The sequence below is a fragment of the Citricoccus zhacaiensis genome, from assembly GCF_014645315.1.
Lineage (GTDB): Bacteria > Actinomycetota > Actinomycetes > Actinomycetales > Micrococcaceae > Citricoccus > Citricoccus zhacaiensis.
This window is the reverse complement of record NZ_BMLQ01000001.1, coordinates 115,336-173,006: the sequence shown is the minus strand read 5'-3', so window position 1 is coordinate 173,006 and position 57,671 is coordinate 115,336. Positions and strand designations below refer to the sequence as shown.

Below are 57,671 nucleotides of genomic sequence, written 5' to 3'. Positions count from 1 at the left end.
GGCGAGGGACACGACCATGGTGTCCTCCAGGCCGGGGACCATGCCGTAGGGGGCCGAGCGCATGACGGTCCCGCAGCCCTTCGACTCTGGGTTCTGCGGCTGGTGGGGCAGGCCCATGTCACGCGAGGACAGGCCGGACAGGCAGGCGTTGCCGGGAGCCCGGCGCACGTGCATCTCCGGGTGCTCCTCGAGCCACCGAGTGGGCGGCTCGGGGGCACCCTCGGGGAGGGTGCCGGTCTGGGTGCGGTACCAGCGCAGGCAGGAGAGCCACACGCAGGCGGAGGGATCGGCCATGGAGCCCTCGTTGGCCCATTCGATCCAGTCGAGCAGGCCGTCAAGGACGAAGAGCGTCATCTGCGTGTCGTCGCTGACGGGGATCGTCCCGCCCGCACGGATGGTGGGGACCTGGAGGGGGTGCGTCAGCCCGCCGTCCCCGTGCTCGGCGCGGATCTGCGCCAGGGAGGAGAACTCGACGGTATAGCCCAGGGCGTCCCCGGCGGCACCGCCGGACAGCAGGCCCAGCACCCGTGAGGGGTAGGAGGGGGAGGACGGCGCGGCGGATTCGCTCATGACCTCCATCGTAGGCACTGCCGGCGGCATGGCACGACCACATCGGTAGGACGACACCTGCAGGACCACATCGGGACGACCGCGGTTGTGGAGAAGTGCCAAACGCGTCCCCGGTGCCGGATAGCGTGGAGTCCATGTTGATCCTGCACACCTCTGACTGGCACCTGGGCCGGTCGTTCCACGGAACCGGACTGCTCGAGGCACAGCGTGAGGTCCTCGGCCAGATGGCGGCCACGGTCCGGGACCGGGGCGTGGACCTGGTCCTGGTGTCCGGTGACGTGTATGACCGTGCCCTGCCCGCCGCTGATGCCGTGGAGGTCCTCGACCGGGCGCTCGCTGAGCTGGTGACCGCCGGGGCGGCCGTGGTGCTGACCAGCGGGAACCACGATTCCGCCATCCGGCTGGGCTTCGGCGGCCACCTCATGGGCGCCTCCGGGGTGCACTTCCGGACCCGGATGGACCAGGTCACCGCACCGGTGGTGCTGGAGGATCCCGACGGCGGCCTGGTCGCCGTCTACGGTGTGCCCTACCTCGAACCCCGGCACGCCGGACAGGTGTGGGAGGTGGAACCGAACCACACTGCGGTGACGGCCGAGGCGGTGCGAAGGATCCGGGAGGACGCTGCGGCGCGGTTCGGCGGCCAGGAGCACGAGCAGGAGCAGGAGCAAGACGTGGCCGTGGTCGCCATGGCGCATCTCTTCGCCGCAGGCGGTGCCGGGTCGGACAGTGAGCGGGACATCGGGGCGGAGGCTCCCGAGAACCACGTGCTCAAGAACCAGGTGCCCGGGAACCAGACGGGGCAGGCGGACTGCGCGCCGGAGGAGCTACTGGTGGGCACCCTCGGCCAGGTCCCGGTCTCGGTCTTCGAGGGCATCGACTACGTGGCACTGGGCCACCTTCATGGCCGCCAGCGGATGGCGGAGACGGTGCGGTACTCGGGATCGCCACTGCCTTACTCCTTCTCCGAGGCCAACCACACCAAGGGCGGACTGCTCGTGAGGACGGCCGGGGGCGCGGTGACGGGCGTCGAGACCGTGGACTGGTCCGCCGGCAGGAAGCTTGCCGTCCTGCGAGGACGGATCGAGGACCTGTTGGACAACCCGGACCACGCGTGGGCGGAGGACCGCTGGTGCCAGATCACCGTCACGGACCCGGTACGCCCCCCGCAGGCCTACCGCCGGCTGAAGGAGCGCTTCGACGGGCTGTTGAACTTCGTCCTCCATCCCGACGTCGGCGCCGCCGCGGTGACGTCGACCTACGCCGCCCGGCTGGCCGCCGCGACCTCGGACCTCGAGGTGTGCACCGGATTCGTGGAGCATGTGCGGCAGCGCCCGGCGTCCGCCTCCGAGACAGCGCTGTTGACGGCCGCGTTGGCGGAGAGCCGGACCGCGCTCGAGTATGAGGGAGGCGCCGCATGAGGATCCATCGTCTTGAGCTGCAGGCCTTCGGCCCCTTCGCCGGACGGGAGAACATCGACTTCTCCGAACTCAACGAGGCCGGATTGTTCTTGCTCGACGGCCCCACCGGTGCCGGCAAATCCACCGTGCTGGCCGGGATCTGCTTCGCGCTCTACGGAACGGTCCCCGGTGGCCGGAGCGCCGAGGGGCTGGCGAGCACCCAGTCCCCGATCGGGACTCGGCCCGAGGTCCTGCTGGACTTCACCATCGGCGCCCGGAACTTCGAGGTTCTGCGGTGGCCGAAGTACCGGCGTCCGGCCAAACGGCAACGCCAGGGCGAGGCCGGCATCAGCCTGACCGAGGAGAAGGCCGGTGCGGTGCTCCGTGAACTCCGGGACGGGGAGTGGGCCGAGGTCTCGGTGCGGGCGGACGAGATCGGCCAGCTGTTGCGCCAGGAGCTGTATCTGGACGCCGAGCAGTTCATGCGTGTCGTGCTGTTGCCCCAGGGGGAGTTCGCCGCCTTCCTGAGGGCCGGCTCCCAGGAGAAGGAGACGCTGCTGCGCAAGCTTTTCGGCACGGGCCGGTATGACGGGGTTGCGACGTCCCTGGCCGCACGGCAGCAGGCTCTGGAACAAGCGGCGCGGCGGGACCGGGATCTCGTGGCCACAGCCCGCCAGGATCTCCTGTACTCGCTGCAGGACGGACTGGGAGAGGGATGGTGGGGCTCCGAAGCCGAGCCGGAGGGGTGGCCGGACGCCGAGCTCGTGTCCCAGTCGACCGGTGCCGTCGCCGCTGCCCTGGAGGCCTCCCGCGCCGCACGCCAAGACGCCGTGGTGGAGGCGTCCCGTGCTCAACGGGCCGTGGACGCGGTGAACCGGACCCGCCAGGACCTGCAGGCCGCACAGGCCTGGGCGGACCGGACCAGCCGCCACGAGGAGAAGCGAGACCACGCGGTCTCCGCCCGGTCTGCCGTCGAACAGCACGGGGCGGCAGTGCCCGTGCACCGCAGGGCCACGGAGGCCCGGGCGGCCGAGGACGCCCACCGCGAGCATCGTGTGGCTCTGGACCGTGCCGTGGAACGGGCGTGGGCGGATGACTACTGTCTGGCGTGGGACAGAGCCGGGGACCGGGCCGGCGTCGAGACGTCAGCCGACCTGGTGTCCCGCTTCGACGACCTGCGCCAACGGGCCGAACGGGACCTCGACCGGCTGGCCGACCGCGAGCGGGACGCTACAGCCCTGACCCGGGCCGAGGAGGAACGTGCCCGGCTGATCGACTCCATCGAGGTCTCGACCCGCACCGCCACGTCGGCAGAGGCCGAACGGGACGTGCTGGTGGCAGCGCAGCGTAGCCTGCACCAGCGCCTCGAGGACCTGGCCAGTCCGGCCGCGAGCCTGGGCCCGGCCGGGTTGCTCCTTGAACAGTCCACCGCCCGGAGGGAAGCAGCACTGGCCCATGAGCGGGACCACCACGCCAGGGCGGCCGCCGAGGACGCGTTGCGGACTGCCACCGACCGGGCCCAAGCGGCCGTGGATGCCTGGCAGGATCTCGTCGAACGGCGGCTGGCCGGGGCCGCCTCACTGTTGGCGGCTGCTCTGCAGGACGGCCAGGCATGCCAGGTGTGTGGATCCGTGGACCACCCGTCCCCGGCGGCCCCGGGGGGCTCCGAGATCTCCGCCGAGGCCCAGGACCGGGCCCGACAGGACATGGACGAACTCACGGCAGTCCGGCGCCGTGCCGAGGCCGCCGTGGACGAGGCGCGCCGGACGGCTGAGGCCAGCCGGCTGGCCTCGGCCGGCCTGTCACCGCAGGAGGCCGAAGCGGCGCTGGCACAGGCCCATGATGCGGTGTCCGCCGCACAGCAAGCAGCCCGGGACCTCGAGCTGGCCCGTACCGCTGTGCAGCAGAACGAACAGGACCAGCTGGCCCAGGCCAAGGCCGCCGAGACGGCTCGCGGAGACCTCGCTGCGGCGCAGGCCCGGTTGACGGCGGCGGACGAGGACATCGATCGCCTCCGCAGGGTGGTGGCAGAGGCCCTGGACGGCCGGACCGACCTCGCTGAGGTGCGTCGGGAACTGGAGGCGGCCAAGCAACTCGTGGACACCGTGGTCGCGGCTGCGGCTGCTGAATCCACCCACCGGTCATTGGCCGTCCAGGCCGCCGAACACCTCTCCGCTGAGCTGGGGGCGAGTCCCTTCGCCACGGTCGAGGACGTTCGTGCCGCCGTGTTGCCGTCCGAGGAGGAGGCCCGGCTCGCGGCTTCAGTCCGGGACTGGGACCACGAGGAGGCACGCCTGGCCGAGCTGGCCGCCAGTGAGCCGGTGCAACGCGGACGTGAGCTTCTCCGGGCCGGCGTCGAACCGCCGTCGGAGCAGGAGGTGGCACAGTTCGAGGCGGCCCTGGACGCCGCCACGCAGCATCGTGATGCCGCGGGTGAACGGGTCGGCGTGCTGGAGTCACTGCACCGGCAGACGGCCCGGCAGGCCGGCGTGCTGACCGAGGTCGCCGGACGCTCCGCCGGCCAGGTGGCGGATCTCGAAGAGACGGAGGGGCTGCTCAGGCTCGTCCGCGGCGCGGGGGAGAACTCCTACAAGATGACTCTCGGCAGTTACGTGCTCGCCGGTCGCCTGGAGGAGGTGGTGGCAGCCGCCACGGAACGGCTCCTGGGCATGACCCAGGGCCGGTACGAGTTGCGCCACGACGACTCGGCGCGGGGCCGCGGCATCCGTGGGCTCGACATCACGGTGTTCGACCGGTACACCGAGGACGAGCGGGCCGCCTCGACCCTGTCCGGCGGGGAGACGTTCATGGCCTCGCTGGCCCTGGCCCTGGGGCTGGCGGACACCGTGCAGGCCGAGGCCGGGGGAGTGGATATGGACACCCTGTTCGTGGACGAGGGCTTCGGATCCCTGGACACCGCCACCCTGGCCGACGTCATGGACGTGCTGGACGGACTGCAGGCCGGTGGCCGGACCATCGGCATCGTCAGCCACGTGGACCGGATGAAGCAGGACATCGGCTACCGGCTCGAGGTGCAGAAGACCCAGCAGGGTTCACACCTTCAGGTCCGAGTGCCGGACCGGGCGGGGCCGGTCAGGCGAGCTTGAGCGCGGCGTTGGTGGCCTGCTCGACCTCTTCCATCAGGGACCGGTTCTCGTTGAGCCGGTGACCGCGGGAAGGGATCATCTCCTGCAGCTTCGGCTTCCACGCCTCCATCATGGCGGGGAAGCACTTCTCCAGTAGTCCGACCATGATCGGAGCCGCCTGAGATGCGCCCGGGGAGGCACCCAGCAAAGCGCCGATCGAGCCGTCACCCGCCGTGACGACCTCGGTGCCGAACTGCAGCACGCCGCCCTTCTTCGGGTCCTTCTTCATGACCTGCACACGCTGGCCAGCGGTGATCATCTCCCAGTCGCCACCGTTGGCGAGCGGGTAGAAGTCCTGGAGGGCATCGACCTTCTTGGCCTGACTCTTGGTGACCTCGGTGACGAGGTACTTCACCAGGTCCACGTTGTCCTTGGCGACGTTGAGCATGGGCAACAGGTTGTGCGCCCGGACCGACAGGGGCAGGTCCAGGTAGGACCCGGACTTCAGGAAGTTCGAGGAGAAGCCGCCATAGGGGCCGAACAGCAGCGAACGGCGCCCGTCCACGAAGCGGGTGTCCAGGTGCGGAACGGACATCGGCGGGGCGCCGACCGAGGCCTGGCCGTAGACCTTGGCCATGTGCTGGTTGACGATCGACTCGTCAGTGCACTTGAGGAACTTGCCGGAGACGGGGAAGCCGCCGAAGCCCTTGCCCTCGGGGATGCCGGAGGACTGCAGCAGGTGCAGGGCACCGCCCCCGGCCCCCAGGAAGACGAAGCGGGCCCGGGCGGTGAAGGACTCGCCGGCGGCCTTGTTCTTGACCTTGAGTTCCCATCGCCCGTCGGTGCCGCGGTCCACGGAGGTGACCTTGTGGCCGAAGCGCACGTCCACACCGGAGTTGGCCAGGTTGGTGGTCAACTGCCGGGTCAGCGAGCCGAAGTCCACGTCCGTGCCGTTGGTCTGGCGGGAGGCGGCCAGCCGCTGGCCGCCCTTGCGACCGTCAATGAGCAGCGGGGCCCAGCCGCGGATGGTGTCCGGGTCCTCCGTGTACTCCATGGTCTCGAACAGCGGGTGGGCGCTGAGGGACTCGTGGCGGGTCTTGAGGTAGTCGGCGTGGTCGTTGCCCCACACAAAGCTCATGTGCGGCAGCGGATTGATGAAGGTCTTCGGGTCGCCGAGCTTGCCCTCGTTGACCAGGTAGGACCAGAACTGACGGCTGACCTGGAACTGCTCGTTGATGGCCAGTGCCTTGGTCGGATCAACCGTGCCATCGGGACCCAGCGGGGAGTAGTTCAGCTCGCAGAGGGCGGCGTGACCGGTGCCGGCGTTGTTCCAGGGGTCGGAGGACTCGAGACCGGCCTGGTTGAGATTCTCGAACAGGCCGATCGACCAGTCCGGCTGCAGCTGCTGCAGGAAGGTCCCCAGCGTGGCGCTCATGATGCCACCCCCCACCAGGACAACGTCGTAGGTGGTTGCGGCAGACTGCTGGCTCACGATTCTCTCCCAGGGTTACGGATGGGTGACAGATAGGGGTCTGCCCTTGACTTTACTACCGGCGCGGACCGGTCTGATCCACGGGAACGATCCGGTCGAAACGCTCGTCCAAGACCGGTGAGGTCGGGTAGGAGACCAGCGTGTGTCCCGAGGCGACCGCGGAGATCGGATACACCAGGGGCAGGGCGGGCAGATCCAGCGCCAGCGATTCCGCACTGCGCCGGTACAGGGTCGTGCGGGTCTCGGCATCCCTGATGGACACGGCCTCGGCCAGGGTCTCGACCACGAACTGGTTCGAGTAGCCGAATTCGGTGGAGTGACTGCCGAAGAGCGGCTCGAGGAAGTGGTGCGGATCGCGGTACTCGCCGGTTCGGCCGGACAGGTGGAAGGCCCGGCCAGTGTCCGCGGTGAGCCGGTCGAGATAGCCGTCCTCCCACCGGACAGGCACCGGTTCCAGGACGAGTCCGACGTTCGCCAAGTCCTCGGCGATCCGGGCATACACGGGTTCCGGGGAGGGCAGATAGGGCCGTGACGTCTCCACGGGGTACAGGAATTCCAACGGCTCACCGCGGTATCCGGCCAATTCCAGCAGCTCCCGGGCCTTCTCGGCGTCGTAGCCGTAGGTCGTCAACTCCGGATGGGCCACCCCCAGGGATGGTGGAACGAATTCGTCGGCCCGCGAGGACCCCGCCAGGAAGTACTCCTCGGCCAGGGCCCTTCGGTCGACGGCGTGTGCCACGGCCTGACGAACATACAGCTGGCCCAGGATCGGATGCCGGGTGTTCATCCCCAGGTACAGGACGGAGAAGGGATCCCGTTGGAGCACCTGCGCACCTCCCTGTACCAGGGGGCGCAGCGTGGACGGTGAGACGTAGTCGAAGGCATCGAGGCGGCCGCGGCGCAGCTCCCGGAGCCGTTGCTGGACGCCGGTGATCGTGGACAGGGTCACCGGCCCGACGGCGGAGGGCCCGCCACGGTAGTCCGGGTCGGCTTCCAGCACCAGAAGGTCCTCCGCGGTGGACTGGTCGGTGCCGTCGGTCTTGCCGGTCCCGTCTGCCGGTGTTTCGCCCCACCGGAACGGGCCGGTCCCTGAGGGTCGAGCCTCCGGGAGCTCGCCGGGCTCAGTGTCCGACAGGGCGCGGTCGAAATCGGCCCAGGAATCTGGCGAGCTGAGGCCGAACGGGGGAGAGGTGAGTGCTGCGGCGAGGAAGACGATCGGTTCGGACAGGACGAGGGACACCGTCCGTTCACCAACGGTCTGGCACTCGATGTAGCGGCACTGCTCATCACCGGCGTAACCGCCGAAGACGGAGGCAAAGGCCAAGCGGGGCAGCCGGTCCAGTCGGTCCTGTCCCAGGAGTTCGGGCAGTCGCGCCCACCGCTCGAAGTTGGCGGCGACGACCTCGGCAGTCAAGGCGGTGCCGTCATGGAATTCGACATCCGGTGTGAGGGAGAAGGTATAGCGCAGACCGTCGTCGGTGACGGTCCAGTCACTGGCCAGGTGGGGGATCGGGGCACCCGTGTTGTGGTCGACCCCGAGGAGCGTCTCCAGGACCTGGCGCGTGCTGCGATGGGACTCGGCGTCCACGGTGAGGGACGGGTCCAGCGACTGGGGCCGGGCCGGAACGCCGATGGTCACGGGCACCGTGGCCGGAGCGCGGGGTGCCGATGGGGGCGAACTGGAGCCCGCCGGTTCGGATTCGCTGCGGATCTGGGACGCGCACCCGCTCATCGGCAAGACGAACGCCGCCGCCAGGGACGTGATGACGGTGCGGCGCGAGATCTCCACGCGTCCGGGCCTCCCTGAAACTGAGGTGAAAGGGTCTGGTACTTCTGGTGCGGGCGGGGGGACTTGAACCCCCACGTCCGAAGACACTGGAACCTAAATCCAGCGCGTCTGCCAATTCCGCCACGCCCGCAGGCCCCCGCTGACGGGGACAACGGCCCATCATACCCGCTGGGGCGGGGGCGGATCCGTCGTGGGCCCGAGGCGGCGCGGGCCGGAAAGGCCGCGCTGATGCCTCCCTGACGCGCCCCGGGGCAGTCCTGAGGCGACTCAGGCGAGGTGGAGATCCCGGCGCAGCTTGGCCACGTGTCCCGTCGCCCGGACGTTGTACTGGGCCAGTTCCACGGTGCCGTCGGTACCGACCACCACAGTGGAGCGGATCAGGCCCTCGTAGGTCCGTCCGTAGTTCTTCTTCTCTCCCCAGGCCCCGTAGGCGGCAGCCACGGTGTGGTCCTCGTCCGAGAGCAGGGGGAAGGCCAGCGACTCGGCCTCGGCGAACTTCGTCAGTTTGGCCGGCCCGTCGGGCGAGATTCCCAGCACGGCGAAGCCCTCGGCCGTGAACGCCGCGAGGTTGTCACGGAAGTCGCAGGCCTGGGTGGTGCAGCCGGGCGTGGCAGCGGCGGGGTAGAAGTACACGATGACCCGTTGGCCGGTGTAGTCGGCGAGGGAGACGGTGTTGCCTTCCTGGTCGGTCAAGCTGAAGGCGGGGGCCGTGTCGCCCGGGGCGAGTCGCTGCTGATCAGTCATGCGCACCACTGTAGGGCTTCTGCCGATGTACAACGTGTCCAAGGTGAGCAGGCGGTACACCGTCGGTGCAAGGCACTCACCGCGCTCTCACCCCGTCGTCGGAGCTCAGGAGGTCGCTGGCGCCGAGGTGGCCGACGCCGCTGCCGTGAGGAAGTCCTCATCCGAGCACGCGGGGAGGGATTCCAGCCAGGCGGTGCTGGGATCCACGTCTGCCAGGCGGCGTGCGTCCACCTGCTCGGGCTCGCCGGCCGCGCTCAGGACGGCGATGACCTCCGTCGGCACGGTCTCGGCGGTGATGTCCAGGCCGTCGCCGTTGAGGTCGTCCGGGTCCAGGTCCACACACCAGCGGGCTGCCTCAACCTCGTCCAGCGCCTTCGGAGCCGCGGGTTCCGGCACCGGGGTCGTGGGTGAAGTGGTGGTCGGGGTGGTGGGTGCAGGAGTGGACGGCGACGTGGACGGTGCTGCCGATGACTCCGTTGGCTGCCCCGGAGAGGGCACCGGAACCGACGGCGTCGGCGTGGGTGCCGGCGTCGGGGTAGGCGTGGGTGCCGACGGTGTTGGCGTGGGCACAGGCGTGGTCGTGGGTGTCGGCGTTGGGGTAGGCGTCGGAGTGGCGGTAGGCGTGGGCGCCGGCGTCGTGGGTTCGGCGGTGGCACTCGGCTGCGGGACCGTTGGCTGGGCCGGCTCGGTCGGCTTGCTCGGCTTACTCGGGTTACTCGGCTTGGTGGGCTTCGGCTCCGCCGTGGCGGACGGGCTCGAGGGCTGTTCAGGCCGTCCGGGGCTCTTCGCCGGTGGGACATCGGCCCGAGGGGCCTCGGAGCCACTCTTGCCGCCTTGGCGACCGTCCTGTTCGTCTTGCTTCTGATCGCCCTGATCCTGTGGGTCGGGGCCACGGCCACCAGAGGTGGAGTCCTTTGGGCCGGACGCGATGCTGGTCGGCGGGGCCGTCGTCGGATTGCCGTGGGAGGCGTTGCGGATGCGTTCCAGGTCCTCCGGGGAGAGGGCGGCCGGCTGGCCCGCCACGGCCGGCAGCACGAGGGAGGGATCCAGATACCGGCCGTCCAGGGTGATGCCGAAGTGGACGTGGCAGCCGGTGGAGTTGCCGGTCGTCCCGGCCAGGGCGATCACGTCACCTCGGGTCACCCGGTCGCCGGCGGACACCAGGAGAACCGAGTTGTGGTGATAGGCGGTGGCCAGTCCGTCACCGTGGTCCACGTCGATCCGCAGTCCGGACGTCCCCCGGTCCGCGGCGAAGCGCACGGTGCCATCGGCGGAGGCCCGGACCGGAGTGCCACAGGCCACCGGGTAGTCCTGACCGATGTGGAACTGCATGGCCGGACCGACATTGGTCGGGTTGACGCGCCAGCCGAAGGCGGAGCTGAGGGAGATGGGCCCAGACACGGGATGGTCCATCACCACATTGATGCCTGGGATCGCGCCTCGATGGGCCGAGGCCGGCACATGACCCGAGGTGGCGTCAGCGGACCCGGTCCGTTCCTGCAGCGTCTGCTGCTGGGATGCCGAGAGGACGACGAAGGAGCCCGTGTAGGCGCTCCGGGCGGTGGCGAAGGTGCCGTGCGTCGCCGGAGCGAGTTCCCCGGAGGACGCACTGTCGGACGGGTCGGTCGTGGTGAGCGAATCGGGCAGGAGGAAGGTAGATCCTCGTTGCGCGTCCTGGCTGTGGGTGGCATCCGTCGCGGTGGAGGGAAGCTCTGTCCCCAGTGACGGAAGAGCCATCGAGGTGCCCACTCCTCCGGAGACTGCCAGCAGAACCAGTGCCGTCGTTGCAGCACCAGCAGGTGCCCATCCATGCTTCACGATCCGGTTTACCTCGATCTTCCCTCATCGCAGCGACTGTCGATAGCCGATAGCGTCGCACGCTTTGGACACGGGAGGTAGACCTGAAGGTGAACGGAGAGTGCGTCGGGCGTGTCGATTCCCGCAACGGTGCCCGCGGTTCCCTCGCGGGAGCACTCGTGCCGGTGGCGGAGAGGAGGGAATACAGCCGGAAACACAGAAGGGCCCCGGTCCTGTGACCGGGGCCCTTCTGGCGGGTGCACCCCCCGGGACTCGAACCCGGAACCCATTGATTAAGAGTCAATTGCTCTGCCAGTTGAGCTAGAGGTGCCTGTTGTTCTGGACCGATAAACCGTCCGTGCAACGAGGAAAAACTTTAGCAGAGAACCGGGGTGGACGCGAAATCCACGGAGGCGTGGCCTTCGCCACTACGGGCGGGGATCTCCGGACGCGGCCGGCTCGGGAGACTCACCGGTCTCGCCGGTCTCGGCGTAGTAGGACTCCAGGGTGTCCATGAAGTGGGACATGAACTGGTGGAAGTCCTCGGCGTCCTCGTCCTGCTCCAGAACGAGGGTGCCGTCGTCCTCGTCCTGCTCCGGGCTGGGCCTGAGGGCGGTGAGGTGGGCCCGCAGGTTCTCCGTCAGCGGCACCCGGGGCGCCCCGGAGACCTCGAACCAGGTCCGGAAGCCGGTCACGGTCTCGACCTGGTAGCCGGTACCCGTGTCCGCCAGGGTGGCCACATTGCCCAGGGCCACCGTCGCGATGGAGGTGTCGGCCGGCACCTGGGGCAGGACGTCCAGGTCGACGGGGCACAGCAGCAACTCGAGGGGCTGCCGGCGATAGCCGATCGTCCAGGGATTGCCGGCGCCGGAGGGCTGCGCATAGACGAGATTGAAGTCGCCGTGGTTGAACACGCGGGTGTCGAAGACCCCGCGGAGCAGGTGCTTCAGGTCTTCGCCGTCCATGGGGTCAGTCTACGGACCGCGAGGCCGGCCCGCGTGTGGGAAGTCGTGGGGGATGTCGTGTGCGGTGTCACGTGGGGGCCGGCAGTGGCGGGCGGTCCTAGGATGTTGCCCATGACCACCCCCACCGCAGACACCACCCTTCCCGGCGGTTCGGAGGGCGGAGGCAACTCCGGTGCCTCCACCCCGGACATCAAGCCACGCTCCCGCGCGGTCACCGACGGAATGGAGCGCGCCCCCGCACGCGGCATGCTCCGTGCGGTCGGCATGGGCGACGAGGACTTCGCCAAGCCCCAGATCGGCATCGCCAGCTCCTGGAACGAGATCACCCCGTGCAACCTCTCCCTGGACCGCCTCGCACAGGCCTCCAAGGAGGGTGTCCACGCCGGTGGTGGCTACCCGCTCGAGTTCGGCACCATCTCCGTGTCTGACGGCATCTCCATGGGCCACGACGGCATGCACTACTCGCTCGTGTCCCGCGAGGTCATCGCTGACTCCGTGGAGACCGTGATGCAGGCCGAGCGCCTGGACGGCTCCGTGTTGCTGGCCGGCTGTGACAAGTCCCTGCCGGGCATGCTGATGGCCGCCGCCCGTCTGGACGTCTCCAGCGTGTTCATTTATGCCGGGTCCACCATGCCGGGGTACGCCACCCTGGAGGACGGCACGGAGAAGCAGGTCACCCTGATCGACGCCTTCGAGGCCGTGGGCGCGTGCGCTCGTGGATTGATGAGCGAGAAGGACCTGGACACCATCGAACGGGCCATCTGCCCGGGCGAGGGCGCCTGTGGCGGCATGTACACGGCCAACACCATGGCCTGCATCGGCGAGGCACTCGGCATGTCCCTGCCCGGCTCTGCCGCCCCGCCCTCGGCCGACCGCCGCCGCGACGCCTTCTCCCGCAAGTCCGGCGAGGCCGTCGTCAACCTGCTGCGCCTGGGCATCACCTCGCGGGACATCATGACCATGAAGGCCTTCGAGAACGCCATCGCCGTGACCATGGCCTTCGGCGGCTCCTCCAACGCGGTGCTACACCTGCTCGCGATCGCCCGCGAGGCCGGCGTCGACCTCACCCTCGACGATTTCAACCGCATCGGTGACAAGGTCCCGCACCTGGGCGACCTCAAGCCCTTCGGTCAGTACGTCATGACGGATGTGGACAAGGTCGGCGGCGTTCCCGTGGTCATGAAGGCCCTGCTGGACGCCGGGCTCATCCATGGCGACGCCCTGACCGTCACGGGCAAGACCGTGGCCGAGAACCTGGCGGACATCACGCCCCCGGACCTGGACGGCAAGGTCCTGCGTGCCCTGGACAACCCGCTGCACCACAACGGCGGCCTCGCGATCCTCAAGGGATCCCTGGCCCCCGAGGGCGCCGTGGTGAAGTCCGCCGGTTTCGACGCCGACGTCTTCGAGGGCACCGCCCGCGTCTTCGAGCGCGAACGCCAGGCCATGGACGCCCTGGAGGCGAACGAGCTGCAGGCGGGCGACGTCGTCGTCATCCGCTACGAGGGGCCCAAGGGTGGTCCCGGCATGCGCGAGATGCTGGCGATCACCGGGGCTATCAAGGGTGCCGGCCTGGGCAAGGACGTCCTGTTGCTGACGGATGGTCGCTTCTCGGGCGGTACCACCGGCTTGTGCATCGGCCACGTGGCCCCGGAGGCGTCCGACGCCGGCCCGATCGCCTTCGTGCGCGACGGCGACCGGATCCGCGTGGACATCGCCGCCCGCACGCTGGACCTCCTGGTCCCGGAGGACGAGCTGGAGGCTCGCAAGGTCGGCTGGGAGCCGATCCCGCCGAAGTTCACCACCGGGGTGCTCGGCAAGTACGCCAAGCTCGTGCACTCCGCGGCCGAGGGCGCCTACCTCGGCTGAATGTCCACGAACCGGACACCCGTCTCACGATGTGAGACGGGTGTCCGGTAGATTGACACCGTCAGCACCCACTCGGGGATACTGGTCGCATGTCCAACACACGACTAGTCGTCGTTATCCAGCGCCTGGCCTGAACCACGGTTCGGTACGGCGGGTCCGCCCGCTGCCAGGCGCGAAACCCCGAGTAGGCCAACCGGCCGCCGTCGGGGTTTTTTTGTTGGGGAAGCGGAACGAAGCCGGCCACCACATCGGCTTCACTGGTTTCTCCGCCAGCAGGCGGACGACCCGGGGGACACCCGGGCCGGGCACCCAAGGGGCTTTGAGTAGCCATCGGACTAGCAGTGACGAAGAAGGCACAGCAATGAGCAACGGATCTCGCATCACCCCGTCGGTGATGCCATCCCATACGGCCCGCGACAAGCGGGACAGGAACGAGTCGTCGGCCGACAGTCTGGTCCCCGGCCCCAACCGGGTCGTCGAGCCGGCGCAGATGACCGGATCACAGGCGATCGTGCGGGCGCTGGAGGAACTGGGCGTGACGGACGTGTTCGGCCTTCCGGGCGGAGCCATCCTGCCGACCTACGACCCGTTGATGGACTCCACCACCATCCGTCACATCCTGGTGCGCCACGAGCAGGGCGCGGGCCACGCGGCACAGGGCTACTACCTGGCGTCGGGCCGGCCGGGCGTGGCGATCGCCACCTCGGGTCCCGGTGCCACCAACCTCGTGACGGCCATTGCGGACGCCCACATGGACTCCCAGGCCTGCGTGTTCATCACGGGTCAGGTCGCCTCGACGGCCATCGGCTCCGATGCCTTCCAGGAGGCGGACATCGTCGGCATCACCATGCCGATCACCAAGCATTCCCGGCTGATCACGAACGCCGCCGACATCCCCCAGGCCATGGCCGAGGCCTTCCACATCGCCACCACCGGCCGTCCCGGCCCCGTCCTGGTGGACGTCGCCAAGGACGCCCAGCAAGCGATGATGGAGTTCTCCTGGCCCCCGAAGATCGACCTGCCGGGCTACCGGCCGGTGGTCCGCGGTCACTCCAAGCAGGTGCGGGAGGCGGCCCGGCTCATCCAGCGGGCCGAGCGTCCGGTCCTGTACGTGGGCGGCGGCGTCTCCCGCGGCCATGCCAGCGTCGAGCTGGCCGAACTCGCCGAACTGACCGGCGCGCCGGTCGTGACCACCCTGACGGCGCGCGGCGTCTTCCCGGACTCCCATGAGCAGCACCTGGGCATGCCGGGCATGCACGGCTCCGTGGCCGCCGTCTCCGCCCTGCAGATGTCCGACCTGCTGATCACGCTCGGGGCTCGGTTCGACGACCGCGTCACCGGCCAGCTGGCCTCCTTCGCGCCGAAGGCCAAGGTCATCCACGCCGACATCGACCCGGCCGAGATCTCCAAGAACCGGACCGCGGACGTGCCGATCGTGGGCTCGGTCAAGGAGATCATCCCCGAGCTCACCGATGCCGTACGGGACACCCATGCCGAGGCCGGGACGCCGGACCTGGCCGAGTGGTGGACCGTGCTGAACCGGCTCCGCGAGACCTACCCGATGGGCTACGCGCCCACCGAGGACGGCCTGATGAGCCCGCAGAAGGTCATCGAGCGGCTCTCCGAGCACTCCGGGTCCGAGGCCGTGTACGTGGCCGGCGTGGGCCAGCACCAGATGTGGGCCAGCCAGTTCGTGAAGTACGAGCGCCCACATCAGTGGCTGAACTCCGCCGGGCTCGGGACCATGGGCTTCGCGGTCCCCGCCGCCATGGGCGCCCAGGTCGGCAACCCGGACCGCGTGGTCTGGGCCATCGACGGGGACGGCTGCTTCCAGATGACCAACCAGGAGCTGGCCACCTGCCTGATCAACAAGATCCCGATCAAGGTGGCGATCATCAACAATTCCTCGTTGGGCATGGTCCGCCAATGGCAGACCCTGTTCTACGAGTCCCGCTACTCGAACACGGACCTGAACACCGGGCATGACACCATCCGGGTGCCCGACTTCGTCAAGCTCGCGGAGGCCTACGGCTGTGTCGGCCTGCGGTGCGAGAACGAGGAGGACCTGGACGCGACGATCGAACAGGCCCTGGCGATCAACGACCGCCCCGTGGTCGTCGACTTCGTGGTCTCCCGTGACTCCATGGTGTGGCCGATGGTTCCGGCCGGCGTGGGCAACAGCGAGATCCAGGTCGCCAAGGACATGACCCCGGACTGGGACGAGGAGGACTGACCATGGCAAGGCATACTCTGTCCGTGTTGGTGGAGGATCTGCCGGGCGTGCTGACGCGCGTCACCAGCCTCTTCGCCCGCCGGGCCTTCAACATCCACTCCCTGGCCGTGGGCACCTCCGAGCTGGAGGGGCTCTCCCGGATCACCGTGGTGGTGGACGCCGAGGGCGACTTGCTGGAACAGGTGACCAAGCAGCTGAACAAGCTCGTCAATGTCATCAAGGTCGTCGAGCTGGCGGCCGGGGCATCCGTCCAGCGCGACCACCTGCTGGTCAAGGTCCGCTCCGACGCCGCGTCCCGGTCCCAGGTGGTCCAGGCCGTCGAGCTCTTCCGGGCCTCTGTGGTGGACGTCTCCACGGACTCGGTGACCATCGAGGCGACCGGCGCGGCCGACAAGCTGTCCGCTCTGCTCGAGGTCCTGGAGCCCTTCGGGATCCGTGAGCTCGTGCGCTCCGGCACCATCGCCGTCGGGCGTGGGGGCAAGTCGATGACCGACCGTGCCCTCCCCAAGAGCTGAACCCAGAACCAACCCCAACCATCACCTTCAACAGATCCACAACGAGGAGATTTCCTGTGACGACCACCAAGTACTACGAAGACGACGCCGACCTGTCGATCATCCAGGGCCGCACCGTCGCCGTCATCGGCTACGGCTCCCAGGGCCACGCGCACTCCCTGAGCCTGCGCGATTCCGGTGTCGACGTCCGCATCGGCCTGGCCGAGGGCTCGAAGTCCCGTGCCAAGGCCGAGGCCGAGGGTCTGCGTGTCGTCTCCGTGGCCGAGGCCGCTGCTGAAGCGGACCTCATCATGATCCTCACCCCGGACCAGGTCCAGGGCGCGGTCTACAACGAGCACATCGCCCCGAACCTGCAGGACGGCGACGCCCTGTTCTTCGCCCACGGCTTCAACATCCGCTTCGGCTACATCCAGCCCCCGGCCGGTGTGGACGTCGCCTTGGTCGCCCCGAAGGGCCCGGGCCACGTGGTCCGCCGCGAGTTCGAGGCCGGCCGCGGTGTGCCGGCGCTGGTCGCCGTGGAGCAGGACGCCACCGGCAACGCAAAGAACCTGGCCCTGGCCTACGCCAAGGGCATCGGCGGCACCCGCGCCGGCGTCATCGAGACCACCTTCACCGAGGAGACCGAGTCCGACCTCTTCGGCGAGCAGGCCGTGCTCTGCGGCGGCGCCTCCCAGCTGGTCCAGTACGGGTTCGAGACCCTGACCGAGGCCGGCTACCAGCCGGAGATCGCCTACTTCGAGGTGCTGCACGAACTCAAGCTCATCGTGGACCTCATGGTCGAGGGCGGCATCGCCAAGCAGCGCTGGTCCGTCTCGGACACCGCCGAGTACGGCGACTACGTCTCCGGTCCGCGCGTGATCGACCCGTCCGTCAAGGAGAACATGAAGGCCGTGCTGGCCGACATCCAGGACGGCACCTTCGCAAAGCGCTTCATGGACGACCAGGCCGCCGGCGGTCCCGAGTTCAAGAAGCTGCGCGCCGCCGGTGAGGCCCACCCGATCGAGAAGACCGGCCGCGAACTGCGTCAGATGTTCTCCTGGCTGAAGGACTCCGACGACGACTACACCGAGGGCACCGCGGCCCGCTGAGTCGCCTGACCTCGCAGTTCCCGTGAAATGCCCGACGCCGGCCCCTCGTCTTGCGCGAGGGGCCGGCGTCGTCTGCCCCTAGAATCGAAACTGGCCGACCCGAGCCACCGCGTCGGCGCCACTGATCCAAACGAAGGTGATTGACCCGTGTCTGAGACCAAGCCCGTTGTCCTCATTGCTGAAGAACTCTCCCCGGCCACGGTGGACGCGCTCGGTCCGGACTTCGAGATCAGGACCACGGACGGTGCGGACCGGGCCCAGCTGCTGGCGGCCCTGCCGGAGGCCAACGCGGTGCTGGTCCGCTCGGCCACGAAGATGGACGCCGAGGCCATCGCGGCCGCTCCGAACCTGAAGGTCATCGCCCGCGCCGGAGTCGGGCTGGACAACGTGGACACGAAGTCCGCCACCCAGGCCGGCGTCATGGTCGTCAACGCCCCGACCTCCAACATCCTCTCGGCCGCGGAACTGACCTGCGGCCACATCCTCGGGGTGGCCCGCAACATCGCCCCGGCCAACCGTGCGCTCAAGGGCGGCGAGTGGAAGCGTTCCAAGTACTCGGGTGTCGAACTCTACGAGAAGAAGCTCGGCATCATCGGCCTGGGCCGGATCGGCTCGCTCGTGGCCGAGCGCATGCGCTCCTTCGGCATGGAGATCCTGGCCTACGACCCGTACGTCACCTCCGCCCGCGCCCAGCAGATCGGTGCCCGGCTGCTGTCCCTCGACGAGCTGCTGGCCGAGTCCGACTTCATCACCATCCACATGCCGCGCACCCCGGAGACCCTCGGCATGATCTCGGACGAGCAGTTCCGGATCATGAAGGACAGCGCCTTCGTGGTGAACGTCGCCCGCGGTGGCCTGATCGACGAGGACGCCCTGCACCGCGCCCTCGAGGCGGGCATCATCGGTGGCGCGGCCATCGACGTCTTCTCCTCCGAACCGGCTGTGGACCTGCCGTTCTTCGCCCATGACAACGCCGTGGTCACCCCGCACCTGGGCGCCTCCACCGAGGAGGCCCAGGAGAAGGCCGGCGTGTCCGTGGCCAAGTCCGTGCGCCTGGCGCTGGCCGGCGAGCTCGTCCCGGACGCCGTCAACGTGGCTGGCGGCGTCATCCACGAGGATGTCCGTCCCGGCATCCCGCTGGCCGAGAAGCTCGGCCGCATCCTCACGGCCCTGTCCACGGGGGACTCGCTCACCGTGGTGGAACTCGAGGTCGCCGGTGAGATCGCGGACAAGGACGTGAAGTCCCTGCAGCTGGCCGCCCTCAAGGGCGTGTTCACGGACGTGGTCTCGGATCAGGTCTCCTACGTCAACGCCCCGGTCCTGGCCGAGCAGCGTGGCGTCGAGTCCCGCCTGACCACCACCGCCGAGTCCCCGGCCTACCGGAACACCGTCACCGTCAAGGGCGCCACCTCCAACGGCACCCAGCTCTCCGTGGCCGGCACCCTGACGGGACCGAAGCAGGTGCAGAAGGTCGTCGGCATCGATGGCTACGAGCTCGAGGTCCCCATGGCCGAGCACCTGCTCGTGTTCCGCTACACCGACCGCCCGGGCGTCATCGGCACCATCGGCCAGGTCCTCGGGGATGCCGGCGTGAACATCGCCGGCATGGACGTGTCCCGCCAGGAGGAGGGCGGGGAGGCCCTGGCCCTGCTGACCCTGGACGCCACGCTGCCGTCCGGCGTGGCGGAGGAGCTGGGCAACGCCATCGGCGCCTCGAAGGTGGCCGGCATCGACCTGGAGGACTGACCCTCCCGGCGTGTCCCTCATCACGCTCTCATCCGCGGTTGCTTGACTTCTGCCATGCAGAAGACGTTGGTACCAGAGGCCCTTGAAGTCGCAGACGACCGCGGGATGCCCGAGGCCCGCTCTGACACGCGCCGCGGAAGCACGGGCCCGTGGTGGCAGCCCACCGTGTGGTTCCTGCTCGCCGCCGGGCTGGTGTTGGTCATCCTCTCCGCGGTGGTGCCCCTGGTCCTGGGAGTCGGCCCCGTGGACCGCACCTCCCCGGTGCGGGTGTTCTTCGACGTGGCCGGCGAGCGCAACCTGCCGACCTGGTGGAACACGGGCCTGTTGTTGATGGCCGGTGCCCTCAGCGTCGCCGTCGGACTGCTGCGCCGCCCCACGCGCCTGGACGGTCGCAGTGGGTGGGCCGCCTGGGGCGGCTTGGGCGCCCTGCTGGCCCTGATGTCCCTGGACGAGTTCGCCGGCATCCACGAACGCCTGGACGGGCTGTGGCGGCGGCTCGTGGGGGACAACCCGCTGCCGGCCTTCGAGTGGCTGATGCTGGGCGTACCGGTGGCCGGGGCCGTCGTCGTGTTCCTGTGGCTGTGCGCCCGCGTGCTGCCGGCCCCGTCCATGGCGCTGTATGTGCTGGGCATCCTGGTGTTCTTCCTCGGGGCGCTCGGTGCTGAGGCCGTGGTGGTGGCGGCCGGGGTGCCCTTGGACTCGTGGGCCTACGTGGCGAGCTATCACGTGGAGGAACTGCTGGAGTTCACCGGCTCCGCCCTCCTGGTGGTCGCGCCGCTGGCAGCCGTCCGGCTGGCGCCCGATCGGGTGGCCAGCGGGCTGGAACTGACGTGGCACGCCGGCCGCCGGCGGGGCAGCGAACCGGACCGGCCGGCGTCGGCGATGCGATAGATTCGACGGGTGACTTCTCCGGATGCCGAGCCCCAGAACCAGACCCCCGAGCGGGAGCCGTACTACCTGACGACCGCCATCTCGTACCCGAACGGTGAACCCCACATCGGGCACGCCTACGAGTTCGTCGGCACGGACGTGATGGCCCGGTTCCAGCGGCTGGACGGCAAGGACGTGTACTTCCTGACGGGCACGGACGAGCACGGCCAGAAGATGCAGCAGACGGCGCAGGCCGAGGGCATCACGGCCCTGGAGCTCGCCACCCGGAACTCGGCGGCGTTCAAGGCGGTCGACGACGAGGTGCTGGACATCTCCTATGACCGGTTCATCCGCACCACGGATGCCGACCACACCCTGGCGGTCCAGGAGATCTGGCGTCGCATGGAGGCCGCCGGGGACATCTACCTGGACCAGTACGCCGGCTGGTACTCCGTCCGGGACGAGCGCTTCTTCGGCGAGGACGAGACCGAGGTCCGCCCGGACGGAAAGCGCTACGCCACCGAGACCGGCACCGAGGTGACGTGGACCGAGGAGGAGAGCTACTTCTTCCGTCTGTCCCAGTACCAGGACCGGCTGCTCGAGTTGTACCACACCCGCCCGGACTTCGCCGCGCCGCAGTCCCGGTTCAACGAGGTCATCCGCTTCGTCGAGTCCGGCCTGGAGGACCTGTCCATCTCCCGGACCTCCTTCGACTGGGGGATCGAAGTCCCGGCACCCGCTGCGGGCTCCGGCAACCGGCCCACGCAGGACCACGTCATGTACGTGTGGGTGGACGCCCTGACCAACTACCTCACCGGTGCCGGCTTCCCGGCGGAGGACTCGGAGCAGTTCCGCTTCTGGCCCGCCGACCTGCACGTGATCGGCAAGGACATCTCGCGGTTCCACTGCATCTTCTGGCCCGCCTTCCTGATGAGTGCCGGACTCGAGTTGCCCCGGCGGGTCATGATCCACGGCTTCCTCAACAACAACGGCGAGAAGATGTCCAAGTCCCTGGGCAACGTGGTCGGTCCCGCGGAGTGGGTCGAGCACTACGGTCTGGACGCCGTGCGCTACTTCCTGCTGCGCGAGTTCCCCTTCGGTGCCGATGGCTCGTACAGCCACGAGGCCGTCGTCGGGCGCAAGAACGCGGACCTGGCCAACAACCTCGGGAACCTCGCCCAGCGGTCCCTGTCCATGGTGGCCAAGAACCTGGACGGTGTGGTGCCCCAGCCGGGGGAGTACACCGGGGCGGACCGTGCCCTGCTGGACGCAGCCGCCGGCCTGTTGGACACGGCCCGCGCGGACTACCGCGTGCAGGACTACCACCATGCCCTCGAGGTCAGTTGGGCGCTGTTGGGCGATGCGAACGCCTACTTCGCGGAGCAGCAGCCCTGGGTGCTGCGCAAGACCGACCCCGCGCGGATGGCCACGGTGCTCTACGTGACCCTGGAGACCGTGCGGCGCGTGGCCCTGCTGGTGCAGCCGGTCATGCCCGGGTCCGCCGCGAAACTGCTGGACTTCTTGGGTATCGCCCCCAGTGGCGACGCCGGCCGCACCGGTGCCTCGGGCGCCGGCCCGCGCTCCTTCGCGGCCTGGGACGAGGCCCTGGTGCCGGGCAGCTCCCTGCCCGCGCCCCAGCCGGTCTTCCCGCGGCACGAGGAGCCGGACGCCGGCTGAGACCGCGTCCACCATGTGGACAGCTCGACCACATGGTGGACGGTCATGAGGGCGTCGGCCTAGCCTGTCGCCATGGACAACACAGCCTCCGCCACCGCTCCGTCCGCTACCTCCTCCGGTGCGACCACGGCCCTGGACCTCGCCGTCATCGGTGGCGACGGGATCGGCCCGGAAGTCACCGCCGAGGCCCTCAAAGTCATGCGTGCGGCCACCGCTGCCGCCGGCGACGCCGAGATCACGGCCACCGAGTACACCCTCGGTGCCGCCCATTGGCTCGCGACGGGAGAGACCCTCACCGACGAGGCGCTGGAGCAGTTGCGAGGCCATGACGCCATCCTGTTCGGCGCCGTCGGCGCTGCCCCGAACGACACCCGGATCCCCTCGGGGCTGATCGAACGCGAGCTGCTGCTCAAGCTCCGGTTCTCGCTCGACCACGGCGTGAACCTGCGCCCGTCTCGCCTCTACCCTGGAGTCCCGAGCCCGCTGGCCCACCCCGGGGACATCGACTTCGTGGTGGTCCGTGAGGGCACCGAGGGCCCCTACGTGGGCAACGGTGGCGCCATCCGGACCGGCACGGCGCAGGAGATCGCGACCGAGGTCTCCATCAACACCGCCTTCGGCGTGGACCGTGTGGTCCGCCATGCCTTCGCCCTGGCCGCCACCCGCGATCGTCGCCACGTCACCCTGGTGCACAAGCACAACGTCCTGGTCCACGCCGGCCACCTGTGGCGCCGCACCGTGGAAGCCGTGGCCGCCGAGCACCCGGACGTCACCCACGACTACATGCACGTCGATGCCGCCACCATCTTCATGACCACGGACCCGGCCCGCTTCGACGTCATCGTGACGGACAACCTGTTCGGTGACATCCTCACGGATCTCGCCGCGGCCGTCACCGGGGGCATCGGTCTGGCCGCCTCCGGCAACGTCAACATCTCCGGCACCGCACCGTCCATGTTCGAGCCGGTCCACGGCTCCGCCCCGGACATCGCCGGCCAGCAGAAGGCCGACCCGACGGCAGCCATCCTCTCCGGCGCCCTGCTGCTCGAGCACGCGGGCCGCTCCGAGGCCGCCCGCCGCATCAACGAGGCTGTGTACGCGGACATCGCGGCCCGCGGCGGGGCGGACAGTGCGACTGCTCGGAGCACCGCCGAGATCGGTGATGCCATCGCCCGCTCTGTCTGAGCCGGCGGGTTCTATGATGGATGCACCCGATGAGAAAGAAGTTGCCGTGACCATGGAATTCGCCCGCCACCCCCATCCCTCGCCGATCGCCGAGGAGCGGCGCCGGGAGATCCTGGTCAGCCCCGGCTTCGGGCAGCACTTCACCGATCACATGGTCTCCATCGACTGGACCCGGGCGTCCGGGGATGCCGCCGCCGTGTCCTCGGCACCCCACAGCGGAGGCGAATGGCATGACGCCCGCCTCGAGCCGTTCGGCCCGCTGTCCCTCTCACCGGCCGCCGCCGTGTTCCACTATGCCCAGGAAATCTTCGAGGGCCTCAAGGCCTACCGGCATGACGACGGCAGCGTGTGGACCTTCCGCCCGCAGGCCAACGCCGCACGGCTCAACCGTTCCGCCCGTCGCCTGGCGCTACCGGAGCTGCCCGAGGAGGTCTTCCTGGAGGCGCTGCGCGTGCTGGTCTCCACGGACCAGTCCTGGGTCCCCGATGGCGACGGCCAATCGCTCTACCTGCGGCCCTTCATGATCGCCACCGAGGAGTTCCTCGGGGTGCGGCCGGCCAACGAGGTCGGCTTCAAGGTCATCGCCTCCCCGGCCGGCAACTACTTCGGCGGCGAACTCAAGCCCGTGTCCATCTGGGTGTCGCGCGAGTTGGCCCGTGCCGGCCACGGTGGTACGGGTGCCGCCAAGTTCGGGGGCAACTACGCCGCGTCGCTGGCAGCCCAGCTCGAGGCCTCGGCGCTCGGCTGCGACCAGGTACTGTTCCTGGATCCGGTCCGGGACAACGCTGTCGAGGAACTCGGCGGCATGAACGTCTTCTTCGTCTTCGCGGACGGCAGCCTGGTCACTCCGGAGCTGACCGGCACCATCCTGGAGGGCGTGACGCGCTCTTCCGTGCTCCAGCTGGGCCGGGATCGCGGCATGAACGTGGTCGAGCGCACCATCACCGTCGAGGAATGGCGCGCGGGCGTGGCCAGCGGTGAGATCACCGAGGTCTTCGCCTGCGGCACGGCCGCGGTCATCACCCCGATCGGCACCCTGGTGGACGGAGAGGACTCCTTCACGTCGCCGGCGGTCGATCCGGCCACCTCGGTCGCGCTGGACATCCGCCGCGAGCTGCTGGACCTGCAGACCGGCCATGGCGATGACCGGCACGGCTGGCTGTACCGGCTGGTGTGATTCCCCGAGCGTGATCCCGGGGGCGTGATTCGGCAGGCATGATCCGGCGGACCGTCACACGGGCTGCACTGACTTAGGCTGGTGGCATGCGCATTGCCCGATTTGTAGTAGACGCCGAACCTCAGTACGGACTCGTCGAGGGGGAGGCCGAGAATCCCCAGGCCGACTCGGATGACCTCGAGGTCGTGGTCCTCCACGGGGACCCGTTCTTCCAGGGCATCCAGCCCACCTCCACGCGCCACCGCCTGGCGGACGTGCGCCTCGTGGCCCCCATCATCCCTCGGTCGAAGATCGTGGGCATTGGGCGCAATTGGGCGGACCACGCGTCCGAGCTCGGCAACGCCGTCCCGGACAGCCCCCAGTTCTTCCTCAAGCCCAACACCTCCGTGGTGGGACCGGGCGAGCCGGTCACCCTGCCGGCCTGGAGCGAGCAGATCTCCTATGAGGCCGAGCTGGCCGTGGTCATCGGCACCATCTGCAAGGACGTTCCCGCCGAGCGCGTGGACGATGTGGTCTTCGGCTACACGGTCGGCAACGACCTCACGGCCCGGGATGCGCAGAAGTCCGACCTGCAGTGGGCCCGCGCCAAGGGCTTCGACGGCGCCTGTCCCCTCGGGCCATGGATCGAGACTGGCCTGACCAGTGCGGACACCGAGGACCTGGGTATCCGGATGGAACTGGGCGGTGCCGTCGTCCAGGACGGTCGCACCTCGGACATGGTCTTCGGGGTGAAGGAGATCGTCTCCGCCGTCTCCCAGGCCTTCACCCTGCTTCCCGGTGACGTCATCCTCACGGGGACACCGGCCGGCGTCGGGCTCGTGGAAGGCGGGCAGCGGACCGAGGCGACCGTGGAGGGCATCGGCACCCTCACCACGCTGTTCCGCCGCTGAGTTCCGCCGCTGACGCTGCCCCACCACCTGGCCGGCCCGGGGGAGGACCTCCGCAGTGGACTCCGCAGCGGCCGCCGGACCGCCCGTGACGAGAAGGCGGCGGGGGCCGCACTAGGATGGTGGCCATCATGAGCCCTGAAACCCGACCGGCCCCTGCCGATGTTCCCGTTGTCCCCGCCGAGACGCCCGTCCGCGTTCGCTTCTGTCCCTCACCCACCGGAACCCCGCACGTCGGGCTGATCCGCACGGCCCTGTTCAACTGGGGCTGGGCGCGCCACACCGGCGGCAAGATGGTGTTCCGCATCGAGGACACCGACGCCAAGCGCGATTCCGAGGAGAGCTACCAGCAGCTGCTGGAGGCCATGGACTGGCTCGGCATCGACTGGGACGAGGGCGTGGAGGTCGGTGGACCGCACGGCCCGTACCGGCAGTCACAGCGCGCTGACCTCTACCAGGAGGTCATCGGCAAGCTCCGGGACGCGGGCTACATCTACGAGGCCTTCTCCACGGCTGACGAGGTCGAGGCCCGGCACCGGGCCGCCGGCCGGGACCCGAAGCTGGGCTATGACAACTTCGACCGTGAGCTGTCCGAGGAGCAGAAGCAGGCCTTCCGGGCGGAGGGCCGCCAGCCGGTCCTGCGTCTGCGCATGCCGGACACGGACATCACCTTCACGGACACCGTCCGCGGAGAGATCACCTTCCGGGCCGGTTCCGTCCCGGACTTCGTGGTGGTCCGGGCCGATGGGAACCCCCTGTACACCCTGGTGAACCCCGTGGACGACGCCCTGATGGAGATCACCCATGTGCTGCGCGGTGAGGACCTGCTCTCCTCCACGCCCCGCCAGATCGCGCTCTACCGAGCTCTCTACGCGGTGGGCGTGGCGAAGTACATGCCGGAGTTCGGGCACCTGCCCTACGTCATGGGCGAGGGCAACAAGAAGCTGTCCAAGCGTGACCCGCAGTCGAACCTGTTCCTGCACCGAGAGCGCGGCTTCATCCCCGAGGGGCTCATCAACTACCTGGCCCTGCTGGGCTGGTCCCTCTCCGCGGACGAGGACATCTTCACCCGCGAGCAGTTCATCGAGGCCTTCGACATCCACCAGGTCCTGGCCAACCCCGCCCGTTTCGACGAGAAGAAGGCCACGGCGATCAACGGCACCCACATCCGGTTGCTGGACGCCGCCGACTTCCGTGGCCGGCTGGTGCCCTACCTGCAGGCCGCGGGCCTCGTGGGTGAAGCCCTGACCGACCGGGAGAACGAGATCCTCGATGCCGGTGCCCCCCTCGTCCAGGAGCGCGTCGCCCTCCTCGGGGAGGCCGTGGACATGCTCGCCTTCCTCTTCCAGCCGGACGCGGACATCAGGACGGCGGACGGGGCCCTGAAGGGCATGCCCGCCGATCTGCCGGCGGCCCTGGCCGCGGCCCGGGCCGGTCTGGACGGGATCGACGCCGGCTCGTGGACCGTCGAGTCCATCGAGGCTGCCCTGCGTGCCGCGTTGATCGACGGCCTGGGACTCAAGCCGCGGCAGGCCTTCGGCCCTGTGCGCACCGCCGTGTCCGGCAAGAAGGTCTCACCGCCCCTGTTCGAGTCCCTGGAGATCCTGGGCAAGGACTCCACCCTCTCGCGCCTGGACCGGTTTGCGGCTGAACAGGCAGAACGGGCCGAACAGGCGCAGCAGCAGACCGCGGCAACGCCGGAAGCCTAGGACGCCGGGCGGGAGTCCGGGCCGGAGTTCTCACTGGAGGCCTCCGGCCCGGTTCCGTCTGGTCCGGAGGCGTGTTCACGGCGGGCCCGTCGGCGCCAGGCGGCCAGGCCGGCGAGCACCGCCGCGAGGGCGAGGAACGGCAGGCCGAGTCGCCAGACCTCACCCTCGACCTGGGTGGCCAGACCGAGGCAGGAGACGATCCCGGCCACGGGCAGGAAGGCCGGGACGCGGAAGTGGCGCCGATCCACCGGATCCCGCCGCAGTACCAGCACGGCGGCGTTGACCGCCGTGAACACCACGAGCAGCAGGAGCACCATGGTGCCCGCCAAGATCTCCAGCGTGCCGGTCAGGGCGAGCACCAGGGACAGGCCGGTGGTGGCGATGATGGCCACCCAGGGCGTCCGCCGCTGCGGGAGCAGCCGGGTCAGCACGGCCGGCAGCAGCCCGTCCCGGGCCATGCCGTAGGCCAGACGCGAGGACATGATGCCGGTCAGCAGAGCACCGTTGGCCACTGCCACGAGGGCGATCACACTGAAGAGGACCGGCGGGATGAATCCGGCGGCCGTGACCACCTGGAGCAGTGGAGCGGAACTCTCGGCCAGCTCCGCCGTGGGGATGACGGCTGCGGCAGCCGCGCCGACGAGCGCGTAGACGACGCCGGCCACGATCAGGGCGCCGAAGAGGGCCCGGGGGTAGGACCGCGCCGGGTCCTTTGTCTCCTCGGCGATGTTCACGCTCGTCTCGAAGCCCACGTAGGAGTAGAAGGCGAGGACGGTGCCGGCCAGGACGGCGGGCAGCGGACCATGATCGCCCGTGCCCAGTTCGGTCAGCCGGCCGAGGTCCCCGTCGCCGCGGGCCACGACGATGATGCCGAGGACGACCACCAGGATCAGGCCGGAGACCTCGATGATGGTCGCCACGCGGTTGGCGCCCATCGACTCGGAGATGCCCCGCGCGTTCAGCGCGGCCAGCAGACCCAGGAAGACCACCACCACGAGGGCCGTGGGGAGGGTGACGAACTCGGTGAGGTAGTCGCCGGCGAAGCCGAGCGCCAGGGTGCCCACGGACACGATGCCGGCCGAGAGCATGCAGAACCCGACCAGGAAGCCGACGAAGGGGCCGAAGGCGCGCATGGTGTAGTGGGCGGAGCCTCCGGCGCGCGGATACTTGGTGGCCAGTTCGGCGTAGGAACCGGCCGTCAGCAGGGCCAGGACCAGGGCGACCACGAGGGGGACCCAGACAGCGCCGCCCGCCGTGGCGGCGATCTCCCCGGCCAGGACGTAGACGCCCGCGCCGAGGACATCGCCGAGGATGAAGAAGAAGAGCCCCGCGGTGGTGACCGTCCGGCGCAGGGAAACTTGCTGATCGGAGGAGGCTGTCATGGACACACTGTAAGCGCGGGGGAGGCCGCGTGGCGGCCGTTTTGTCATTGGGCCGGAACGCCGGTATAGTAAACACCCGTGCCGGAGTGAGTCCGGCATGAATGGCGTAGGAGGGATCCGGGCCACCGGATCATCTCCTTGACAGCCATTGGGGTATGGTGTAATCGGCAACACAACGGTTTCTGGTACCGTCATTCTAGGTTCGAGTCCTGGTACCCCAGCGGAGTCCATCGGTTCGGTTTCGATCGATTTGGTGGAATCCCCCAGAGTGTGAAATACTACTGGGGTTGCCCAAGCGGAAATGCCTCACGGCAGGACGGTTGAGCAACGGTGACGGCCCCATCGTATAGCGGCCTAGTACGCTGCCCTCTCACGGCGGTAACGCGGGTTCGAATCCCGCTGGGGTCACCATGTGAGAAGACCCGGTCCATCAGGACCGGGTCTTTTTCTTTGCCTGTCGGAACCTGCTGCGCTCCGGTGTCCAGTTCCGGTGCCATGATGGGATGCGTGAGCACTGATCCCACCCCCGTCCCGCCGCAGCGAGCGGCCCAGGCCGTGGACCTGCTGAGCCGGCTGCGCAGCGAACTGGCCGGGGTGTCCCTGCCGCTCGGGATCGACGGGGCCGCCGAGGCCGCCCGGGTGCGGAATTCCGCCGTGGCCCAACTGGACGACTACGTCCTGCCGCGGTACCGCAGCCTGGACGCACCGCTGCTGGCCGTCGTCGGGGGATCCACCGGTGCCGGCAAGTCCACGCTCGTCAATGCCCTGGTGGGGCACGCCGTGACCCGTTCCGGCGCCATCCGCCCGACCACACGGCAACCGATCCTCCTCCACCACCCGGAGGACGTCGACTGGTTCACCACCGCCCGCGTGCTGCCGAACCTCTCCCGGACCACCGGCCGCCGCGCCGTGCCCGGAACCGCGGTGCCCGCGGAACGCGCAGGGGTGGATCCGGATCCCGAGGCCATCAATTCCCTGGTCCTGGTGGCCGAACCGGCCCTGCCCGCCGGCCTGGCCCTGCTGGACGCCCCGGACATCGACTCCATCGCGGACGAGAACCGGCGACTGGCCGGTCAGCTGCTCTCGGCCGCAGACCTGTGGATCTTCGTCACCACCGCGAACCGCTATGCGGATGCCGTCCCCTGGGAGCTGCTCCTGGACGCCGCCGCCCGGGACATCACGGTCGCCGTGGTGCTGGACCGCGTTCCGGCCGGCGTGGAGGACGAGGTGGCCACGGACCTGCGCGGACTCCTCGAGCGTCAGGGGCTGGGCTCGGCCGGGCTCTTCGTCGTCACGGAATCCGCCCTCGACGTCCAGGGGATGCTCCCGGCGGGCGCCGTGCGGCCGCTGCGAGAGTGGCTGGAATCCATTGCCGGCGATGCCGGTTCCCGTGCGGAGGTTGCCCGCCGCACGCTCAACGGGGTGGTCCGGCAACTGGCTGAGAAGACTTCGGACCTGGCGGACGCCGAGGACGACCAGCGCCACGCGTCGGCCCGGCTGGCCGGTGACGTGGACTCCGCTTACGAGCAGGCGCTGGCGGGCGTGCTGGCCTCCACCCAGGACGGGACGCTGCTGCGCGGCGAGGTGCTCTCCCGCTGGCAGGACTTTGTCGGCACGGGAGAGTTCTTCCGCACGCTGGAATCGGGGATCGGGCGGCTGAGGGACCGGATCACGTCCTTCTTCCGCGGCCGGCCGGCCCCACCGGAGGAGGTCGAGACGGCGATCGAGACGGGCCTGCACGCCGTCCTCGTGGAACAGGCTGCGGCGGCCTCCGAGGAGTCCGCCCAGCGCTGGCGTCAGGACGCCGCCGGACGCGCGCTCGTCACCGGTCAGGATCCGGCCAGGCTCCCCGCCGACTTCAGCGACCGCGCGGCCGCCGAGATCCGCGGCTGGCAGGGTGACCTGATCGCCCTGATCGAACGCGAGGGTGCCGGCAAGCGGACGATGGCCCGGATCTCCGCTCTGGGGGTGAACGGCGTGGCCGTGACCCTGATGATCGTCTCCTTCGCCGCCACCGGTGGGCTGCTGGGCATCGAGGTCGGGATCGCCGGCGGGACTGCGGTAGTGGCGCAGAAGCTGCTCGAATCGATCTTCGGCGAGGACGCCGTCCGCCGGCTGGCCCAACGCTCCCAGGCGAACCTCGTGGACCGGATCACCGGGCTGCTGCAATCCGACGCCCGCCGGTTCACCGCGCTGTTGGACGGCGTCCGTGACCAGGAGGAGACCGATCAGCTGCTTTCCCTCGTCCCCGAACTGCGCCGGCTGGCCGGACGGGAGGGCTGACCCGTGACGATCTTCGACTCCGGTCCGCTGGACCGCAAGCTCACCGCGCTCGAGACCGCCACCCAGCTGGGCGAGGGGCGGGTGTCCGAGGAGATGCTGGCCGCAGCCGGTCAAGTGGTGGAGCGGGCCCGGGAACGACGCCGGCTCTCGGCCGACCACACGGTCGTCGGCTTCTTCGGCGCCACCGGGTCCGGCAAGTCCAGCCTCTTCAACGCGGTCACCGGTCACCCGCTCGCCCGCGCCGCTGCCACGCGGCCCACGACCTCCGAGCCCCTGGCCGCCGTGTGGGGTGCGGACGGGTCCGCACCGCTGCTCGACTGGCTGGAGGTCTCCCAGCGCCACCAGTTGGACGGCCCCGCGGCCGGAACCGAGCCCTCGGGCCCGTGGTCCCGGCTGCTCGGCGAGCGCTGGGGTCGGCTGAATGGCCGACAGAACGACCAACCCGGGGGCCTGATCCTGCTGGACCTGCCGGACTTCGACTCGATCGCCGTCCGGCACCGGGAGATCGTGACCCGGCTGGCCGGCCAGGTGGACGTGCTCGTCTGGGTCGTCGATCCGCAGAAGTACGCGGATGCCGCCCTGCACCGCGAATTCCTCGAGCCGTTGGCCGCCCACCGCGGCGTCACCCTCGTGGTCCTGAACCAGGTCGACCGGCTCGCCGAGGCGGACGTGGGGGCCGTGACCACATCCCTGAAGGGCATCCTGGCTCAGGACGGCCTCGCCCGCGTGCCCGTCTATCCTGCCTCGGCCACCACCGGTGCCGGCGTCGAGCCGCTCCGGTCCGCCATCGCGGAGGTGGCTGAACGGCAGAGCGCCGCCAGTGAACGGCTGCTCTCGGATGTGCGCACGGCCGCCAAGGCCCTCGGCGCCGGGGACGCGGGAGGCGTTCCGGCCGGCGTCGGGAAGGCGGATGAGGCCAGGCTCGTGGACGCTCTGACCGAGGCTGCCGGCGTCACCACCGTGGTGCGGGCCGTGCAGCGGTCCTACCGGATGGAGGGCGGCCGCCGCACCGGATGGCCCGTGGTCCGGTGGGCCACGCGCCTCCGTCAGGACCCGCTGCGCCGGCTCGGGTTGCGACGCGGGGACGATCCGCAGCGCGGGACGAACCGGGCGCCGGCCTCCACGGCAGACGATCCGCGACTGCACCGGAGCTCGCTGCCCGAGCGCAGCCCGGCGCAGCGGGCGCAGGCCGACGGCGCCATCCGCGCCTTCGCCGAGGTCACGGGCGCCGGCGCCCCGGACGCGTGGCGTTCGGCCATCCGCCGTGCCGCCCGGAGCCATGCGGACACGCTCCCGGACGAACTGGACCAGGCAATCACCTCCACCGACCTGGGGGCCGGGAAGGGTTCCTGGTGGTGGCACGTGGTCAACGCCCTCCAGTGGATCGCGCTGGTGGCCGCCGTGGCCGGCCTCGCCTGGCTGGGCGTCCTGGCCCTGGCCGGGTACTTCCAGTTCGACGTGCCACCCGCCCCGGCCGTGGAGGGTTTCCCGATCCCCACCCTGCTCGTGTTCGGCGGACTGGCCTTCGGGCTGCTGCTGGCACTGCTGATGACCCCGCTGGTGCGGCTGGGGGCACGGAACCGTGCGCGCCGTGCCCGACGCCGGCTGCGCGCCGCGGTCTCGAAGGTCGCCCGCGAGCGCATCGCCGAGCCGGTGACGGCGGAGATCGAACGCTACGGTGCGTTCCGGGAGGCGCTGGCGGCGGCCAGCGGGCGCCATTGACCGCGCCTGGCATGACACCGGCCCCGCGAGCCCGCCAGACCGTCGGCGGACTGGGCGAATCGGGGATCCTGCGGATCCTGAACCGCCGTTTCGCCGCCGTGCCGGCCGCGGGAGACTGGCCGGAGGGGACCGTCGGCCCCGGAGACGATGCCGCCGTGGTGGCCGCCCCGGATGGCCGGTTCGTCATCACGACGGATGCCATGGCGCAGGACCGTGACTTCCGGCTGGACTGGCCAGCCGTTCACGGCGTGATGTTCGACGGACATGGCTTGGCGGGCGGCTATTCCACCGGTTGGAAGGCCGCCGCCCAGAACCTCTCCGACATCAACGCCATGGGCGGTGAGCCCTCCGGCCTCCTCCTGGCCCTGACCATGCCCCCTGCCACCCCTGTGGCCTGGATCGACGGCCTCGCGGCCGGGCTCGCCGGGGCGGTGCGTCACCTCGGGGCGACTCGCTGCCGGATCGTCGGCGGAGACCTGGGCTCGGACGATCGCATCACCGTGGCCGTCACCGCCACGGGCGACCTGGATGGCCGGCCGGCGGTGCGGCGCACCCTGCCGCCTGCAGCCCGTGCGGTCACGGCTGGCCATGAACTGGACCTGGTCCTGTGTGGCCGGGCCGGCTGGGCCGCCGCCGGCCTGAACGTGCTGGAGACGCCCCGCGGGCGGTTGAGTGAACTGCTGCGCGCTGCCGAACAGGCAGAACAGTCGGAACACGCGGAACCCGGCGTCCGGCGGCTCGCCGCGCTGGCGGCCGCCGCCCAACTCCGGCCCCGGCCCGTGCTGGGGGCAGGACGGGTGGCCGCCGAGGCCGGGGCACTGGCCATGATGGATGTCTCCGATGGTGTGCTGAAGGACGCCGGCCGCCTGGCCGCGGCCAACGGTCTGCGGGCGGAGCTCGATCCGGACTGGGTGCGCCGCGAGGCCTCGGCCCTCATGCCCCTGGCCTGCGCCCTGGATCCCGCGAGCGGGCAGCGGACCGCCGAACGCTGGGTGTCCGCTGGGGGAGAGGACTACGGCCTCCTCGCCGCCCTGCCCGCAGGCGCCGCGGTGCCCGCGGGATTCCGGCGGATCGGACGCCTGGTCGCCGAGTCGGGAACACCCGCGGCAGCAGAGCACGAGGGCAGCACCGGCAGCACCGGCAGCGTTGGCGGTGCTGACGGGTGGGACCACTTCACGGACCGGTGACCGGCCGGCGTCGTTCTCCGTGGCATCACCCCGACGAGTCCGGGGCGAAGCGGTGTCCGAGGGCGGCGTGGGTGAATCCGGCGGCGTGCCAGGGGGAGGGGTCCAGGACGTTGCGGGCGTCGATGAGGGTGCGGCGGTCCATGAGCCGGCCGATGTCCTCGGGGTCCATCTGGCGGAACTCGTCCCATTCGGTGAGCAGGATGAGCAGGTCGGCACCGATGACGGCCTTGGCGAGGGTGTTGACGTAGCCCAGGCGGGGAAACCGTTTGGCGGCGTTGGCGTTGCCCTTCGGGTCGTAGACGGCCACCTCGGCCCCGGCGGTGTAGAGCCGGTTGGCCACATCCAGGGCGGGGGAGTCGCGCACATCGTCCGAGTTCGGCTTGAAGGTGACGCCGAGGATCGCGATCTTCGCGCCGTTCAGGATCTCGACGGCGGCCGGGGAGGGGACGCTGCCCGCTCCGTCGGCGCCGGCGACGCGGACCGAGCCGTGGAGGCTGTGGGAGAGGACCTGCACGGCGAGGTCGACCACGCGGTCGCGGCGGCGCAGGTTGATGTCGTCCATCTCGGCCAGAAAACGCATGGTGCGGTCCAGCCCGAGTTCGGAGACCCTCGCCTGCAGCGCCCGGATGTCCTTGGGCAGGCAGCCACCACCGAAGCCGACGCCGGCGTTGAGGAACTTCCGCCCGATCCGAGGGTCGTGGCCGATCGCGTCGGCCAGGGTGCCGATGTCCCCGCCGACCTGCTCGGTGATCTCGGAGAAGGCGTTGATGAAGGAGATCTTGGTGGCCAGGAACGCGTTGGCGGCGACTTTGACCAGTTCGGCGGTCTCAAAGTCGGTGGCGATCCACGGTGTGCCCTCGGCCAGGGACTTGGCATACACCTGCCGCAGGATGTCCTCGGCATGGGCCGATTCCACGCCGGCGACCAGGCGGTCCGGGGTCAGGGTGTCCTTGACCGCGTAGCCCTCGCGCAGGAACTCCGGATTCCAGGCCAGCTCAACCGTGCCCGGCAGGCCGGCCGCCTGCCGGGTGGAGGCGAGCAGGTCCTTGAGGCGAGCGGCGGTGCCGACCGGGACGGTGGACTTGCCCACGATCAACGCGTCCCGGGTGATGTGCTCGGCCAGGGATCTCACGGCGGCATCCACGAAGCGCAGATCCGCTGCCGACTCGCCGGGCTTCTGCGGGGTGCCGACCCCGATGAAGTGCACATCGGCCCAGGCGCCGACCTCCTCGTAGGACGTGGTGAACCGCAACCGGCCGGACTGAACGTGCTGGGTCAGCAGTTCCGGCAGGCCGGGCTCGTGGAAGGGCAGTTCCCCGCGGGTCAACGCGTCGATCTTCGCCTGATCGATGTCCAGCCCCAGGACCTCGAAACCCAGCTCCGCCATGCACGCCGCATGCGTGGCTCCCAGATAGCCCGTCCCGACCACTGAGACGCGCAGCGGTGGCCCCCCGCCCGCGGCGCTCTCCGGTCTGGGGGCAGTGGATGCTGCAGTCCCGGTACGGACGGCAGGCTCGGTCTGGACGGCATCGATGGCTGGGTTGGTCACGTGGCCCATCGTAGGGACGGCCGCGTCCGAGGTCACGGCGGGGAGGCGAACACCATGCCTCGAATGCGCGAACACTTCGCTGCTGTCCGAGTGCCTAGCGTCCCTAGCGTGCCTGGGTGTGCGTGGTCCGGATCAGTTCGGTGAGGTTGTGCGCGTGGCGCATCACCGTCTCCGCGTGGACCCGTCCGGGTTGGCGGGTCAACCGTTCGATGGGCCCGGAGATGGACACGGCGGCGATCACCCGTCCGCTCGGACCGCGCACCGGCGCCGAGACGGAGGCGACTCCGGGCTCGCGTTCCCCCAGCGACTGGGCCCACCCGCGGCGCCGGACGGCGGCCAGCACCGTGGGGGTGTAGACGGCCCCGTTGAGGCCCTCGACGAGCCGTTCGTTGTCCTCCCAGGCCAGCAGCACCTGTGCGGCGGAGCCGGCCTTCATGGACAGCCGGGTCCCGACCGGAATGGTGTCGCGGAGCCCCACGGGCCTCTCGGCACTGGCGACGCACACGCGGGCGTCGGCCTGCCGGCGGAAGAGCTGGGAGCTCTCCCCGGTGGCATCCCGCAGCCGGGACAGCACCGGGCCGGCGGCCGCCGTCAGCCGGTCCTCACCGGCGGCCGAGGCCAGCTCGGAGAGCCGGCTGCCCAGGACGTAGCGGCCCTGGAGGTCACGGCCGACCAGCCGGTGGTGGGCGAGTGCCGAGGCGAGGCGATGGAGGGTCGGCCGCGCGATGCCCGTGGCGGAGACCAGCTCGGCCAGCGACGTCGGCCCGGCCTCGAGGGCGTCCAGGATGGCGGCGGCCTTGTCCACCACGCCGACCCCGCTGGGGGTGTGGAGGGCCTGCGGTGTCTCCTGCTCCGAAGTGTCCATACTCTGATACTAGCGTCTCAATATGTGAGACATCCGCCGCAGTGATGGCCACCGTCGGCACCGCGGTGCCAGAGTATGGATGTCACTGGTGGAAGGACACGAGATGGTAGCCAAGGCATCCCCTGAAAACGTAGCCGCAACAGTCGCAACGGCCCCTGCAGCAGAAGCAGTTCCGCGCACGCTGGCCGAGAAGGTCTGGCAGGATCACGTGGTGGTCCCCGGCAACGGTGCCGGCGACGCGCAGACCCCGGACCTGCTGTATATCGACCTCCACATCATGCACGAGGTCACCAGCCCGCAGGCCTTCGAGGGGCTGCGCCTGGCAGGTCGCACCGTCCGGCGCCCCGACCTGACGATCGCCACCGAGGACCACAACACCCCCACGCTGGAGATCGACCAGCCGATCGCCGATCCGGTCTCGGCCAAGCAGATCCAGACCCTGCGGGACAACGCCCAGGAGTTCGGCATCCGGCTCCATTCCCTGGGGGATGCCGAACAGGGCATCGTCCACGTGGTGGGGCCGCAGTTGGGCCTCACCCAGCCGGGCATGACCGTGGTGTGCGGCGACTCGCACACCTCCACGCACGGCGCTTTCGGGGCCCTGGCCTTCGGCATCGGCACCTCCGAGGTCGAGCATGTGCTGGCCACCCAGTCCCTGCCGCTGAAGCCGTTCAAGACCATGGCCATCACCGTCGAGGGCACCCTCCGGGAGGGCGTGACCGCCAAGGACATCATCCTTGCGGTCATCGCGAAGATCGGCACCGGTGGCGGGCAGGGGTATGTCCTGGAGTACCGGGGTTCGGCCATCCGGGCGCTGTCCATGGACGCGCGCATGACCATCTGCAACATGTCGATCGAGGCCGGTGCCCGCGCCGGCATGGTCGCCCCGGACGAGACGACCTTCGAGTACATCAAGGGCCGTCCCCATGCCCCCCAGGGCGAGGACTGGGACGCCGCCGTCGAGTACTGGTCCAGCCTGCCCACGGACGAGGGCGCGGCCTTCGACGCCGAGGTCTTCCTGGACGCCGACGAGCTGGAGCCCTTCGTCACCTGGGGAACGAACCCGGGGCAGGGCGTGTCCCTGAGTGACACCGTTCCGGTCCCGGAGCACTTCGACGACCCGAACGCCCGGGCCGCCGCCGAGCGGGCGCTGGAGTACATGGACCTGACCGCCGGTATGCCGATGAAGGACATCCGGGTGGACACCGTCTTCCTGGGCTCCTGCACCAACTCCCGGCTCGAGGACCTGCGCACCGCGGCCGCGATCATCGAGGGCCGGACCAAGGACGAGAACGTGCGGATGATCGTGGTCCCCGGATCCGCCCGGGTGCGCCTGGAGGCGGAGGCCGAGGGCCTGGACCGCGTGTTCAAGGATTTCGGTGCGGAATGGCGCTTCGCCGGCTGCTCCATGTGCCTCGGGATGAACCCGGACCAGTTGGCGCCGGGAGAGCGGTGCGCGTCCACGTCCAACCGCAACTTCGAGGGGCGCCAGGGCAAGGGTGGCCGCACCCACCTGGTCTCGCCGGTGGTCGCGGCCGCGACCGCGATCCGCGGCACGCTGTCCTCGCCGTCCGACCTGGCGGCATCCGAATCCGAATTGCAGGAGGCCTGACATGGAACCCTTCATCACCCACACCGGGATCGGCGTTCCGCTGAAGCAGTCCAATGTGGACACGGACCAGATCATCCCGGCTGTCTACCTCAAACGGATCACCCGCACCGGTTTCGAGGACGCCCTGTTCGCCGGCTGGCGCAAGGACCCGGAGTTCATCCTGAACCGGGAACCCTACTCGGCCGGTTCCGTCCTGGTGGCGGGCCCGGACTTCGGCACGGGCTCGTCCCGCGAGCACGCGGTGTGGGCCCTGAAGGACTTCGGGTTCAAAGTGGTCCTGTCCGCCCGCTTCGCGGACATCTTCCGCGGCAACTCCGGCAAGCAGGGCCTGCTGGCCGCCGAGGTGGACCAGCAGGACATCGAGCTGATCTGGAAGGAGCTCGAAAACCACCCCGGCACGCAGGTGACGGTGGACCTGGAGGGCCGCACCGTGACCTGCGGCTCGTTCAGCACCGGCTTCCAGGTGGACGACTACACGCGCTGGCGCCTGAGGGAGGGGCTCGACGACATCGGGCTCACCCTGCGCACGGAGCAGGAGATCACCGACTTCGAGGCGAGCCGACCGGCCTACAAGCCCGCCACGCTTCCGGCCCGGACCGCCTGATCCCGGACTGATCCGGCTTCGCCCCGTATGCTGGTGTGCGGATCTGCGCCGGGCCCGTCCCGGCCATCCGCACACCAGCGACGGCCCGTCCCGGCGGGCCACGGAGGAATGCCACTGTCTATGGGAAATCTGCTGACGATCAACGGCGGTAAGCCGCTCGAGGGACGCGTGACCGTCCGTGGCGCCAAGAACCTGGTGCCGAAGGCCATGGTGGCCTCACTACTAGGCAGCAAACCGTCGGTCCTGCGCAACGTCCCGGAGATCCGAGACGTCGAGATCGTCACTGGTCTGCTCTCCGTCCACGGGGTCAAGGTCACCAAGGACCCGGAGACGGGGGACCTCAGTCTGGACCCGGCGGCCACCAAGTCCGCCACCAGCTCGGAGATCGACGCCCACGCCGGCGACTCCCGCATCCCGATCCTGTTCTGCGGTCCCCTGATGCACTCCATCGGCGAGGCCTTCATCCCGGACCTCGGCGGCTGCAAGATCGGCGACCGGCCGATCGACTTCCACCTCACCGTGCTGCGCAGCTTCGGTGCCGTGGTGGAGAAGCGCCCCGGCGGCATCCACATCTCCGCGCCGAAGGGTCTGACCGGGGCAAAGCTGGAACTGCCGTACCCCTCGGTCGGGGCCACGGAGCAGGTGCTGCTGACCGCCGTGAAGGCGGAGGGCATCACCGAGCTCAAGGGCGCCGCCGTGGAGCCGGAGATCCACGACCTGATCCACATCCTCCAGAAGATGGGCGCCATCATCACGGTGCAGACCGATCGCACCATCCGGATCGAGGGCGTGGACCAGCTCACCGGCTTCAACCACCACGCCATTCCGGACCGCAACGAGTCGGCCTCATGGGCCTCGGCCGCCCTCGTGACGCAGGGGGACATCTACGTCGAAGGCGCCATCCAGCGGGACCTCACCGCCTTCCTGAACACCTACCGCAAGATCGGCGGGGAGTTCGAGGTCGACGACCACGGCATTCGCTTCTGGCACGGCGGGGGCCGGCTCAAGCCCCTCGTGCTGGAGACCAACGTGCACCCGGGCTTCATGACCGACTGGCAGCAGCCGCTCGTGGTGGCGCTGACCCAGGCGGACGGTGTCTCGATCGTGCATGAGACCGTCTACGAGAACCGCTTCGGGTTCACCGATGCCCTGGTCCGCATGGGTGCCTCCATCCAGCTGCACCGTGAATGCCTCGGGTCCGTGCCCTGCCGGTTCGGCCAGCGCAACTTCCTGCACTCGGCCGTCATCTCGGGACCCACCGAGTTGCACGGCGCCGACTTCGACATCCCCGATCTGCGGGGCGGGTTCTCCCACCTCATCGCCGCCCTCGCGGCCCAGGGCACCTCACGGGCCACCGGCATCGAGATCATCAACCGCGGCTACGAGAAGTTCATGGACAAGCTGACCGGCCTCGGGGCGGACGTCGAGCTGAGCAGCCTGGACCGCTAGGGGACCTCTCGTGACCGAATCCACCGGGCTGCGCGCCGGCTACCTCGCGGCGGCCTCTCTCGTCCGTCCCGCGCTCAACGCCATCATGTCCAAGGAGTGGCAGGGCGGCCACCACATCCCGGAGTCGGGATTCATCGTGTGCGCCAACCACATCTCCAATCTGGACCCGCTGGCCCTGGGCCACATGGTCTACAGCCAGGGCCACCTGCCACACTTCCTGGCCAAGTCCGAGCTGTTCCAGCTGCCGGTCGTGGGAGGGATACTGACGCGCATGCGACAAATCCCCGTGGACCGAGCCCGCGGCGGCAATGAATCGCTCGTGGCGGCCGACCGGGTGCTCGCCGAGGGCGGGGCGATCATCATCTACCCCGAGGGGACCCTGACCGCGGACCCTGACCTGTGGCCCATGAAGGCGAAGACCGGGGCGGCACGATTGGCGCTCAAGACCGGGGTGCCGGTCATCCCGGTGGCCCAGTGGGGTATCCATGAGGTGTTGCCGAAGACGGCCAAGGCGCCCCGGCTCCGGCCCCGCGGGACAGGGCGGATCCGCATCGGCGCCCCCGTGCCCCTGGAGGACCTGCGGGAGTCCACGCTGACGCGGTCCGTGCTGGAGACCGCCAGTGAACGCATCATGACGGCCATCACCGGCGAACTCGAGGTCCTCCGTGGCGAGGATGCGCCGGAGGGACGGTGGAATCCGCGCACCGGTCAACGGGAAGCGGACCACCGCGGCCAGGGGATCTCGTGAACGCGCGCCCCGAGAAGCTGGTGGTGGTGGGAGCCGGCAGCTGGGGGACCACCTTCGCGAAGGTTCTGGCGGACAGCGCCATCGAACGTGGAGTGGTCGAGCCGGAGATCGTGCTCTGGGCCCGCCGTCCCGAGGTGGCCGAGGACATCACCGCCCGGAAGCGCAATACCGACTACCTCCCGGACATCGACCTGCCGGCGTGCCTGAGCGCCACCACCGACCTGGCGGAGGCCGTGGCCGGTGCCGGGCTCGTGGTGCTGGCCATCCCCGCCCAGGAGGTCCGCGGGCACCTGCCGTCCATTCGCGCCCACCTGGACCCGGCCGCCGTCGTGGTGTCCCTGGTCAAGGGGCTGGAACGCGGTACCGACGCCCGGATGAGCGAACTGTGCGCCGAGGAACTCGGCCTGCCGGACGAGCGGTTCGCCGTGGTGTCGGGGCCGAACCTGGCGCTGGAGATCGCGCGCCAGGAGCCGACGGCGACCGTGGTGGCCTCCGCGGACCCGGCCACGGCCGAGTGGATCGCGGTGCGGACCTCGGGCCCGTACTTCCGGCCCTACACCAATACGGACGTGACCGGCGTCGAGATCTGCGGCGTGGTCAAGAACGTGATCGCGCTGGCCGTGGGGATCTGCGACGGGCTGGGCTACGGGGACAACTCCAAGGCCTCCGTCATCACCCGAGGGCTGGCCGAGACCGCACGCCTGGCCGAGAGCCTCGGGGGGCAGGCCGAGACGCTCGCCGGGCTCGCCGGGCTGGGCGACCTCGTGGCCACGTGTGCCTCGCCCCTGTCCCGCAACAGGACGGCCGGCCGGCACCTCGGCCAGGGCCTCAGCGTGGACGAGGCGACCGCGCGGCTCAAGCAGACCGCCGAGGGCATGAAGTCGGTCTCCGCAGTGGTCGACCTCGCCCGGCGGCACGGCGTGGAGATGCCGATCAGCGAGGCCATGAATGCCGTGATCGCGGGCGCCCTCGATGTAGACACCCTGGCCGGGCTGCTGCTGGCCCGCGACCTCAAACCGGAAGGACGATCGTGACCACGGAACCAGACCGCAACGCACGGCTCGGGTCTGGCGCCGACGGCCGGCTCCGCGTGCTCGTGCTCTTCGGAGGCCGCTCCAGCGAGCACCCGATCAGCTGCATCACCGCCTCCGGCGTGCTGAACGCCATGGACCCGGACCGGTACGAGGCGGTGCCCGTCGGGATCACGGCGACCGGCCGGTGGCACGGTTTCGCGGCAGACCCGGTGCACTGGAATCTGCCCGGCGGGGCTCTGCCGCAGGTCCCGGAGCCGGCCGATCCGCTCGCGTTGCGCTGTACCGACGGGGAGGGCCATGAGCTCGTCTCCGTGGCCAGCGGGGAATCACGCGGGGCCATCGATGTGGTGTTCCCGCTGCTGCACGGGCCGTTCGGGGAGGACGGGACGCTGCAGGGAGAGCTCGAGATGGCGGCCGTGCCCTACGCGGGCGCCGGCGTGCTCGCCTCGGCCGTGGGCATGGACAAGCACTTCATGAAGGTCGCCTTCCAGGCCGCCGGCCTGCAGGTCGGCCCGTGGGAGACCATCACGGACCGCCAGTGGCGCGGTGAGAGGGAGGCGGTTCTCGAGAGGGTCGCCGCCCTGGCCTTCCCCGTGTTCGTCAAGCCGGCCCGGGCGGGTTCCTCCTTCGGCATCACCCGAGTGGCGGGTGCCGACGGCCTCGTCGCCGCGATCGAGGAGGCCCGCCGGTTCGATCCCAAGGTCGTGGTCGAGGCCGGGATCGTCGGCCGCGAGATCGAGTGCGCGGTGCTGGATGGCCATGGAGTCCAGGCACCGCGGGCCTCCCTGCCCGGCGAGATCGTGGTCCACGACGGCTCTGCTCAGCACGAGTTCTACGATTTTCAGGCCAAGTACCAGGACGACACCGCGGCTGACCTGTCCTGCCCGGCCGATCTGCCCGAGGCGGCCATCGACACGGTGCGCCGGCTCGCCGTCGTGGCCTTCGACGCCGTGGATGCCGAGGGCCTGTCCCGTGTGGACTTCTTCTACACGCCCGCCGGTGAGTTCGTCATCAACGAGATCAACACGATGCCGGGCTTCACCCCGATCAGCATGTACCCCGCCATGTGGGAGCGGTCCGGGCTGGCGTACGGGGACCTGATCGACGAACTCCTGCAGCTCGCTCTGGAGCGCGGCACCGGGCTCCACTAGGTTCGGTGCGCGGCCTCCTCAGCGCGCCGACACCACCACTACGACGACGGCGCGTCCGTCCCCGGGATCGGCGCCTGAGTGGGGGCCGAGGTGGTGCACCCGCCGGTGGCGGGGATGCGTCCCACGGCCGAGGAGAGGTCCACCATGACCGAGCTCGACGCCGCCCGGGTGTCGTCGAACAGCACCTCGACCGCGGGGGAGCGGCCATAGGTGGTCAGGGTCCAGAACTCCCCGTCGTCCCGGGTGACCCAGTCGATGCCGTTGGCTGTCACGCAGTGCTCGGTGGTGGGCCCCGGGACGGGGACGCCACAGCGGAGGATGACGGCTGAGGGCTCGCCCCAGGCGGCTGTGGCCTGGCTGTCCGTCTCCCGGCGGTCGAAACCGGCGACGGCGTCCGGCAGGGACACCATGGCCTCGGCACACACCGGATCGGTCGCCTCGGGGGCGGCCTCGACATCGGCGACGGGCGCGCCGCATCCACTGACGATCAGACCGAGGCCCACCACGGCGACGGCCCCGACGGACCTGAACCGGCGAATCCGGGACGGCCGGAGGCGGGACAACCGGGACAGCCGGGGCAACCGGGGCAGACACAGTGCGGTGGAACGCTCGGCAGGGGTGGTCGTCACAGGACTACAGGGAGGCACGCCGGGGGAAAGCATGCTGACAGCCTACGATGAGGGCCTGCGACAGTGCCTTATCATGGGACGAGCACCACAGGCGAGGGGCCATGACGGGCAGGTTCCCTGTGGCACGCGCACCGAGGGCCCTGCGGCCACGATGACTGCGTGCGAGACCCACTGCCGCCGATACCGACCGACCCCGGAGGACCTCTGTGTCTGAACCCTCGTCTGACCTCTCCGACTCCATGGGTGACCTGGGCGACGACGGATCCGGGGGCCAGCGCGACCGCGGTCACCGCAAGAAGCGGAAGAACCGGGCCGTCTGGCTGACACTCGGCATCGTCCTGGTCCTGGTCATCGGGGCCGGCGCCGTGGCCATCGGATACCTGGCGAACCTTGCCTCCACGTTCGACAACGACACGCAGCGCTTCGAGACGGCGTTCCCGGAGGCGGAGTCCCGTCCCACCAAGGCACCGGCCGCAGAGGGCAAGGAGGAGCCGCTCAACATCCTGCTGCTCGGATCCGACTCCGGCGGCGGCTCGGGCGAGTCGGAGAACCTGGCCGGGGTACCCCAGTCAGGGCGGTCCGACACGATGATGTGGGTCCACATCCCCGGTGACCGGGAGGCTGTCTATGTGATGTCCGTCATGCGCGACCTTTGGGTGGAGATCCCGGGCGAGGGAACCCACAAGCTCAATGCCGCCTACTCCTTCGGTGGCGTGCCGAAGACAGTCCAGACCCTGGAGGGTCTGTTCGGCACCCGGATCGACCACGTGGCCTCCGTGGACATGGCTGGTTTCGAAGGCCTGGTGGATTCGCTCGGAGGCGTGGACATCACCGTTCCGGAGTCCTTCCAGGCGGGCAATGGCGGCCAGTCCTTCCAGGCCGGCGACCAGCACATGGACGGCGACACGGCATTGTCCTTCGTTCGCGAGCGGTATGCCTTCTCCGACGGCGACTATTCGCGCGTCCGAAATCAGCAGTTGTTCCTGAAGGCCGTGGCCCAGAAGGTACTGACTGCGGAAACGCTGACAAACCCCGGCAGGATCTCGGATATGGTTGGTGGGTTGTCTCCATACCTGACGCTCGATGAAACCCTTAACTCAGGGGAGATGATCTCCATCGGCAGGACCATGACGGACATCCGTTCGGACGACCTGGAAATGTTCACGGTGCCCACCAATGGCGTGGGCCGCGCGAGGGGCCAGTCAGTCGTCTGGCCGGACGAACAGGCGATTGAGGAGATCGGCGCGGCATTGAGCCAAGACGATGTGGCCTCATACCTTTCCGGTCAGTGACCGGCACACACTTACGAAAGGACCGCGACTTGGACCTTCGCGACTACATCCGGATCCTGCGGAACAACTGGCTGTCAATCCTGCTGGTGACCCTCTTGGGGGTGGCCGTCGCAGCCGGTGCCACGGCGCTGACGAAGCCGACCTACACCGCCCGGACACAGATCTTCGTGGCCGTGAACTCCGGTGACACCGCGAGCGACATCCTGCAGGGCTCCAGCTTCTCCGAGAAGCGGGTCACGTCCTATGTCACCCTCGCCACCAGTCCGCGAGTCCTGTCGCCTGTCATCGAAGACCTCGATCTGGACCTGACCGTGCAGGGCCTGGCCGCCACGATCGAGGCCACGGCCCCGCCGCAGACCGTGCTGATCAACCTCTCGGCCAGTCACGAGGACCCCGCCCAGTCGGCGGAGATCGCCAACGCCGTGGCGGAATCGCTGATCTCGACCGTGTATGAGGTCGAGGACCCGGAGGGCTCCAACGATCCGCTGGTGGACCTGTCCGTGGTGGAGCAGGCCTCCGTGCCGTTGACCCCATCGAGCCCCCGAGTGGCCCTGAACCTCGTCCTGGGCCTGGTGGTGGGCGCCGCACTCGGCGTGGCCTTCGCCCTGCTCCGGACTCTCCTGGACTCCCGGGTCCGCAACCGCGAGGATGTCGAGCGCATCACCGACGCCCCGATCCTGGGTGCCTTCGCCGACCACAAGTCGGCCGAGGAGGATCCGATCATCTCGCTGGACGACCAGTTCGATCCGCGGGCCGAGAACTACCGTCAGCTGCGCACCCACCTGAAGTTCACCAACGTGGACGGCGGCACGCAGTCCGTCGTCGTGACCTCCTCCATCCCGGGCGAGGGCAAGACCACCACCTCGTGCAACCTCGGCGTCATGATGGCCGAGTCGGGCAGCCGGGTCGTCATCATCGACGCCGACCTCCGCCGTCCGCGCGTCGCGAAGACACTCGGCCTGGAAGGAGCCGTGGGCCTGTCCACGATCCTGTCCGGCCAGATCGACCTCGAGGACGCCATCCAGTCCTGGGGCCCGGACGGCGAACTGGACATCATCACCTCCGGCGAGATCCCGCCGAACCCCTCCGAGCTGCTCGGATCCGAGGCCATGCGCCGCCTGCTGCGCCAGCTCGAGGGACGGTACGACGTGGTGCTCCTCGACGCGCCGCCGCTGCAGCCGGTGACCGACCCGACGGTCCTGGCCTCCATGGCCTCCGGTGTCATGCTCGTCACCCGCGTGGACGGTTACGTCCACCGTGAGCAGCTCCAGGGCGGCTTGGACAGCCTGGCCTCCGTGGACGCCCGCGTACTGGGCCTGGTGCTGACCCGCGTGCCGCAGAAGCGTGGCACGTACTACGCGTACCAGTACGCCTATGAGTCGGACGTCGTGGAACCCACGTCGGCCCGCCGTTCCCAGGGCGGCCGTGCCTCCGGCGCCGGTGGTGCCTCCACCCGGGGCAGGGGACAGTCCAACCAGAAGGCCCTGACGGGTATGCGATTCCGGTGAGGCACCGGGCATGACCATGGAGGACGCTCCACGCCGGAGTCCCTCGCGGGTGCACCAGTGGCTGGAGCTGGCGGAGACCGTCCTGGGCAATGCCTCCGACCGGATGGATGCCATCAACATCTTCCCGGTCCCGGACGGTGACACCGGCAGCAACCTGTACGGAACCGTCCGCGCTGCCCGTGCCGCGGTGGCCGAGGAGACCACGGAGGACGTCGGTGCCCTGATGTCCGTGGCCGGCCGCGCCGCGCTGGACCAGGCACGCGGCAATTCCGGGACGCTGCTGGCCGTGATGCTGATCGGCATGTCCGAACCGCTGACCGGCCACGAGCGGCTCGCGGCCCCGACCCTGGCCGCGGCTCTCGAACGCGCCCAGACCAGCTGCTGGGCCGCCCTGTCCGATCCGCAGGAGGGCACCATGCTGACGGTGCTCGCGGCGGCCGCCCGCGCGGCGTCCGCGCATGCCGCCGGGCTGCGGGGGCAACCGGACGACCAGGTCATGAGCCGCCGGGAACTCGGTGCCGCACTGGATGCGATCGTGGGCGCCGCCTGGCAGGCCGTCGTCCAGACGGAGGGCCAGCTGCCGGCCCTGACGGCAGCACACGTGGTCGATGCGGGTGGCATGGGACTGCTGCTGGTGCTCGACTCCCTGCGGGCCACGGTCATGGGCACCAGCATCGATCCGAGTCTGCTGGACGGACTGCACGGGTTCTCCGCCTCGGACCCGCACATCCACGAGGGCCTGGACTCACCGGTGGGCTATGAGCTGATGTGCAGCATCTCGCTGGATCCCCTCACCGCCGCCACCCTCCGGTTCGAGCTCAATGACATGGGGGACTCCGTGATCATGAGCCCCGTCGGCACCTCCGGTGAGGAGAGCGGTGAGGCCAACGCCCCCGTGCGGTGGAGACTACACGTCCACGTGGACGACCACGCGGCCGCAGAGGCCCTGGTCCGCAAGGCCGGCGAACCGGAGAACCTGGTGATCACTTCTCTCCAGGACCCGGAGACCGCCGGGTGAGATCCGATCCGCTCGACCAGCCGCTCGACCGGCTCCTGGGCGGCCGCACCGGCCAGCGCCTGGACCGGGAGATGGGCCTCGGCACCGTCCGGGACCTCGTGGAGCACTTCCCCCGGCGCTGGATCGAACGCGGGGAGCTGACACCGATCGCCTCCCTGCCCGTCGGCGACCAGGTCACCGTGGTCGCCCGGGTGGTGTCCGTGGACCGCCGGAACATGCACTCCCGGCGCGGGTTCATCGTGGACGTCACGGTGACGGACGACGATCCGCTGCGTCCGGCCTCCCTCGACTTGGCCTTCTTCAACAGCTACGAGGCACTGCGTCGGCTGCAGCCCGGCCACCGGGCCATGTTCCACGGGAAGACCGCCCTCTACCGGGGCGAGAAGACGCTCAACAACCCTGACTTCTCCGTGCTGGACGAGGCCGAGGAGCCGGACGCGGAGGACCTGACCCCGGTGCCGCTCTACCCGGCCACGGCCAAGGTCCCCAGCTGGGTCCTGCGGGCCAGCATCAGCACCGTTCTGGACGCCCTGGACGTGGATGCACTCCGGGATCCGGTCCCGGCCGACCTGCTCGAAGAGGCGTCTACGGACGGCGTCCCCCTGCCTGGACTCGCCGCCGCCTACCGGGACATCCACCGCCCGGCCGTGGTGGCGGACGCGCTCAGGGCCCAGCGCCGGTTCGCCCTGCAGGAGGCCCTGGTGCTCCAGGGGGCGCTGGCCGTGCGGCGCCACGTGGCGGCGATGCCGGACGCGGTGTCTCGCCCTGCCGTCGTGAACGGGCTGCTGGCCGCGCTGGACGCACGGCTGCCCTTCACGCTGACCGACGGGCAGGTCTCCGCCGGGGAGACGATCTCCGCCGACCTGGCCCGTGACCGGCCCATGAGCCGGCTGCTGCAGGGCGAGGTGGGCTCCGGTAAGACGCTCGTGGCCCTGCGCGCCATGGCGCAGGTCGTGGATGCCGGCGGGCAAGCCGCCCTGGTGGCCCCCACGGAGGTGCTGGCCGCGCAGCACTACCGCTCACTGACGGCCACGCTCGGACCTCTGGCGCACGCCGGCCGGCTGGACGCCCCGGACGGACCCGCCACCGAGGTCGTCCTGTTGACCGGTTCGCTGACGACCGCCCAGCGGCGTGAGGCGTTGTTGAAGATCGCCTCCGGTCAGGCCGGTCTGGTGGTCGGTACCCATGCTCTGTTCTCCGGAACCGTGCAATTCGCTGACCTGGGGCTGGCGGTCGTGGACGAGCAGCACCGTTTCGGCGTGGACCAGCGCGAGGCGCTGCGCCGGGAAAACCCGGGTACCCACTTGCTGGTCATGAGCGCTACCCCGATCCCGCGCTCCGTGGCGATGACCGTGTTCGGTGACCTGGACCTGACCCTCCTGCCGGGGTTGCCGTCCGGCCGGCAGCCGGTGGTCACCCACCTCGCCCGGATGGCTCACGGCCCCCGGATCATCGGGCGCGTCTGGGAGGTGATCGCCGAACAGGTGGCCGCGGGACACCAGGCCTTCGTGGTGTGCCCCAAGATCGACCCGACCGACCGCCGGGACAACCCCGACGATCCTGACGGCCTCGGCAATCCAGGCGGCCCTGACAGCCCCGACGGCACGGCCCGGGACCACCGCCACGACGCTGCGGTCGAGGACATGGTGCCCCGGCTCGCTTCCCTGCCCGTGCTGCAGGGCGTGCGCATCGCCGGACTGCACGGTCGGCAGGACCAGCAGACCCAGGCCGAGACCATGAGCCGCTTCGTGGCCGGGGACCTCGACATCGTGGTGGCCACCACCGTGGTCGAGGTCGGCGTGGACGTGCCCAACGCCACCGTCATGGCCATCCTCGATGCGGACGCCTTCGGCCTGTCCACCCTCCACCAGCTGCGCGGGCGGGTGGGCCGTGGCACGGCGCCGGCCACCTGCCTGCTCACCACGCGGCTGCCGGACGGGCATCCGGCGATCGACCGGCTCGAGGTGGTGGCCGGCACCCAGGAGGGGCTGAAGATCGCGCGCGCCGACGTCCAGCAGCGTGGCGAGGGGGACGTGCTCGGGGCCGCCCAGCACGGCGGGAGCCGGCTGAAGGTCCTGCGGGTGCTCCAGCATGCGGACCTCATCGAGCTGGCCGCCGGATGGGTTGCGCTGCACCAGTCCGCAACAGGCACCCTGGACCACCCGGAGCTGGCGGCGGCCGTGCAGGCCTGGGAGGCAGGCCATGAGGACACCGGCGACTACATCGAGAAGGGTTGACCGGGCCCGCCCGAAGGAGATAGATGCCACGGATCATTGCCGGCCAGGCCGGATCACTGCAGCTCGAGTCCGTCCCGGGACAGGCCACCCGGCCCACCACTGACCGCACCCGGGAGGCCCTCTTCTCCTGGCTGGCGAGCCGGGGCTGGTTGGAAGGCGCCGCCGTCGTGGACCTGTTCGCCGGGTCCGGTGCCCTGGGTGGCGAGGCGGCGAGCAGGGGCGCCGAGAGGGTGCTGCTGGTGGAGCGGGATCGGCGGGCCGCCGCCGTGTGCCGGCGGAATGCGGCCGCCATCAACCAGAGGGTGGGCCGGAACGTGGTCCAGGTGGCCGCCGGGGACGTGGACCGGGTGCTCTCCGAACCCACCGGCGCCGGCCCCTGGGACCTGGTTCTGGCCGATCCGCCGTATCCACTGGGCGGGTCGGGCCTGGCGGAGACGCTCCAGCGGATCTCCACCGTCCTGGTGCCGGACGGCCTGCTGGTGCTGGAACGCTCGGCCCGGTCGGCCGCACCGGACTGGCCGGAGGCCTTCGAATTGCTGGAATCCCGGACCTACGGCGAGACCATCCTGTACTTCTGCCTGCGATCCGGTCCGGACGAGGCGAAGGACGAGGCGGAGGATGAGGGCGATCAGGCCTCGCGGGATGCCCCGGGGGAAAGGGCGGCGGGGGCCGGGACGTCAGCCGGAGAGGGCCCGGCCCAGCCCCTGTAGCCGGGCCACCGCCTCGGTCAGCACTTCGGGCGACTTGCAGAAGGCCCACCGCATCCAGGACCCGTACGGCGTGGGATCACCCGGGTGTGCCGGCGGCCCGCACAGGGCTCCCACCGGGATGCCCACGACGCCGGCCCGCTCGGCCAGCACCGCGGCCGTGTCCTGCGCGTCGTCCACTCCGAGGGCGGCCAGGTCGGCCACGGTGAAGTACCCGGCAGCCGGCACCACGGGTTCGAGCCCGGCCGAGCGCAAGCCGGCCACCAGAACGTCACGGGCGAAGCGGTAACGGTCGCGCTGCCCGGCCAGGAACCCGTCTCCCTCCGGCAGGGCCCTGGCGATGGCCGCCTGGTAGGCGGGGCCGGAGGAGTAGGTGAGGAACTGCTTGACCGAGTACACCGACTCCACGAGGTCAGGGGGACCGGTGAGCCACCCGACCTTCCAGCCGGTGAGGGAGAAGCTCTTGCCGGCGGAGGAGACGGTCAGCGTGCGCTCCCACCCTCCGGGCACGGAGGCGACGGGGTGATGGCGGCCCTCGTAGACCAGGTGCTCGTAGACCTCGTCGCTGAGGATGAGGACATCGTGCCGCGCACAGATCGCGACGATCCGGGAGAGGCCCGCCGGTGGAATCACGGCCCCGGTGGGATTGTGCGGCGTGTTCAGCAGCAGGATCCGGGTGCGCCCGGTGATGGCCGACTCGAGCGCCTCGGGATCCGGTTGGAAATCCGGTGCGGCGAGCGGCACGGTGACGAACCGGGCCCCGGCCAGGTCCGCGACGGCCGCATAGGAGTCGTAGTACGGCTCGAAGGCCAGGACCTCGTCACCGGGCTGCACGAGGGCCAGCAGGGCCGCGGCGATGCCCTCGGTGGCACCTGTGGTCACCAGGACCTCGCGGTCCGGGTCCACCTCCAGCCCATAGTGGCGGTGTTGGTGATCAGCCACCGCCCCGCGGAGCAAGGGGTCGCCCCGGCCTGGCGCGTATTGGTTGGCGTGCTCGACTCCGTCCGCCCGGCCGATGACGATCGCCTCGGCGGCCAGGGTCCGCACCCACTCCGGGCCGTCGGCGTCCGGGAAGCCCTGCCCCAGGTTGACCGCACCGTGGCGGCGCGCCAACCGGGTCATGGTCTCAAAGATCGAGGGCGGGTTGCGGGGTGTGACGGGGGTTCGCGCGGAAACGTGGGGGACGGCACCTCGGTGGTGCGGCTGTCGTGCGGCGGGCATGGGCTCCATAGTATGTTCGGTGCATGCGTCGAGCCGTCTGCCCCGGATCCTTTGACCCCCTGCACCACGGCCACGTGGAGGTGATCGCACGGGCCACCAACCTCTTCGATGACGTCATCGTGGCGGTCTCCACGAACTACGCGAAGAAGTACCGGTTCGACGTGGACACCAGGATCGAGATGATCCGCGAGACCGTCTCCTCGCTCCAGGGGATCTCCGTGGTGCCCATGGGGGAGGGACTGCTGGCCGAGTTCTGCCGCAAGGCCGGTGCCAATGCCATCATCAAGGGCCTGCGCAACACCGCCGATCTGGAGTACGAGATGCCGATGGCGGCGATGAACCGGCACCTGACCGGTGTGGAGACCGTGTTCCTGCCCACCGACAGCCGCTACGCGCACCTGTCCTCCACCCTCATCAAGGAAGTGAGCCAGCTCGGCGGGGACGTCTCGGAGTTCGTTCCGCGGGCCGTCATACGGCGGCTGAACGAGTCGTGAGCCGGCCTGGAGCCGGCGCTGCGCCGGATCGGTCGACTACCGGTCGCCTACTGGTCGACCACCCGTCGCCGCCCCCGGGTGACCCGGACGGGCTATCCTGCACCCATGACTGAGCGCTCGCAGAATCCCCGCACCAAGAAGGCCATCATCCCCGCCGCCGGACTGGGGACCCGGTTCCTGCCGGCCACCAAGGCCATGCCCAAGGAGATGCTCCCGGTGGTGGACAAGCCGGCCATCCAGTACGTGGTGGCGGAGGCCAAGGCCGCCGGGCTGAAGGACCTGTTGATGATCACGGGCCGCAGCAAGCGTGCTCTGGAGGACCACTTCGACCGGGTTCCCGCCCTCGAACGCAGCCTGGAGCTCAAGGGGGACTTCGGCAAACTGGACAAGATCCAGGAGGCCACCAACCTCGGCAACATCCACTACGTGCGCCAGAACGATGCCAAGGGCCTGGGCCACGCGGTGTGGTGTGCCAAGCAGCACGTGGGCCGCGAGCCGTTCGCCGTGCTGCTCGGTGACGACCTGATCGACGAGAAGGAGGACCTGCTGGAGCGGATGATCGACGTCCAGCAGGAGAAGGGCGGCTCGGTCATCGCCCTCATGGAGGTCCCCCGCGAGAACATCTCCGCCTACGGGGTGGCCGAGGTCTCCACGGTGGCAGGGGGACCAGAGGACGTGGTGCGTGTCACCGGGCTCGTGGAGAAGCCCCCGGTGGAGGACGCGCCCTCCAATTTGGCCGTGATCGGACGCTATGTCCTGGACCCTGCAGTCTTCGACATCCTGGAGCGCACGCAGCCCGGCCGCGGCAATGAGATCCAGCTGACCGACGCCCTGCAGGTCCTGGCCGAGGGGCACGGGAAGGGTTTCGGCGTGCACGCCGTGGTGTTCAGCGGCAAGCGCTATGACACCGGTGACAAGCTGAGCTACCTCAAGGCCGTGATCGAACTGGCCAGTGCCCGCGATGACCTGGGGCCGGGCCTGCGCCCCTGGCTCAAGGAGTTCGTCGCGGAGCTCTGAGCATCACGGACCCTGGTCCGCCCGGCGGGTCATTTGGAACGGCGGAACGGAGCGGCTAGACTGGTGAGTCGGTCCTGAGGGTTCTACCCTGCCTGGATCCCAGCGTACGGTGGAAGCCATGCGCAGGGATCCGTACCGCCACCACCGCCCGCTGAAGAAGGAATGCTGATGTCCGCGTCATCGTCCCCGACTGTAGCCGGTGCAGCTGACAGGTGGGTGGTCTCCGTCAAGGACCTGGTGCGCAGTCCGGGGTCCATGAGGACTCTGGAGGAGCAGTGGCCAGCCCCCGAGGCACTGTCCACTCCGCTCATCGGCATCCCGGCTGGTTCAGCCGTGGACGTCGACCTGCGTCTGGAGTCGGTCCACGAAGGCATCCTGGTCACCGGTGAGGCTCACGCCGACCTCGTGGGAGAGTGCAGTCGCTGCCTGGACCCGATCCAGGACGGGATCACCGTTGACCTGCAGGAGCTGTTCCTCGCGTCCGCCCCGGAGGGTGGGAGCGACGAAGAGCGTCTGGTGGTGCACGAGGCGGTGGATCTGGAGCCAGTCCTCCGGGACGCCGTGGTCACGGCCTTGCCCTTCCAGCCGGTCTGCCGGCCAGGATGTCAGGGCCTGTGCTCCGAATGCGGCATCCGACTGGAGGACGCACCGGAGGACCATGTCCACGAACAGCTGGATCCGCGCTGGGCGGCCTTGGCCGAACTGACGAAGACCTCCGAGTCCGGCACCGCCGGCCCGGAGACGAAGACCTCATCCGACGAGACAGAAGAGAGATAGCCGTGGCAGTTCCGAAGCGGAAGATGTCCCGTTCCAACACCCGTGCCCGCCGCTCCCAGTGGAAGGCCACCGTGCCTCCGCTGGTGAAGTCCGTGGAAAACGGCCGCGTCACCTACCGCCTGCCGCACCAGGCCCAGGTCGTGACCGATTCTGCCGGTACGCCGTTGTTCATGGAATACAAGGGCCGCAAGGTCGCCGACGCCTGAGGTGCCCATGGCGCCACGGAAGTCGGTCCAGGCGTCCGGACAGCAGTCCGGGCGGCGCCGGCCGGTCCAGCTGGACCGGCCGATAACTGAAGACCTGCTCAAGCGTCTCGGGGTCACCATCGACCCCGGGACGCTTGTGCTTGCCTTGACGCACCGCTCCTACTCCTATGAGCATGGCGGGCTGCCCACCAACGAGCGCCTCGAGTTCCTCGGCGACTCGGTGCTCGGCTTCGTGGTCACGGACCACCTCTATCGCACGTATCCGGATCTTCCCGAGGGGAACCTGGCGAAGATGCGCGCCGCCGTCGTCTCCACCCGAGCCCTGGCCTCCGTGGCCCGCACCATCGGCGTCGGTCCTGCAGTTCTGCTCGGGGAGGGCGAACGGCGAACGCGCGGCGCGGACAAGGACTCCATCCTGGCGGACACCATGGAAGCGCTCATCGGCGCCACCTATATGGACCAGGGCCTGCCGGCCGCCCATGACCTCGTTCACCGGCTGGTCATCCCGCTGCTCGCGGACAAGCTCGCCATGGGTGCCGGCACCGATTGGAAGACGTATATCCAGGAGGCCGCCGCGAACGGCGGCCTCGGTCCCATCGAGTACCGGATGGAATCCGCCGGCCCGGACCACGACAAGGTGTTCACCGCCACCCTGGTGGTCGGCGGCACGCCCTACGCCACCGGCACCGGGCCCTCCAAGAAGGAGGCCGAACGCCAGGCCGCTGCCCACTCCTGGGACCGCGTGTCGGCCGCGGCCGGGGCCGTCGCCGCCGGTACCGAGGCAGCCGCCGGTGCCTGAACTGCCCGAGGTGGAGGTCGTCCGCCGGGGGCTCGAGACATGGGCGGCCGGACGGCCGGTCTCCGGCGTCGAGGTGGTGGAGCCGCGGTCCACCCGTAGGCACGACGGCGGCGCGCCCGCCTTCGAATCCCAGCTCTCCGGACTGCGGCTGGCGGTCCCCGAGCGTCGCGGCAAATACCTGTGGGTTCCCCTGGCGGCCGCCGGCTCGACGCCCGATCGGGCGCTCGTGGCTCATCTGGGCATGAGCGGTCAACTCCTCGTGAATTCTCCGGGGGATCCGGATCCGAGGCACCTGCGCATCCGGATCCTGCTCGAGGGCGAGGGCGAGGGCGAGGGCGAGGACAGCGGGACCGCGCTGGAACTGCGCTTCGTGGACCAGCGCATCTTCGGTGGGCTGTTCATAGATGCCCTGGTGCCGACGTCGGACCGTCCGGACCAGCTGGTGCCCGCCTCGGTGGCCCACATCGCCCGCGACCCCTTGGACCCTCACTTCGATCCAGACGCTGTGTACCAGCGGTTCCGCCGCCGCAGGACCGGCCTCAAGCGGGCTCTGCTGGACCAGGGACTCATCTCCGGTATCGGCAACATCTATGCGGACGAGGCCCTGTGGCAGGCACGTCTGCACTATGCACGGCCGACCGAGACCCTGAACCGCAGTGAGTCGGGACGTCTTCTGACGGCGGTGCACGCGGTGATGGTGCAGGCCCTTGCCCAGGGCGGTACGAGCTTCGACTCCCTCTACGTCAACGTCAACGGGGAATCGGGCTACTTCGACCGCTCCCTCAACGTCTACGGCCAGGCCGGCCGGCCGTGCGCGCGCTGTGCGGCCGAGGGGCATCAGAGCCTGATCGTCAAGGACCGGTTCATGAACCGGTCCTCGGCCTACTGCCCGCGGTGCCAGCCGGTGCCGCGCCGCGCCCGCTGGTAGCGTCCGGCACGGCAGGACCGGCCGCCGCCCCGTGGCGGTCTAGGATGATGTGGAACTTTGACGTGTCGATGGGAACCCCTTTTGTCTCACACTGAGAACTACGACTATCTGCCGCGCCGCTCGAGCGGCCGGGCACGGCGGCGGCGCCATACCGTCCGCAACGCCTTCATCGTGGTAGCCGCACTGCTGGTGGTCGTGCTCGTGTTCGTCGCCGTCTATGTGGGCTCCATCGCCTCGACCTTCAACGACAAGCGCCAGACGGTGGACGCCGGCATCGCCACCTCCGAGGCCACCACGGACGGAGCCCTGAACGTCCTGGTCATGGGATCGGACTCCCGGGGTGAGGGCATGGACACCGCCGAGAACAAGGGCGAAGCGGGTGAACGCTCGGACACCCTGATGCTCGTGCACATCCCTGAGGACCGGCAGAACGTCTACGTCATGTCGATCGTGCGTGACCTGTGGGTGGAGATCCCCGGCCATGGCGAACGCAAGGTCAATGCCGCGCTCAGTCTCGGGGGCTACCCGTTGGTGACCGCGACGGTGGAGAACATGCTGGGCGTCAACATTGATCATCTGGCCGTGATCGACTTCGAGGGCTTCAACGGGCTGACCAGTGCTCTCGGCGGCGTCCAGGTCTGCAATCCCCAGTCCTTCTCCTCGGGGCAGGTCAACCCGTCCTTCTTCCCCCGGGGCGAGATCCTGCTGGAGGGCTCTGACGCCCTGCGCTACGTCCGGGAGCGCAAGGCCTTCCTCGGCGGTGACTTCGAGCGGGTGGCCAACCAGCAGCGCTTCGTCTCGGCGATGGTGGACCAGATCCTCACGGTGGACACGCTGGCCAATCCCCAGAAGCTGATGGGCGTCGTCAACAGCATCGTCCCCTTCATCACGGTGGATGACGGGTTGGACGCGGCGACGATCGCCGGTTACGGCCTCCAGCTCAACGGCATCCGCAGCAATGACATCGAGACCTTCACGGTTCCCCATGGTGATCCGGCCGAGGGCCCCGGCGGGGCCTCGATCGTGCTCCAGGACGAAGCCGGGATCGAGGAGTTGCGCCAGGCCCTGGAGGCGGACGACCTGGACAGCTATCTCTCGGGCGATGATGCCACTGAGGAGGCCACCGCCCGGGCCACTGATGCGGCCAATGATGGGATCGCCAGTCCGGACGCCAGCGCCGATGCGTCCGGCGAGCCATCGGTCTCCAGTGGACCCTCCGCCTCCGGTGAACCCTCTGCCACGGACGGTGCCACGGACGCCACCAGCTCGGCCAGTGCCAGTGCCGGCGGGTCCGGCAGCGCCTCCCGAGAGGCCACCGAACCCGCCGCCGTCTGCGCCGGGGCCTGATTCATGCGCGTCCAGCTGATCACGCATTCCTACCTGCCCGAACGGACTCCGCCCCAGCGGCGGTGGGCCGCCTTCGTCGAGGCGTTCCGGGGCGCCGGCTGGGACGTCGACGTCGTCGTCCCGCAGGCCGATCCGGGACACGTCCCGGGTGGGGGACAGGGGCCTGAGGCCCCGGCCGCCTCCACTGGTGCCGATGACCGTTGGGGCGCCCACGGGGAACGCATCTGGCGGACGTGGACGATCCCTGCCCTCGGTGCCACGCGAGACGGCCGGTTCCTCGGTCACGTCGTCCATGCGCTGGCGGCCATTCCGGTGGCGTTGCGCGCCGAGCGGCCCGATGTCCTGGTCGTCACCGTGCCGGCCCTGCCGACCGTCGTCGCCGGCTGGACCCTGTCCAAGCTCCGCCGGACACCGTTGATCGTGGAGATGCGCGACGCCTGGCCGGACCTGGCCCGTGACTCGGGAGTCTCCACCGGGTTGCTGAGCCGGTTGATGGAGTACCTGGTCACGGGGACGCAGCGTTCGGCGGACCTCGTGGTGACGGTGACGCGGGGATTCGCCGAACGGCTCTCCGAGCGCGGGATCCGGGTGGTGGAGGTGGTCGGCAACGGCGTCCCGTTGAGCCGGATCGAACCGGTTCCGGCACGGGACCGTGTTCCCGGTGAACTCAACGTGCTCTACCTCGGCAACCACGGTGAGAGCCAGGGACTGGAGACCGTGATCCGGGCGGCTGCCCTGGTGCAGGAGGGCCCCGAGCGCATTGCCGTGCGCCTCGTCGGATCGGGGACCCAGCGCGATGCCCTGTCCGACCTGAACGACTCACTCGGCGCTCCGGTCACCATGATGGACGCGGTGCACGGGGCCGGATTGCGCGCCCAATACGCCTGGGCGGACACCTGCCTGGTGAGTCTGCGCCCGGACTGGCCGAGTTTCGACTGGACCATCCCGTCCAAGACGTACGAGCTGCTGGCCGTGGGCCGGCACGTCACCGGGGTGGTCACGGGCGAGGCCGCCCGCGTGCTGGAGGAGTCCGGCGCGGCCAGCATCGTGCCGGCCGATGCCGCCTCACTGGCGGCACACTGGCGAGACCTCGCCACCCGTCCACAGAG

46 protein-coding genes and 4 tRNA genes (2 of these 50 only partly in view) are annotated in these 57,671 nt (G+C 69.8%); 37 read left to right on the top strand and 13 right to left on the bottom strand.

All coding sequences use genetic code 11. The annotated features are described in order from the left end of the window. Positions 1-570, bottom strand: partial view of an ADP-ribosylglycohydrolase family protein gene (locus IEX49_RS00735; protein WP_229672067.1) — the start only. 591 nt of this gene lie to the left of the window's left edge; only the first 570 of its 1,161 coding nucleotides appear in the window; it begins with the start codon at positions 568-570; its stop codon lies off the left edge, out of view. 134 nt (positions 571-704) lie between these two features. Here IEX49_RS00735 and IEX49_RS00730 point away from each other — a divergent pair, with 134 nt between their 5' ends. Continuing rightward, positions 705-1,988, top strand: coding sequence for an exonuclease SbcCD subunit D (locus IEX49_RS00730; RefSeq protein ID WP_188803238.1), 1,284 nt, complete (start codon positions 705-707; stop codon positions 1,986-1,988). Continuing rightward, positions 1,985-5,074: an AAA family ATPase gene (locus tag IEX49_RS00725; protein ID WP_188803236.1), complete on the top strand. Its 3,090-nt coding sequence runs from the start codon at positions 1,985-1,987 to the stop codon at positions 5,072-5,074. Before IEX49_RS00730 ends, IEX49_RS00725 begins: the two co-directional genes overlap by 4 nt. Here the strand turns inward: IEX49_RS00725 and IEX49_RS00720 are convergent. The 7 genes from IEX49_RS00720 to IEX49_RS00690 all read right to left on the bottom strand — a co-directional run bounded on the left by IEX49_RS00720 (position 5,061) and on the right by IEX49_RS00690 (position 11,840). Next, positions 5,061-6,545 (bottom strand): malate:quinone oxidoreductase, encoded by a 1,485-nt coding sequence (locus IEX49_RS00720; protein WP_188803234.1) that lies wholly within the window; start codon positions 6,543-6,545, stop codon positions 5,061-5,063. The two genes, IEX49_RS00725 and IEX49_RS00720, sit on opposite strands and share 14 nt — an antisense overlap. Before the next feature lie 55 nt (positions 6,546-6,600). Beyond that, positions 6,601-8,334 carry an ABC transporter substrate-binding protein gene (locus IEX49_RS00715; RefSeq protein ID WP_188803232.1) on the bottom strand — a complete coding sequence of 578 codons (1,734 nt, stop codon included), beginning with the start codon at positions 8,332-8,334 and terminating at the stop codon, positions 6,601-6,603. A gap of 45 nt (positions 8,335-8,379) precedes the next feature. Beyond that, positions 8,380-8,464: transfer RNA gene (locus IEX49_RS00710), tRNA-Leu, on the bottom strand. Between the two features lie 137 nt (positions 8,465-8,601). Further along, positions 8,602-9,078: a thioredoxin-dependent thiol peroxidase gene (gene bcp, locus IEX49_RS00705; RefSeq protein ID WP_188803230.1), complete on the bottom strand. Its 477-nt coding sequence runs from the start codon at positions 9,076-9,078 to the stop codon at positions 8,602-8,604. Positions 9,079-9,183: 105 nt separating this feature from the next. Beyond that, positions 9,184-10,815: a M23 family metallopeptidase gene (locus tag IEX49_RS16980; RefSeq protein WP_308421893.1), complete on the bottom strand. Its 1,632-nt coding sequence runs from the start codon at positions 10,813-10,815 to the stop codon at positions 9,184-9,186. A 318-nt stretch (positions 10,816-11,133) separates the two neighbouring features. Then, positions 11,134-11,206 (bottom strand) — tRNA-Lys (locus IEX49_RS00695). Positions 11,207-11,303: 97 nt separating this feature from the next. After that, the gene (locus IEX49_RS00690) at positions 11,304-11,840 is read right to left on the bottom strand and encodes a hypothetical protein (RefSeq protein WP_188803228.1); all 537 of its coding nucleotides are present in this window, start codon (positions 11,838-11,840) and stop codon (positions 11,304-11,306) included. Between the two features lie 111 nt (positions 11,841-11,951). On the opposite strand from IEX49_RS00690, the gene ilvD reads away from it, so the two are divergent. The 11 genes from ilvD to gltX all read left to right on the top strand — a co-directional run bounded on the left by ilvD (position 11,952) and on the right by gltX (position 26,796). Next, complete coding sequence (ilvD, locus tag IEX49_RS00685; RefSeq protein ID WP_268237686.1) at positions 11,952-13,709, top strand: dihydroxy-acid dehydratase; 1,758 nt, start codon at positions 11,952-11,954, stop codon at positions 13,707-13,709. 361 nt (positions 13,710-14,070) lie between these two features. Beyond that, positions 14,071-15,942 carry an acetolactate synthase large subunit gene (locus IEX49_RS00680; RefSeq protein ID WP_188803226.1) on the top strand — a complete coding sequence of 624 codons (1,872 nt, stop codon included), beginning with the start codon at positions 14,071-14,073 and terminating at the stop codon, positions 15,940-15,942. Positions 15,943-15,944: 2 nt separating this feature from the next. Then, positions 15,945-16,457: an acetolactate synthase small subunit gene (ilvN, locus tag IEX49_RS00675; RefSeq protein ID WP_188803224.1), complete on the top strand. Its 513-nt coding sequence runs from the start codon at positions 15,945-15,947 to the stop codon at positions 16,455-16,457. A gap of 56 nt (positions 16,458-16,513) precedes the next feature. Further along, the gene (gene ilvC, locus IEX49_RS00670) at positions 16,514-17,545 is read left to right on the top strand and encodes a ketol-acid reductoisomerase (RefSeq protein ID WP_115930965.1); all 1,032 of its coding nucleotides are present in this window, start codon (positions 16,514-16,516) and stop codon (positions 17,543-17,545) included. A gap of 147 nt (positions 17,546-17,692) precedes the next feature. Next, a complete protein-coding gene (gene serA / locus IEX49_RS00665) occupies positions 17,693-19,291 on the top strand; it encodes a phosphoglycerate dehydrogenase (RefSeq protein WP_188803222.1) in 1,599 nt (532 codons plus the stop codon). A gap of 54 nt (positions 19,292-19,345) precedes the next feature. Further along, positions 19,346-20,182, top strand: coding sequence for a DUF8692 domain-containing protein (locus tag IEX49_RS00660; RefSeq protein ID WP_188803220.1), 837 nt, complete (start codon positions 19,346-19,348; stop codon positions 20,180-20,182). Positions 20,183-20,191: 9 nt separating this feature from the next. Continuing rightward, a complete protein-coding gene (gene metG, locus IEX49_RS00655) occupies positions 20,192-21,838 on the top strand; it encodes a methionine--tRNA ligase (protein WP_188803219.1) in 1,647 nt (548 codons plus the stop codon). Between the two features lie 72 nt (positions 21,839-21,910). Next, on the top strand, positions 21,911-23,023 hold the full coding sequence (locus IEX49_RS00650; RefSeq protein WP_188803217.1) for a 3-isopropylmalate dehydrogenase: 1,113 nt from the start codon (positions 21,911-21,913) through the stop codon (positions 23,021-23,023). Positions 23,024-23,075: 52 nt separating this feature from the next. After that, entirely contained in the window at positions 23,076-24,200 is a 1,125-nt protein-coding gene (locus tag IEX49_RS00645; RefSeq protein ID WP_188804144.1) for a branched-chain amino acid aminotransferase, read from the top strand. 86 nt (positions 24,201-24,286) lie between these two features. Beyond that, positions 24,287-25,090 (top strand): fumarylacetoacetate hydrolase family protein, encoded by an 804-nt coding sequence (locus IEX49_RS00640; protein WP_188803215.1) that lies wholly within the window; start codon positions 24,287-24,289, stop codon positions 25,088-25,090. Positions 25,091-25,218: 128 nt separating this feature from the next. Further along, entirely contained in the window at positions 25,219-26,796 is a 1,578-nt protein-coding gene (gltX, locus tag IEX49_RS00635; RefSeq protein ID WP_188803213.1) for a glutamate--tRNA ligase, read from the top strand. Here gltX and IEX49_RS00630 read toward each other — a convergent pair. Next, the gene (locus IEX49_RS00630) at positions 26,793-28,178 is read right to left on the bottom strand and encodes an APC family permease (RefSeq protein WP_188803211.1); all 1,386 of its coding nucleotides are present in this window, start codon (positions 28,176-28,178) and stop codon (positions 26,793-26,795) included. The genes gltX and IEX49_RS00630 overlap by 4 nt on opposite strands. 149 nt (positions 28,179-28,327) lie before the next feature. Here IEX49_RS00630 and IEX49_RS00625 point away from each other — a divergent pair. The 5 genes from IEX49_RS00625 to IEX49_RS00605 all read left to right on the top strand — a co-directional run bounded on the left by IEX49_RS00625 (position 28,328) and on the right by IEX49_RS00605 (position 33,370). Then, positions 28,328-28,399 (top strand) — tRNA-Gln (locus IEX49_RS00625). 114 nt (positions 28,400-28,513) lie between these two features. Beyond that, positions 28,514-28,589, top strand: a tRNA-Glu gene (locus tag IEX49_RS00620). 96 nt (positions 28,590-28,685) lie between these two features. Continuing rightward, positions 28,686-30,461 carry a dynamin family protein gene (locus tag IEX49_RS00615; protein ID WP_229672066.1) on the top strand — a complete coding sequence of 592 codons (1,776 nt, stop codon included), beginning with the start codon at positions 28,686-28,688 and terminating at the stop codon, positions 30,459-30,461. 3 nt (positions 30,462-30,464) lie between these two features. Next, positions 30,465-32,183 carry a GTPase gene (locus IEX49_RS00610; RefSeq protein ID WP_229672065.1) on the top strand — a complete coding sequence of 573 codons (1,719 nt, stop codon included), beginning with the start codon at positions 30,465-30,467 and terminating at the stop codon, positions 32,181-32,183. Between the two features lie 11 nt (positions 32,184-32,194). Further along, positions 32,195-33,370, top strand: a complete 1,176-nt coding sequence (locus IEX49_RS00605) for a thiamine-phosphate kinase (RefSeq protein WP_188803209.1) — start codon at positions 32,195-32,197, stop codon at positions 33,368-33,370. Positions 33,371-33,395: 25 nt separating this feature from the next. Here the strand turns inward: IEX49_RS00605 and IEX49_RS00600 are convergent, their stop codons facing one another. Next, complete coding sequence (locus tag IEX49_RS00600; RefSeq protein ID WP_188804138.1) at positions 33,396-34,811, bottom strand: UDP-glucose dehydrogenase family protein; 1,416 nt, start codon at positions 34,809-34,811, stop codon at positions 33,396-33,398. A gap of 211 nt (positions 34,812-35,022) precedes the next feature. After that, positions 35,023-35,784 carry an IclR family transcriptional regulator gene (locus tag IEX49_RS00595; RefSeq protein ID WP_188803207.1) on the bottom strand — a complete coding sequence of 254 codons (762 nt, stop codon included), beginning with the start codon at positions 35,782-35,784 and terminating at the stop codon, positions 35,023-35,025. Positions 35,785-35,887: 103 nt separating this feature from the next. Here IEX49_RS00595 and leuC point away from each other — a divergent pair, with 103 nt between their 5' ends. The 6 genes from leuC (at position 35,888) to IEX49_RS00565 (ending at position 42,382) form a co-directional block, all read left to right on the top strand. Further along, the gene (gene leuC, locus IEX49_RS00590) at positions 35,888-37,396 is read left to right on the top strand and encodes a 3-isopropylmalate dehydratase large subunit (protein WP_229672064.1); all 1,509 of its coding nucleotides are present in this window, start codon (positions 35,888-35,890) and stop codon (positions 37,394-37,396) included. 1 nt (position 37,397) lies between these two features. Continuing rightward, on the top strand, positions 37,398-38,000 hold the full coding sequence (gene leuD, locus IEX49_RS00585) for a 3-isopropylmalate dehydratase small subunit (protein WP_188803205.1): 603 nt from the start codon (positions 37,398-37,400) through the stop codon (positions 37,998-38,000). Between the two features lie 120 nt (positions 38,001-38,120). Beyond that, the gene (gene murA, locus IEX49_RS00580) at positions 38,121-39,449 is read left to right on the top strand and encodes a UDP-N-acetylglucosamine 1-carboxyvinyltransferase (protein ID WP_188803203.1); all 1,329 of its coding nucleotides are present in this window, start codon (positions 38,121-38,123) and stop codon (positions 39,447-39,449) included. Between the two features lie 10 nt (positions 39,450-39,459). Beyond that, positions 39,460-40,197 (top strand): lysophospholipid acyltransferase family protein, encoded by a 738-nt coding sequence (locus tag IEX49_RS00575; protein WP_188803201.1) that lies wholly within the window; start codon positions 39,460-39,462, stop codon positions 40,195-40,197. Beyond that, on the top strand, positions 40,194-41,231 hold the full coding sequence (locus tag IEX49_RS00570) for an NAD(P)H-dependent glycerol-3-phosphate dehydrogenase (protein WP_188803199.1): 1,038 nt from the start codon (positions 40,194-40,196) through the stop codon (positions 41,229-41,231). The genes IEX49_RS00575 and IEX49_RS00570 overlap by 4 nt, the downstream gene beginning before the upstream one ends. Beyond that, positions 41,228-42,382: a D-alanine--D-alanine ligase family protein gene (locus tag IEX49_RS00565; protein ID WP_229672063.1), complete on the top strand. Its 1,155-nt coding sequence runs from the start codon at positions 41,228-41,230 to the stop codon at positions 42,380-42,382. The genes IEX49_RS00570 and IEX49_RS00565 overlap by 4 nt, the downstream gene beginning before the upstream one ends. A 38-nt stretch (positions 42,383-42,420) precedes the next feature. Here the strand turns inward: IEX49_RS00565 and IEX49_RS00560 are convergent, their stop codons facing one another. Then, positions 42,421-43,011 (bottom strand): DUF3515 domain-containing protein, encoded by a 591-nt coding sequence (locus tag IEX49_RS00560; RefSeq protein WP_229672062.1) that lies wholly within the window; start codon positions 43,009-43,011, stop codon positions 42,421-42,423. A gap of 206 nt (positions 43,012-43,217) precedes the next feature. Here IEX49_RS00560 and IEX49_RS00555 point away from each other — a divergent pair, with 206 nt between their 5' ends. From IEX49_RS00555 to rsmD, 5 genes are read left to right on the top strand one after another with little or no spacing between them, the layout of a single operon-like run. Further along, positions 43,218-44,303: an LCP family protein gene (locus tag IEX49_RS00555; protein ID WP_229672061.1), complete on the top strand. Its 1,086-nt coding sequence runs from the start codon at positions 43,218-43,220 to the stop codon at positions 44,301-44,303. A gap of 29 nt (positions 44,304-44,332) precedes the next feature. Beyond that, a complete protein-coding gene (locus IEX49_RS00550) occupies positions 44,333-45,811 on the top strand; it encodes a tyrosine-protein kinase domain-containing protein (RefSeq protein ID WP_188803195.1) in 1,479 nt (492 codons plus the stop codon). Between the two features lie 10 nt (positions 45,812-45,821). Then, a complete protein-coding gene (locus IEX49_RS00545; protein WP_229672060.1) occupies positions 45,822-46,829 on the top strand; it encodes a DAK2 domain-containing protein in 1,008 nt (335 codons plus the stop codon). Further along, positions 46,826-49,066, top strand: a complete 2,241-nt coding sequence (locus IEX49_RS00540) for an ATP-dependent DNA helicase RecG (RefSeq protein ID WP_229672059.1) — start codon at positions 46,826-46,828, stop codon at positions 49,064-49,066. Before IEX49_RS00545 ends, IEX49_RS00540 begins: the two co-directional genes overlap by 4 nt. Positions 49,067-49,089: 23 nt before the next feature. Then, positions 49,090-49,776: a 16S rRNA (guanine(966)-N(2))-methyltransferase RsmD gene (gene rsmD / locus IEX49_RS00535; protein ID WP_188803193.1), complete on the top strand. Its 687-nt coding sequence runs from the start codon at positions 49,090-49,092 to the stop codon at positions 49,774-49,776. Here the strand turns inward: rsmD and IEX49_RS00530 are convergent. Continuing rightward, positions 49,744-50,994, bottom strand: a complete 1,251-nt coding sequence (locus IEX49_RS00530) for an aminotransferase class I/II-fold pyridoxal phosphate-dependent enzyme (protein WP_229672058.1) — start codon at positions 50,992-50,994, stop codon at positions 49,744-49,746. The genes rsmD and IEX49_RS00530 overlap by 33 nt on opposite strands. Before the next feature lie 23 nt (positions 50,995-51,017). On the opposite strand from IEX49_RS00530, the gene coaD reads away from it, so the two are divergent. From coaD to IEX49_RS00490, 8 genes are all read left to right on the top strand, one after another. Beyond that, positions 51,018-51,488 (top strand): pantetheine-phosphate adenylyltransferase, encoded by a 471-nt coding sequence (gene coaD / locus IEX49_RS00525; RefSeq protein ID WP_188803189.1) that lies wholly within the window; start codon positions 51,018-51,020, stop codon positions 51,486-51,488. A 105-nt stretch (positions 51,489-51,593) separates the two neighbouring features. Beyond that, on the top strand, positions 51,594-52,505 hold the full coding sequence (galU, locus tag IEX49_RS00520; protein ID WP_188803187.1) for a UTP--glucose-1-phosphate uridylyltransferase GalU: 912 nt from the start codon (positions 51,594-51,596) through the stop codon (positions 52,503-52,505). 168 nt (positions 52,506-52,673) lie between these two features. Continuing rightward, positions 52,674-53,282 carry a YceD family protein gene (locus tag IEX49_RS00515; protein WP_229672057.1) on the top strand — a complete coding sequence of 203 codons (609 nt, stop codon included), beginning with the start codon at positions 52,674-52,676 and terminating at the stop codon, positions 53,280-53,282. A 2-nt stretch (positions 53,283-53,284) separates the two neighbouring features. Then, entirely contained in the window at positions 53,285-53,488 is a 204-nt protein-coding gene (rpmF, locus tag IEX49_RS00510) for a 50S ribosomal protein L32 (protein ID WP_115930987.1), read from the top strand. A 1-nt stretch (position 53,489) separates the two neighbouring features. Further along, positions 53,490-54,287: a ribonuclease III gene (rnc, locus tag IEX49_RS00505; protein ID WP_373286652.1), complete on the top strand. Its 798-nt coding sequence runs from the start codon at positions 53,490-53,492 to the stop codon at positions 54,285-54,287. Beyond that, positions 54,280-55,215 carry a bifunctional DNA-formamidopyrimidine glycosylase/DNA-(apurinic or apyrimidinic site) lyase gene (mutM, locus tag IEX49_RS00500; RefSeq protein WP_188803183.1) on the top strand — a complete coding sequence of 312 codons (936 nt, stop codon included), beginning with the start codon at positions 54,280-54,282 and terminating at the stop codon, positions 55,213-55,215. The genes rnc and mutM overlap by 8 nt, the downstream gene beginning before the upstream one ends. An 81-nt stretch (positions 55,216-55,296) precedes the next feature. After that, positions 55,297-56,562, top strand: a complete 1,266-nt coding sequence (locus IEX49_RS00495) for an LCP family protein (RefSeq protein ID WP_188803181.1) — start codon at positions 55,297-55,299, stop codon at positions 56,560-56,562. A gap of 3 nt (positions 56,563-56,565) precedes the next feature. Further along, positions 56,566-57,671 carry the 5' portion of a glycosyltransferase family 4 protein gene (locus tag IEX49_RS00490; RefSeq protein WP_188803179.1) on the top strand. It continues 139 nt past the right edge of the window, so the window shows 1,106 of its 1,245 coding nt (coding positions 1-1,106); its start codon is at positions 56,566-56,568; its stop codon lies off the right edge, out of view.

What these genes read in the sequence shown, in the direction of transcription:
- IEX49_RS00730 (WP_188803238.1), top strand. Translation starts at nt 705, where the DNA reads ATGTTGATCCTGCACACCTCTGACTGGCACCTGGGCCGGTCGTTCCAC.
- IEX49_RS00725 (WP_188803236.1), top strand. Translation starts at nt 1,985, where the DNA reads ATGAGGATCCATCGTCTTGAGCTGCAGGCCTTCGGCCCCTTCGCCGGA.
- bcp (WP_188803230.1), bottom strand. Translation starts at nt 9,078, where the DNA reads ATGACTGATCAGCAGCGACTCGCCCCGGGCGACACGGCCCCCGCCTTC.
- IEX49_RS16980 (WP_308421893.1), bottom strand. Translation starts at nt 10,815, where the DNA reads ATGGCTCTTCCGTCACTGGGGACAGAGCTTCCCTCCACCGCGACGGAT.
- IEX49_RS00690 (WP_188803228.1), bottom strand. Translation starts at nt 11,840, where the DNA reads ATGGACGGCGAAGACCTGAAGCACCTGCTCCGCGGGGTCTTCGACACC.
- ilvD (WP_268237686.1), top strand. Translation starts at nt 11,952, where the DNA reads ATGACCACCCCCACCGCAGACACCACCCTTCCCGGCGGTTCGGAGGGC.
- IEX49_RS00680 (WP_188803226.1), top strand. Translation starts at nt 14,071, where the DNA reads ATGAGCAACGGATCTCGCATCACCCCGTCGGTGATGCCATCCCATACG.
- ilvN (WP_188803224.1), top strand. Translation starts at nt 15,945, where the DNA reads ATGGCAAGGCATACTCTGTCCGTGTTGGTGGAGGATCTGCCGGGCGTG.
- IEX49_RS00660 (WP_188803220.1), top strand. Translation starts at nt 19,346, where the DNA reads ATGCAGAAGACGTTGGTACCAGAGGCCCTTGAAGTCGCAGACGACCGC.
- IEX49_RS00650 (WP_188803217.1), top strand. Translation starts at nt 21,911, where the DNA reads ATGGACAACACAGCCTCCGCCACCGCTCCGTCCGCTACCTCCTCCGGT.
- IEX49_RS00645 (WP_188804144.1), top strand. Translation starts at nt 23,076, where the DNA reads ATGGAATTCGCCCGCCACCCCCATCCCTCGCCGATCGCCGAGGAGCGG.
- IEX49_RS00640 (WP_188803215.1), top strand. Translation starts at nt 24,287, where the DNA reads ATGCGCATTGCCCGATTTGTAGTAGACGCCGAACCTCAGTACGGACTC.
- gltX (WP_188803213.1), top strand. Translation starts at nt 25,219, where the DNA reads ATGAGCCCTGAAACCCGACCGGCCCCTGCCGATGTTCCCGTTGTCCCC.
- IEX49_RS00630 (WP_188803211.1), bottom strand. Translation starts at nt 28,178, where the DNA reads ATGACAGCCTCCTCCGATCAGCAAGTTTCCCTGCGCCGGACGGTCACC.
- IEX49_RS00605 (WP_188803209.1), top strand. Translation starts at nt 32,195, where the DNA reads ATGACACCGGCCCCGCGAGCCCGCCAGACCGTCGGCGGACTGGGCGAA.
- IEX49_RS00595 (WP_188803207.1), bottom strand. Translation starts at nt 35,784, where the DNA reads ATGGACACTTCGGAGCAGGAGACACCGCAGGCCCTCCACACCCCCAGC.
- leuC (WP_229672064.1), top strand. Translation starts at nt 35,888, where the DNA reads ATGGTAGCCAAGGCATCCCCTGAAAACGTAGCCGCAACAGTCGCAACG.
- leuD (WP_188803205.1), top strand. Translation starts at nt 37,398, where the DNA reads ATGGAACCCTTCATCACCCACACCGGGATCGGCGTTCCGCTGAAGCAG.
- murA (WP_188803203.1), top strand. Translation starts at nt 38,121, where the DNA reads ATGGGAAATCTGCTGACGATCAACGGCGGTAAGCCGCTCGAGGGACGC.
- IEX49_RS00545 (WP_229672060.1), top strand. Translation starts at nt 45,822, where the DNA reads ATGACCATGGAGGACGCTCCACGCCGGAGTCCCTCGCGGGTGCACCAG.
- rsmD (WP_188803193.1), top strand. Translation starts at nt 49,090, where the DNA reads ATGCCACGGATCATTGCCGGCCAGGCCGGATCACTGCAGCTCGAGTCC.
- IEX49_RS00530 (WP_229672058.1), bottom strand. Translation starts at nt 50,994, where the DNA reads ATGCCCGCCGCACGACAGCCGCACCACCGAGGTGCCGTCCCCCACGTT.
- coaD (WP_188803189.1), top strand. Translation starts at nt 51,018, where the DNA reads ATGCGTCGAGCCGTCTGCCCCGGATCCTTTGACCCCCTGCACCACGGC.
- galU (WP_188803187.1), top strand. Translation starts at nt 51,594, where the DNA reads ATGACTGAGCGCTCGCAGAATCCCCGCACCAAGAAGGCCATCATCCCC.
- IEX49_RS00515 (WP_229672057.1), top strand. Translation starts at nt 52,674, where the DNA reads ATGTCCGCGTCATCGTCCCCGACTGTAGCCGGTGCAGCTGACAGGTGG.